The organism is Vibrio hepatarius, from assembly GCF_018860525.1.
Classification (GTDB): Bacteria; Pseudomonadota; Gammaproteobacteria; order Enterobacterales; family Vibrionaceae; genus Vibrio; species Vibrio hepatarius_B.
Genome location: NZ_JAHKPM010000039.1, coordinates 1 through 57671 on the forward strand (window position 1 = coordinate 1; position 57671 = coordinate 57671).

51 protein-coding genes and 1 other annotated feature (1 of these 52 running past the window's edge) are annotated in these 57671 nt (G+C 41.3%); of the genes, 17 read left to right on the plus strand and 34 right to left on the minus strand.

Annotated elements, in window-relative coordinates:
- The coding region (locus KO511_RS10835) for an anhydro-N-acetylmuramic acid kinase (RefSeq protein ID WP_215987446.1) at positions 1-605 on the plus strand (605 nt) is incomplete at its 5' end.
- A 31-nt stretch (positions 606-636) separates the two neighbouring features.
- A complete protein-coding gene (murQ, locus tag KO511_RS10840) occupies positions 637-1563 on the plus strand; it encodes an N-acetylmuramic acid 6-phosphate etherase (RefSeq protein ID WP_215987447.1) in 927 nt (308 codons plus the stop codon).
- A gap of 45 nt (positions 1564-1608) precedes the next feature.
- Here the strand turns inward: murQ and KO511_RS10845 are convergent, their stop codons facing one another.
- Both KO511_RS10845 and KO511_RS10850 read right to left on the minus strand, forming a co-directional pair.
- A complete protein-coding gene (locus KO511_RS10845; protein ID WP_215987564.1) occupies positions 1609-1752 on the minus strand; it encodes a hypothetical protein in 144 nt (47 codons plus the stop codon).
- 32 nt (positions 1753-1784) lie between these two features.
- Positions 1785-2108 carry a DUF2799 domain-containing protein gene (locus tag KO511_RS10850; protein ID WP_252724331.1) on the minus strand — a complete coding sequence of 108 codons (324 nt, stop codon included), beginning with the start codon at positions 2106-2108 and terminating at the stop codon, positions 1785-1787.
- Positions 2109-2313: 205 nt separating this feature from the next.
- On the opposite strand from KO511_RS10850, the gene KO511_RS10855 reads away from it, so the two are divergent.
- Positions 2314-3795 carry a carbon starvation CstA family protein gene (locus KO511_RS10855; RefSeq protein ID WP_215987449.1) on the plus strand — a complete coding sequence of 494 codons (1482 nt, stop codon included), beginning with the start codon at positions 2314-2316 and terminating at the stop codon, positions 3793-3795.
- A gap of 104 nt (positions 3796-3899) precedes the next feature.
- Here the strand turns inward: KO511_RS10855 and ispH are convergent, their stop codons facing one another.
- The 6 genes from ispH to murJ all read right to left on the minus strand — a co-directional run bounded on the left by ispH (position 3900) and on the right by murJ (position 11481).
- On the minus strand, positions 3900-4865 hold the full coding sequence (gene ispH, locus KO511_RS10860) for a 4-hydroxy-3-methylbut-2-enyl diphosphate reductase (RefSeq protein WP_215987450.1): 966 nt from the start codon (positions 4863-4865) through the stop codon (positions 3900-3902).
- 26 nt (positions 4866-4891) lie between these two features.
- The gene (fkpB, locus tag KO511_RS10865; RefSeq protein ID WP_215987451.1) at positions 4892-5323 is read right to left on the minus strand and encodes an FKBP-type peptidyl-prolyl cis-trans isomerase; all 432 of its coding nucleotides are present in this window, start codon (positions 5321-5323) and stop codon (positions 4892-4894) included.
- A 114-nt stretch (positions 5324-5437) separates the two neighbouring features.
- Entirely contained in the window at positions 5438-5935 is a 498-nt protein-coding gene (gene lspA, locus KO511_RS10870) for a signal peptidase II (protein ID WP_215987452.1), read from the minus strand.
- A gap of 82 nt (positions 5936-6017) precedes the next feature.
- Entirely contained in the window at positions 6018-8846 is a 2829-nt protein-coding gene (gene ileS, locus KO511_RS10875; RefSeq protein ID WP_215987453.1) for an isoleucine--tRNA ligase, read from the minus strand.
- Positions 8847-8901: 55 nt separating this feature from the next.
- Positions 8902-9846 carry a bifunctional riboflavin kinase/FAD synthetase gene (gene ribF / locus KO511_RS10880; RefSeq protein ID WP_215987454.1) on the minus strand — a complete coding sequence of 315 codons (945 nt, stop codon included), beginning with the start codon at positions 9844-9846 and terminating at the stop codon, positions 8902-8904.
- Between the two features lie 66 nt (positions 9847-9912).
- The gene (gene murJ, locus KO511_RS10885) at positions 9913-11481 is read right to left on the minus strand and encodes a murein biosynthesis integral membrane protein MurJ (RefSeq protein WP_215987455.1); all 1569 of its coding nucleotides are present in this window, start codon (positions 11479-11481) and stop codon (positions 9913-9915) included.
- Positions 11482-11741: 260 nt separating this feature from the next.
- On the opposite strand from murJ, the gene rpsT reads away from it, so the two are divergent.
- Positions 11742-12002, plus strand: coding sequence for a 30S ribosomal protein S20 (gene rpsT / locus KO511_RS10890; RefSeq protein ID WP_038206410.1), 261 nt, complete (start codon positions 11742-11744; stop codon positions 12000-12002).
- A 72-nt stretch (positions 12003-12074) separates the two neighbouring features.
- Here rpsT and KO511_RS10895 read toward each other — a convergent pair whose 3' ends face one another.
- A complete protein-coding gene (locus tag KO511_RS10895; protein ID WP_215987456.1) occupies positions 12075-12383 on the minus strand; it encodes an ArsR/SmtB family transcription factor in 309 nt (102 codons plus the stop codon).
- A gap of 122 nt (positions 12384-12505) precedes the next feature.
- The gene (gene nhaR, locus KO511_RS10900; RefSeq protein ID WP_215987457.1) at positions 12506-13396 is read right to left on the minus strand and encodes a transcriptional activator NhaR; all 891 of its coding nucleotides are present in this window, start codon (positions 13394-13396) and stop codon (positions 12506-12508) included.
- 358 nt (positions 13397-13754) lie between these two features.
- Between nhaR and KO511_RS10905 the strand changes: the two genes are divergently transcribed.
- Positions 13755-14903, plus strand: a complete 1149-nt coding sequence (locus KO511_RS10905) for a Na/Pi symporter (RefSeq protein WP_354668160.1) — start codon at positions 13755-13757, stop codon at positions 14901-14903.
- A gap of 117 nt (positions 14904-15020) precedes the next feature.
- Here the strand turns inward: KO511_RS10905 and KO511_RS10910 are convergent, their stop codons facing one another.
- The 5 genes from KO511_RS10910 to rppH are packed head-to-tail and all read right to left on the minus strand — an operon-like array spanning position 15021 to position 20316.
- Positions 15021-15872, minus strand: coding sequence for a thymidylate synthase (locus tag KO511_RS10910; RefSeq protein WP_215987459.1), 852 nt, complete (start codon positions 15870-15872; stop codon positions 15021-15023).
- 9 nt (positions 15873-15881) lie between these two features.
- Positions 15882-16703 carry a prolipoprotein diacylglyceryl transferase gene (gene lgt, locus KO511_RS10915; RefSeq protein ID WP_215987460.1) on the minus strand — a complete coding sequence of 274 codons (822 nt, stop codon included), beginning with the start codon at positions 16701-16703 and terminating at the stop codon, positions 15882-15884.
- 45 nt (positions 16704-16748) lie between these two features.
- Positions 16749-17519 (minus strand): sulfite exporter TauE/SafE family protein, encoded by a 771-nt coding sequence (locus tag KO511_RS10920; protein WP_215987557.1) that lies wholly within the window; start codon positions 17517-17519, stop codon positions 16749-16751.
- Between the two features lie 32 nt (positions 17520-17551).
- Positions 17552-19795, minus strand: a complete 2244-nt coding sequence (ptsP, locus tag KO511_RS10925; protein WP_215987461.1) for a phosphoenolpyruvate--protein phosphotransferase — start codon at positions 19793-19795, stop codon at positions 17552-17554.
- 2 nt (positions 19796-19797) lie between these two features.
- Positions 19798-20316, minus strand: a complete 519-nt coding sequence (gene rppH, locus KO511_RS10930; protein ID WP_215987462.1) for an RNA pyrophosphohydrolase — start codon at positions 20314-20316, stop codon at positions 19798-19800.
- A 614-nt stretch (positions 20317-20930) separates the two neighbouring features.
- Between rppH and mutH the strand changes: the two genes are divergently transcribed.
- Positions 20931-21596: a DNA mismatch repair endonuclease MutH gene (mutH, locus tag KO511_RS10935; RefSeq protein WP_215987463.1), complete on the plus strand. Its 666-nt coding sequence runs from the start codon at positions 20931-20933 to the stop codon at positions 21594-21596.
- Here the strand turns inward: mutH and KO511_RS10940 are convergent.
- Positions 21593-21904: a DUF6482 family protein gene (locus KO511_RS10940; protein ID WP_215987464.1), complete on the minus strand. Its 312-nt coding sequence runs from the start codon at positions 21902-21904 to the stop codon at positions 21593-21595. The genes mutH and KO511_RS10940 overlap by 4 nt on opposite strands.
- Before the next feature lie 126 nt (positions 21905-22030).
- On the opposite strand from KO511_RS10940, the gene KO511_RS10945 reads away from it, so the two are divergent.
- Positions 22031-23065, plus strand: a complete 1035-nt coding sequence (locus KO511_RS10945) for an NADP(H)-dependent aldo-keto reductase (RefSeq protein ID WP_215987465.1) — start codon at positions 22031-22033, stop codon at positions 23063-23065.
- A gap of 79 nt (positions 23066-23144) precedes the next feature.
- Here KO511_RS10945 and KO511_RS10950 read toward each other — a convergent pair whose 3' ends face one another.
- The 6 genes from KO511_RS10950 to rpsO form a co-directional block, all read right to left on the minus strand.
- The gene (locus KO511_RS10950) at positions 23145-23396 is read right to left on the minus strand and encodes a DUF1127 domain-containing protein (RefSeq protein ID WP_215987466.1); all 252 of its coding nucleotides are present in this window, start codon (positions 23394-23396) and stop codon (positions 23145-23147) included.
- A 491-nt stretch (positions 23397-23887) separates the two neighbouring features.
- Positions 23888-25222, minus strand: coding sequence for a cyclic-di-GMP-binding transcriptional regulator VpsR (gene vpsR, locus KO511_RS10955; RefSeq protein ID WP_215987467.1), 1335 nt, complete (start codon positions 25220-25222; stop codon positions 23888-23890).
- Between the two features lie 389 nt (positions 25223-25611).
- Entirely contained in the window at positions 25612-26949 is a 1338-nt protein-coding gene (locus KO511_RS10960) for an MATE family efflux transporter (RefSeq protein ID WP_215987468.1), read from the minus strand.
- 200 nt (positions 26950-27149) lie between these two features.
- Complete coding sequence (gene nlpI, locus KO511_RS10965) at positions 27150-28070, minus strand: lipoprotein NlpI (protein WP_215987469.1); 921 nt, start codon at positions 28068-28070, stop codon at positions 27150-27152.
- Between the two features lie 103 nt (positions 28071-28173).
- Positions 28174-30309, minus strand: a complete 2136-nt coding sequence (gene pnp / locus KO511_RS10970; RefSeq protein WP_215987470.1) for a polyribonucleotide nucleotidyltransferase — start codon at positions 30307-30309, stop codon at positions 28174-28176.
- A gap of 318 nt (positions 30310-30627) precedes the next feature.
- Positions 30628-30897, minus strand: a complete 270-nt coding sequence (gene rpsO, locus KO511_RS10975) for a 30S ribosomal protein S15 (protein ID WP_215987471.1) — start codon at positions 30895-30897, stop codon at positions 30628-30630.
- Between the two features lie 268 nt (positions 30898-31165).
- Between rpsO and mtnN the strand changes: the two genes are divergently transcribed.
- The 3 genes from mtnN to btuF are packed head-to-tail and all read left to right on the plus strand — an operon-like array spanning position 31166 to position 33679.
- Positions 31166-31864: a 5'-methylthioadenosine/S-adenosylhomocysteine nucleosidase gene (gene mtnN, locus KO511_RS10980; protein ID WP_215987472.1), complete on the plus strand. Its 699-nt coding sequence runs from the start codon at positions 31166-31168 to the stop codon at positions 31862-31864.
- Between the two features lie 24 nt (positions 31865-31888).
- Positions 31889-32842: a cobalamin biosynthesis family protein gene (locus KO511_RS10985; protein ID WP_215987473.1), complete on the plus strand. Its 954-nt coding sequence runs from the start codon at positions 31889-31891 to the stop codon at positions 32840-32842.
- Positions 32843-33679, plus strand: a complete 837-nt coding sequence (btuF, locus tag KO511_RS10990; protein WP_215987474.1) for a vitamin B12 ABC transporter substrate-binding protein BtuF — start codon at positions 32843-32845, stop codon at positions 33677-33679.
- A 59-nt stretch (positions 33680-33738) separates the two neighbouring features.
- On the opposite strand, the gene thrC is transcribed toward btuF, so the two are convergent.
- The 3 genes from thrC to thrA are packed head-to-tail and all read right to left on the minus strand — an operon-like array spanning position 33739 to position 38451.
- Complete coding sequence (gene thrC / locus KO511_RS10995; protein ID WP_215987475.1) at positions 33739-35022, minus strand: threonine synthase; 1284 nt, start codon at positions 35020-35022, stop codon at positions 33739-33741.
- Positions 35019-35975 (minus strand): homoserine kinase, encoded by a 957-nt coding sequence (gene thrB / locus KO511_RS11000; RefSeq protein WP_215987558.1) that lies wholly within the window; start codon positions 35973-35975, stop codon positions 35019-35021. The genes thrC and thrB overlap by 4 nt, the downstream gene beginning before the upstream one ends.
- Before the next feature lie 16 nt (positions 35976-35991).
- Positions 35992-38451 carry a bifunctional aspartate kinase/homoserine dehydrogenase I gene (gene thrA / locus KO511_RS11005; protein ID WP_215987476.1) on the minus strand — a complete coding sequence of 820 codons (2460 nt, stop codon included), beginning with the start codon at positions 38449-38451 and terminating at the stop codon, positions 35992-35994.
- A gap of 29 nt (positions 38452-38480) precedes the next feature.
- Positions 38481-38599, minus strand: a sequence feature (Thr leader region).
- 281 nt (positions 38600-38880) lie between these two features.
- On the opposite strand from thrA, the gene KO511_RS11010 reads away from it, so the two are divergent.
- Entirely contained in the window at positions 38881-39342 is a 462-nt protein-coding gene (locus KO511_RS11010) for a hypothetical protein (RefSeq protein ID WP_215987477.1), read from the plus strand.
- A 29-nt stretch (positions 39343-39371) separates the two neighbouring features.
- Here KO511_RS11010 and KO511_RS11015 read toward each other — a convergent pair whose 3' ends face one another.
- Both KO511_RS11015 and KO511_RS11020 read right to left on the minus strand, forming a co-directional pair.
- Positions 39372-39854, minus strand: a complete 483-nt coding sequence (locus KO511_RS11015) for a putative 4-hydroxy-4-methyl-2-oxoglutarate aldolase (protein ID WP_215987478.1) — start codon at positions 39852-39854, stop codon at positions 39372-39374.
- 26 nt (positions 39855-39880) lie between these two features.
- Entirely contained in the window at positions 39881-40270 is a 390-nt protein-coding gene (locus KO511_RS11020; RefSeq protein WP_215987479.1) for a DUF3293 domain-containing protein, read from the minus strand.
- A 322-nt stretch (positions 40271-40592) separates the two neighbouring features.
- Between KO511_RS11020 and arcA the strand changes: the two genes are divergently transcribed.
- Positions 40593-41309 carry a two-component system response regulator ArcA gene (gene arcA / locus KO511_RS11025; RefSeq protein WP_215987480.1) on the plus strand — a complete coding sequence of 239 codons (717 nt, stop codon included), beginning with the start codon at positions 40593-40595 and terminating at the stop codon, positions 41307-41309.
- A 61-nt stretch (positions 41310-41370) separates the two neighbouring features.
- On the opposite strand, the gene hldE is transcribed toward arcA, so the two are convergent.
- Together hldE and glnE are read right to left on the minus strand one after the other, a co-directional pair.
- Positions 41371-42801 carry a bifunctional D-glycero-beta-D-manno-heptose-7-phosphate kinase/D-glycero-beta-D-manno-heptose 1-phosphate adenylyltransferase HldE gene (gene hldE / locus KO511_RS11030; RefSeq protein ID WP_215987481.1) on the minus strand — a complete coding sequence of 477 codons (1431 nt, stop codon included), beginning with the start codon at positions 42799-42801 and terminating at the stop codon, positions 41371-41373.
- A 60-nt stretch (positions 42802-42861) separates the two neighbouring features.
- Complete coding sequence (gene glnE / locus KO511_RS11035) at positions 42862-45702, minus strand: bifunctional [glutamate--ammonia ligase]-adenylyl-L-tyrosine phosphorylase/[glutamate--ammonia-ligase] adenylyltransferase (protein WP_215987482.1); 2841 nt, start codon at positions 45700-45702, stop codon at positions 42862-42864.
- A gap of 431 nt (positions 45703-46133) precedes the next feature.
- On the opposite strand from glnE, the gene KO511_RS11040 reads away from it, so the two are divergent.
- Entirely contained in the window at positions 46134-46898 is a 765-nt protein-coding gene (locus tag KO511_RS11040; RefSeq protein WP_215987483.1) for a potassium channel family protein, read from the plus strand.
- Between the two features lie 27 nt (positions 46899-46925).
- Here the strand turns inward: KO511_RS11040 and KO511_RS11045 are convergent, their stop codons facing one another.
- Entirely contained in the window at positions 46926-48443 is a 1518-nt protein-coding gene (locus KO511_RS11045; protein ID WP_215987484.1) for a CYTH and CHAD domain-containing protein, read from the minus strand.
- 203 nt (positions 48444-48646) lie between these two features.
- Between KO511_RS11045 and KO511_RS11050 the strand changes: the two genes are divergently transcribed.
- From KO511_RS11050 to KO511_RS11060, 3 genes are all read left to right on the plus strand, one after another.
- Positions 48647-49327 (plus strand): TIGR00153 family protein, encoded by a 681-nt coding sequence (locus KO511_RS11050; RefSeq protein ID WP_215987485.1) that lies wholly within the window; start codon positions 48647-48649, stop codon positions 49325-49327.
- A gap of 126 nt (positions 49328-49453) precedes the next feature.
- Complete coding sequence (locus KO511_RS11055; RefSeq protein WP_215987486.1) at positions 49454-50713, plus strand: inorganic phosphate transporter; 1260 nt, start codon at positions 49454-49456, stop codon at positions 50711-50713.
- A 168-nt stretch (positions 50714-50881) separates the two neighbouring features.
- On the plus strand, positions 50882-51493 hold the full coding sequence (locus KO511_RS11060) for a TIGR04211 family SH3 domain-containing protein (protein ID WP_215987487.1): 612 nt from the start codon (positions 50882-50884) through the stop codon (positions 51491-51493).
- A 54-nt stretch (positions 51494-51547) separates the two neighbouring features.
- Here the strand turns inward: KO511_RS11060 and KO511_RS11065 are convergent, their stop codons facing one another.
- Together KO511_RS11065 and KO511_RS11070 are read right to left on the minus strand one after the other, a co-directional pair.
- Complete coding sequence (locus KO511_RS11065) at positions 51548-52297, minus strand: general secretion pathway protein GspB (RefSeq protein ID WP_215987488.1); 750 nt, start codon at positions 52295-52297, stop codon at positions 51548-51550.
- Positions 52297-53895 (minus strand): ExeA family protein, encoded by a 1599-nt coding sequence (locus KO511_RS11070; RefSeq protein ID WP_215987489.1) that lies wholly within the window; start codon positions 53893-53895, stop codon positions 52297-52299. The genes KO511_RS11065 and KO511_RS11070 overlap by 1 nt, the downstream gene beginning before the upstream one ends.
- A 90-nt stretch (positions 53896-53985) precedes the next feature.
- On the opposite strand from KO511_RS11070, the gene KO511_RS11075 reads away from it, so the two are divergent.
- Positions 53986-55233: a multifunctional CCA addition/repair protein gene (locus KO511_RS11075; RefSeq protein ID WP_215987490.1), complete on the plus strand. Its 1248-nt coding sequence runs from the start codon at positions 53986-53988 to the stop codon at positions 55231-55233.
- Between the two features lie 86 nt (positions 55234-55319).
- Here the strand turns inward: KO511_RS11075 and eno are convergent, their stop codons facing one another.
- Together eno and KO511_RS11085 are read right to left on the minus strand one after the other, a co-directional pair.
- Positions 55320-56618 carry a phosphopyruvate hydratase gene (eno, locus tag KO511_RS11080; RefSeq protein ID WP_215987491.1) on the minus strand — a complete coding sequence of 433 codons (1299 nt, stop codon included), beginning with the start codon at positions 56616-56618 and terminating at the stop codon, positions 55320-55322.
- A 76-nt stretch (positions 56619-56694) separates the two neighbouring features.
- Positions 56695-57671: the 3' portion of a CTP synthase gene (locus KO511_RS11085; RefSeq protein WP_215987492.1), read on the minus strand. The gene runs 664 nt beyond the window's last position; the window shows 977 of its 1641 coding nt (coding positions 665-1641); the start codon falls outside the window, past its right edge; the stop codon is at positions 56695-56697.

Consider the following 57671-nt stretch of genomic DNA (forward strand, 5'->3'; position numbering starts at 1 on the left):
GTGGTATCGCTAACATTTCAGTACTTCATCCACAACACCCTGTCGTGGGCTACGATACAGGTCCTGGAAATGTACTGATGGATGCTTGGTGCACCAAACATAAAAATATACAGTTCGATAGAGATGCATTTTTTGCACAACAAGGAGAGATTAACACTCCTCTCCTAAATGAGATGCTAAAAGAGCCCTATCTAGAAAAGTCTTCTCCTAAAAGCACAGGTCGCGAGCTGTTTAACCTTCCATGGTTAGATAAAATTTTAGATAAGCACTCATGTCGTTGCGAAGATGTTCAACGGACCTTATGTGAGTATACCGCTCTGACCATCTGCAATGAAGTTGAGAAGTATGAACAAGGTAATCTGTCAAAACTTTTAGTATGTGGCGGAGGAGCTAAAAACCCTCTTTTGATGTCACGTCTAAAGGCTTTATTACCATCATGGTCAGTAGATGTAACCGATTCAAAGGGATTCGACAGTCAAAATATTGAAGCGATGGCATTTGCTTGGCTTGCTTATCGACGCCTCCACAATCTACCAAACAATGCGCCACAAGTAACTGGTTCAAGAAGAGAAGCTTCTCTGGGTGTCATATACTTTGCCGATTAACTCAATTTAGATGCATGGAATACCACGAACAATGACTAACGACATACTGATAGCAACACTTTCTCACTTAATTTCTGAAGACCGCAACCCAGAAACAATGGACATCGATTTACTTCCATCATTGGCTATTGTGCAGCGTCTCAATCTACAAGATAAGCAGGTGCCTCTTGCGGTAGAAAAAGTCCTGCCAGAGGTCGCACTTGCCGTCGATAAGATAACCGATGTATTTAAAGCAGGTGGTCGATTAGTCTATATGGGAGCTGGGACAAGTGGCCGCCTCGGAATATTGGATGCATCAGAATGTCCGCCAACCTTTGGCGTATCCGATAATATGGTGATTGGGTTAATTGCAGGTGGTAATGACGCTATTTTAAAAGCCAAAGAAGGGGCAGAAGATTCTCCAACGATGGGCGAACAAGATTTAAAAAATATCGAATTTACCAATCGCGACCTAGTCGTAGGTATAGCGGCCAGTGGACGCACTCCTTATGTTATGGGTGGACTAGAATATGCCAACAAGATAGGAGCAACGACTATCGCTTTATCTTGTAACTCAGACTCTCCAATTGCAAATATCGCCAGCATTGCAATTTGCCCTGTTGTAGGGCCAGAAGCTCTTACAGGTTCAACACGTTTAAAATCAGGCACAGCACAGAAGCTGGTTCTCAACATGCTAACCACAGCAAGCATGATACGTTTAGGTAAGAGCTACCAAAATCTAATGGTCGACGTGAAAGCAACCAACGCCAAACTTGTCGCTAGAGCAACGCGAATTGTGATACAAGCTACGGATTGCGACAGTCAAAAAGCCAAAGATGTGCTCGAAGAGACTGAATATGATGTCAAGCTAGCCATTTTGATGATCTTGACTGGCTTAGAAAAAGAAACCGCTAGAGAAAAGTTAAATCTTCAGCATGGTTATTTGAGAAAAGCCGTCATTGATACAAATGGTACTTAAGTAAAAGTGCCTAACTTAAAGTTAGGTGCTCCCTGCCTTAGCCAACTAGTATTCTAAACGTTCAATATGAGTAATACCTACATTACCATCGAGATCACCAAGCATATGCTCCATCGCAGAGTAAAGCTGAGCCCCGAGGTAAACCAATTCTGCGTTACAGAAAAAAGCATAGTTTGCCATTTTCATCATCAGATTTTGCCAAAAACCTAAGCTATAGCTGGTCAATTAGAATACTCATACCAGCCACGTTGCCACTCCATTCGAAACTTTTGCGCTCCTTCAATTCCCTCGCAAACTCCATTATAGTACTTACCAGTGAGCCCCATTTGATAGGCGTGGTTAGGATTACAAAACTCCTCAATTCCAATCAGATAACCTTGCTCATAATCACCATGTTTTGTACTTCCCAATTTGGCAAGTTCGCTCACTGAGCGCTGGTTATTACCTCGGATACCGTCTCGATAGCCTACCGCATACCAATCACCTTGTTCAACGAGTTGCTCTGTATTCACCACACAGCCTAATAGCATTATCGCCACTATCATAAAAGTAAGTTCTTTCACTGTTTTTCCTTAATTTAAAAGGGTTTCATAGGGTAAGTTAAGGGTGCCTATTCTCCCTTTATACGTCAATATAACCACACATTTTAATTCTTGTTTGTCTCGAACAACCACCAAGCTAACAGAACCTAATGATAGAGGTGTGTAATATACAGACTCATTAATTACTCATCACCGAGGAGCAAATGCCATGTTTTGGTTTTTAAGCTGTGTTGCAGTCCTAGTTGGAGGCTATTTCCTTTATGGAAGTTTTATTGAAAAAGTATTTAATATCAATGAAAAGCGACAAACGCCGGCATATAGTCAATCTGACGGAGTTGACTATGTGGCAATGTCAACGAAGAAAGTTTATCTGGTCCAACTACTCAATATCGCTGGGGTTGGTCCAATTTTCGGTCCCATAATGGGGGCTTTATACGGCCCAGCAGCTATGCTTTGGATCGTCATCGGCTGTATTTTTGCAGGCGCAGTGCATGATTACTTCTCTGGCATGTTATCTGTGCGTAATGGTGGAGCATCAATACCAACGATTACTGGCCGGTACCTTGGCAATGGCGCAAAGCACTTTATGAACATCTTTGCCATAGTCTTACTACTACTTGTCGGGGTCGTATTCGTATCTGCTCCAGCAGGAATGATAACTAACCTTATCAACGATCAGACAAACCTTTCTGTAAACATTTCAACTATAGTGATCGCAATTTTCACCTATTACATCATTGCAACTCTTGTCCCAGTAGACAAAATTATTGGTCGCTTTTATCCATTATTTGGTGCCTTGCTTCTCTTTATGTCGATTAGCCTGATAACAGCAGTCGCACTATCAAATGAATACACAGTGATGGGTGACTTCCAGGCCAAGGACATGTTTACCAACCTTAACCCAAATGATATGCCACTTTGGCCCGCACTATTCATCACCATTGCGTGTGGGGCTATATCAGGATTTCATGCCACTCAATCACCACTCATGGCTCGCTGTATGGAAAACGAACGTAATGGTCGATTTATTTTCTATGGTGCAATGATTGGTGAAGGCATTATTGCCCTTATTTGGTGTGCGATTGCACTGTCATTCTTCGACAATTTAGACTCACTGTCTCAAGCTGTGAGCACAGGAGGTCCAGGTCAGGTTGTGTATAGCGCTTCTTTTGGTTTATTAGGTGTGTGGGGTGGAGTAATAGCTTTCTTAGGCGTGGTTATTCTTCCCATTACCTCTGGAGATACCGCATTTCGCTCAAGTCGTCTAATTTTGGCAGAATATTTTAATATGGAACAAAAAACCTTACGCAGCCGTCTTGTGGTAGCGGTTCCACTCTTTGTCATAGGCGGGATACTGACTCAAGTAGACTTTGGAGTCATATGGCGCTATTTCGGGTTTGCCAATCAAACCACTGCAGTTATGATGTTATGGACGGCATCCGCTTACCTAGTTCGTAATAATCAACTCCATTGGGTAACCACTATTCCCGCTATATTTATGACCACTGTCGTCACCAGTTTTATTCTTAATAGCAGCAGCCTTGGCTTGGGACTCCCCATTTCCACATCGACCACAGTAGGCATTGTATTTTCACTCATAGTTACCGTCTATGTCATCAAGCTTCCCAAGCAAAATCATTTTGAACATGAAGGGATAGACAATAGTCCCACTGTAAAGGAAACAACTTAAACCGACAAAAAAGGCTCCGCTAGGAGCCTTTGTGCAATTTATTAGTCACTGTTCAACCAAAACTAGGAGTCTGCTTTAAAAACTTTAAATTAACCTTAGTAAGCTTAATCTATTTGCTTAACTTGCAATTCCTTGGGTACTTCAAAAAACATATTTTCTTCTCTACCCTGGATTTCTTGCACCGTTCGAGTACCGACAATAGCTTGAATCCGCTCTAGAATTTTGTTAACAAGCTCTTCTGGGGCAGAAGCTCCCGCAGTGACTCCTACTTTGACTTTACCTTCAAGCCACTTAGGTTCGATGTCTTCAGGGCAATCGGTTAAATAACCAGGCGTACCCAGTTTTTCAGCAAGCTCTTTCAAGCGGGTTGAGTTAGACGAATTCTTAGAACCAACAACAATCACAACGTCGACATCTACGGCCATATCGCGCACTGCATCTTGACGATTTTGAGTCGCGTAACAAATATCATCTTTACGCGGACCTTGAATATTAGGGAAAACTCGACGAAGTTCTTCGATAACATCAGCCGTTTCATCAACGGATAAGGTCGTTTGACTGACATAATGCAAGTTGGTTGGATCTTGAACTTTATCTTTTAAGCCCAGCACATCTGATGGCGTCTCAACCAGGTACATTCCTCCCTGTTCACTTGCATATTGACCCATAGTACCTTCTACTTCAGGATGTCCAGCATGCCCTATAAGTACTACTTCCATATGCTTACGACTTGCTCGTGCAACTTCCATATGAACTTTTGTAACGAGTGGGCAAGTGGCATCGAACACTGTTAAATCCCGCTCTTTGGCTTCTTTACGAACCGCTTGAGAAACACCATGAGCAGAAAAAATAACAATATTATCATCAGGAACTTCATGAAGCTCTTCAACAAAAATCGCCCCACGCTGCTTAAGCCCTTCAACAACAAATCGATTATGTACCACTTCATGGCGAACATAAATTGGCGGCTGATAAAGCTCCAGTGCGCGCTCAACAATGCTGATCGCCCGATCAACGCCTGCACAAAAGCCACGTGGGTTGGCTAAAAGAATTTTCATATCATCACTCATAATGATTTCATTATCATTTGTGTTCATTATTCTACTGACAAAATCTCAACTTCAAAAGTTACATCTTGCCCAGCTAAAGGGTGATTAAAGTCTACCGTGACAGAATCACCTGCAATTTCCGTAATGACGCCAGGAATTTCCGCACCACCTGCACCTGAAAAAGCCATAACCGTCCCGACTTCCACTTCAGTATCACCGACAAATTTAGCTCGATCCATATGGTGAACATTATCAGGGTTAGGTGCACCAAACGCATCTTTAGCTTGGAGTTCAATCACTTTTTGATCGCCTACCCCAAGCCCTAAAAGACATTGTTCAAAATTCTCACTCAGACTACCATCACCAATCACCAACTTGGCAGGCTTGCCCATGCTATGTGTGCTGTCTGCTACCGAACCATCTTTTAGCTTAATAGTAAAATGCAGAGTAACTGCAGATTGTTGGACAATAGTCATCACAATATGGTTTCCTTATTTTTGTAAACTGGCCAAGATGCAATAGATGTACAGAGAGCTTAAACCTCGCTCTGTAATCTCAAAGGCCAAAATAGGTTTAAGCGTTACGGATACTTTTCAGGATTTTTTACGAAATCCATCTAGGATTATCATGACAGCACCAATGCAAATAGTACTATCAGCAAGATTAAAAGCGGGCCAATGATAACTACCCCAGAAAAAATCCAAGTAGTCTACAACAAAACCATGTACAACACGGTCAAAAACATTTCCAACAGCTCCACCAATAATCATCGCATAGGCAATATTGTTCCACTTCTCATTTGCCGGAAGCTTGCTCATCCAATATGTCAGCAAGCCAGTAACAGCGAAGGCAATACCGGTAAATAACCAGCGCTGCCACCCTGCTTGATCACTCAAAAAGCTAAATGCAGCCCCATAATTTTTAACATAGAGAAGGTTAAAGAAGGGTAGAACCTCAATACGATTAGCCCAGCCATAATCAATGGTATCCATGACCAAAAGTTTAATGCCAATATCCATCAGAAAGATAACTACAGCTACCCAAAGCCAACGCACTCCAGATTGCTTGAAAGTTAATGCTTGTTCACTCATATATTTCCTATAAATAACCCCAGTAAATACTGGGGCTATTGATTAACTATAAAGTTCCAAATGAAGGTAACACTCGCTATGTTTAAGCGAACTTACGAACTTCACCCTCTCCTTCGATATTAGATACACAACGGCCACAAATTTTCTCATGGCCCTCAAGAGTTCCTACATCAGGAGAGTGATGCCAGCAGCGATCACATTTTTCCTCATCCATGGCTAACACTTCAACAAATAGGCCTTCAATATCCGTCGCCTGAGCAGCATCAGATTTATCACTAAGAGGCTTCACAGTCGTAGCTGAAGTAAGCAGTACGAAACGTAGTTCATCCGCTAGTTTAGTCACTTTTTTAGCTAGGTCATCGTCTACATATAGGATAACTGAAGCTTGCAGTGCGCTACCAATTATCTTGTCGTTACGGGCCGTTTCTAAAAGCTTATTAACAGCAGTTCTAACCGCCTGAATTTCGGACCAGAAGCTATTGTTTAGTTCCTCACCATCGGCAAGACCATGTAACCCTTCAAACCACTCTCCTGTGAAAACAAATTTTTCACGTTCACCCGGCATTTCATTCCAAATTTCATCAGCAGTAAATGACATTATTGGTGCCATCCAGCGAACTAGTGCTTCAACAATATAATAAAGTGCCGTTTGACAGCTACGCTGAGCATGCCCACCACGTTTTGCTGTGTACTGACGATCTTTAATAATATCTAGATAGAAAGAGCCCATTTCAATCGAGCAGAATTGCATTAGACGCTGCGTCACTGCATGAGTGTTGTACTCACCATAAGCTTGAATAATTTCTTCCTGAGCCGCAAGTGCACGCCCTACAGCCCAGCGATCCAACGCTACCATTTCTTCTGCAGGAACGATATCTGTTGCTGGATTAAAGCCGCTCAAATTGGCTAAGAAGAATCGTGCCGTATTACGAATACGACGGTAAGCGTCAGCACTACGTTTTAAAATTTCGTCAGAAACCGCAACTTCGCCAGTGTAATCCGTAGAAGCTACCCATAAGCGCAGAATATCCGCACCTAGTTTATTGGTGACATCTTTTGGAGCAACAACATTACCGATAGACTTAGACATTTTACGGCCTTGCCCATCAACAACAAATCCATGCGTTAATACTTGTTTATATGGGGCTTCACCTTTCATCGCAATTGATGATATCAGCGAAGATTGGAACCAACCACGGTGTTGATCCGACCCCTCTAAATATAGATCTGCACTATGACCATTATACTCTTCGCGAGTATCTACTACCGAGTAGTGAGTAACACCAGAGTCAAACCATACGTCCAATGTATCTAACACTTTTTCGTATTTGGCCGCATCGTCACCTAATAAGTCTGCTACTTCTAGATCCCACCAAGCTTGAATACCTTTTTGTTCAACTAATTGTGCTACCTGCTCGATAAGCTCTGAAGAACGAGGATGTAGCGCTGCCGTTTCCTTATGAACAAAGAGTGCAATTGGCACACCCCAAGTACGTTGACGAGAGATACACCATTCAGGACGACCTTCAATCATGCCTTCGATTCGGCTTTGCCCCCATTCAGGCATCCACTCGACATCTTTGATAGATTCAAGTGCTTTACTGCGAAGACCTGCTTTATCCATCGACACAAACCACTGCGGAGTTGCACGAAAAATGATAGGAGTTTTATGACGCCAGCAATGAGGATAACTGTGCTCATATGCATGATGGTGAAGTAATGCACCTTTTTCTTTTAACGTTTCAACAACCGCATCATTGGCTTTAAATACATGTTGTCCAGCAAATAGTTCAGTATCTGGCAGATACACACCATTAGAACCAACTGGGTTTGCTACTTCTAAATCGTATTTTTTACCGACTACAAAATCTTCCTGTCCATGGCCTGGAGCAGTATGCACAACCCCTGTACCTGATTCAGTGGTAACGTGATCGCCAAGAACGGCTGGCACACTGAAATCATAAAATGGATGCTCAAACTGAGATAGTTCTAAATCACTACCTTGAGCAAAACCTAAATTGTGGAAATGTTCAATACCAACTCGATCCATCACATCTTTAGCAAGCTCGGAAGCAACAATGATGCGCTCCGGGTTATCCCCTTCGACTTGAACTAAAACGTATTCTAAGTCTTCGTGTAAGCATACTGCTCTGTTTGCTGGTAAAGTCCAAGGTGTTGTAGTCCAAATGACTATAGAAATGTCACCTTGCCCTTCATGGCCTTGGCTTAATGAAAACTTAGATAATACAGCAGCACCATCGCTGGCCTTAAAACGGACATCAATCGATGGTGAAACCTTGTCTTTGTATTCAACTTCCGCTTCAGCTAATGCAGAACCACAATCAGTACACCAATGAACGGGTTTAAAGCCTTTCAGTAAGTGATCATTATCTGCAATCTTACCTAAAGCACGAATAATATTTGCTTCCGTTGAAAAATCCATCGTGCGGTATGGCTTATCCCATTCCCCCATAATGCCTAAACGCTTGAAGCTCTCTTTCTGACCCTCAACTTGACCTGCCGCATACTTACGGCATTCCTCGCGAAATTCAGCTGAAGAAATCTTCTGGCCAGGTTTACCCTTCTTTTTCTCTACCATTAGTTCAATTGGTAGACCATGACAGTCCCAACCTGGAATGTATGGTGCATCAAAACCAGAAAGTGTTTTGGATTTTATAATAATGTCTTTAAGAATCTTGTTTAGTGCGTGACCAATATGAATATCACCATTTGCGTATGGAGGGCCATCATGCAGAACGAAAGATTTTTTGCCTTTTTTCGCTTTGCGGATTTCACCGTAAAGGTCTTCTTTGTACCAACGCTTTAGCATCTCTGGCTCACGATTTGCCAGATTACCACGCATCGGAAACCCTGTTTCAGGAAGGTTCAGGGTATCTTTATACTCACTCATCGATTCTTAATTCCGTTGTGTTGGGTGACAGTTAGACATTATGCCAAGCAGTGAACTAGACCGCTTGGTCTTTATACTGATGCAGCCACACCCTTGCTGCCTCAGCATCCAATTTAATGTGTTGTTTTAGTACGTCAAAAGATTCAAACTTTTGCTCGTCTCTAATTTTACTTAAAAGTACGATTTCGAGCTGCTTTCCGTACAAGTCGTCTTGAAAGTCAAATAAATGTACTTCTAGTTGTTGTCGTATTCCGTTAACCGTCGGTCGAGTACCAATATTAGCGACTCCACCTATAGGCTTTTCTGCTAGACCAAGCACTTGGACGGTATACACTCCCGCCACTGGCGACACACAGCGCTTCAGTGGAATATTAGCCGTAGGGAAACCAATTGTTCTGCCAAGTTTTCTACCATGAGCGACTCTACCACTGATACTATAATTACGCCCTAACATGCTTTTAGCCAGTGTTAAATCATCACTTGCAAGCGCTTCTCGTATCGCTGTACTGCTTATCCGTAATTGATCCAAACATAAACTTTGTGTATTCACCACATCAAAACCATGGATTTTTCCAGCAGCCTTAAGCATGGCAAAGTTACCCTGCCTCTCTCGCCCGAAGCAAAAGTCATCTCCAACGATGAGAAATTTAACACCCAATCGTCTAACCAACAAGTCACTAATAAACTCATGCGCGGTCTGGTTAGCAAAGGTTTGGTTAAAATTAACACACAGTAAGCGTTCTATATCAAGCTTCTTTAACTGAACAAACTTGTCTCTCAAACGAGCTAATCGAGCCGGTGCTTTATTTTTAAGAAAAAGCTCCAATGGCTGAGGTTCAAAAGTCATAACAGTTGAAGGTAAGCCCATATATTTTGCTTTTTCAGAGAGATTCTGCAAAACAGCTTGGTGACCAAGGTGTACTCCATCGAAGTTACCTATCGTCAAAACGCAACCTTTATGATGTGCTGTGATGTTGTGGATACCTCGGATCAATTCCATTAAGAGCGTCTAAGTCCTATTGGTTTCAAATTTTATACTACGTGAAACTGACAGATTATATACTAATCATCCTTGTTGTGTCGCGGCTTTTAAATCTTTTAAGCGCACTCCCATGATCAAAAGTGCGACTAAATAAACAGCGGCTCCCAAACCAATCAATAATGTCAGCCAAAACACTCTATGTGGCAACCCCCAAGTCAACCAAACAGATATATCTTCTAACTTCCATAAAATGCATCCGGCCATTAGGCCACCAGCAATCAGTGATTTTCCTATAAACAGTAAGGTTAGACGAGTCAGCTGGTATATTTCTGCTAAATGGAGCCCTCGATACAGTAGAGACATATTCACAAACGCAGATAATGCAGTGGCAATTGCTAGACCCACATATCCGTAAAACCAAGCAAAAATAGCGTTAAATACCATATTAACGACCATCGCAATAATGCCGTACTTAACTGGTGTTTTAGTATCTTGGCGCGAATAATAGCCGGGAGCTAGAACCTTAATCAGCATGAAATTAAGCAGACCGGAAGCATAAGCCACCAAGGACATGGATGCACGTTCCACATCCATAGGGCTAAACTCACCACGCATAAAGAGCACCATCAACATCGGCTTCGCGAGCACCATCAAACCCAGAGTTGCAGGCACACCGAGTACGATTACCATCCGTACTCCCCAATCCATGGTCTGAGAAAAACCAGTCGTGTGAGAATCAACATGGTTTCGCGATAAAGCAGGTAAAATAACGGTGGCGATGGCAATACCAAATAAACCTAGAGGAAACTCAAGCAAACGATCTGAGTAATATAACCAGCTTATTGACCCCGTCTGCAAAAAACTGGCAATAAAGGTATCAAATAATAGGTTAATCTGACTGACCGAGACCCCAAATAGAGCAGGGATCATCAAAGTGCGAATTTTAACTACTCCAGGATCCCTCCATCCCCAAGCTGGTTTAACAAAAACACCAGCTTTGATTAGAAAAGGAATTTGGAACAGGAATTGAACTAGCCCACCAAGGAATACCCCAATCGCCAAGCCTACTTCAGGTTGAGCAATGTTGGGAGATATATACCAAGCTGACAAAATGATCATGACATTGAGAAATACTGGAGTGAATGAAGAGACTGCAAACTTCCCCAAGGTGTTTAATATTGCTCCAGATAGAGCAACAAAAGTAATAAACCATAAATATGGGAACGTTATTTTGAGCATGAAGCTCGCCAATTCAAATTTTTCCGCTGAAGGCCCACCATTAAGCCAATCAAGGAACCAACCAAAACCAAACAAAGCGGTAACAGCACCTGAACACAAGACACCTAGAACAGTCACAATAGAGACCAGAACCCCCAAAGTGCCAGCAGCTCGTGCTATCAAATGGCGAATCTTGTTCATATCTCCTGTAGCATGATATTCTGTTAGAACCGGAACAAAGGCCTGAGAGAAAGCTCCCTCTGCAAATAAACGGCGCAGAAAATTAGGAATTTTGTTGGCAAAAAAGAACACATCAGCACTAGCGCCTGCTCCCATTAAATTTGCCACCACAACATCGCGCACCAATCCAAGCACACGAGAAATAAAAGTCATAGCACTAACAACTAGCCCTGACTTGAGTAAACGTTTACTCACAGCTACCTCAAAAGTCCTGCAATACTTGAAATAAAGTTCCACTCTAAGACAGGAATGTCAGAACTAGAGCAGATTAGTATTAGCAATGAAAAAAAAATACTGATAGAATCCCCGCCATCTTAACCGTGAAAACTTATCTAAGCCAAAGTTAGTTTGGAATAGACTGGTTTTTACACAAATCATTTGACATTTAAGCGCAAATAGGGGATATTCCTCGCCCTTAAATTGTCACCGAACTTAAGTTTTTGGGAGTTAGACCCTTGGCAAATAGTAAATCTGCTAAGAAGCGCGCTATCCAAGCTGAGAAACGTCGCCAGCACAATGCTAGCCGTCGTTCAATGATGCGCACTTATATGAAGAAAACTGTTGCTGCTATCGAAGCAGGCGACAAAGCTGCTGCAACTGAAGCATTTGCTACAGTTACACCAATCTTAGACCGCATGGCGACTAAAGGCCTTATTCATAAGAATAAAGCTGCACGTCATAAGTCTCGTTTCTCTGCTGCAATCAAAGCTCTTTAATGTAACTCTTGATTCTAGTAGCAAAAAACCGGCTTAGGCCGGTTTTTTTATATCTTAATAACGGTTAAATATTCATGTTTGTGTTACCTCAGCACAATATAAACTATGCAACAAATGAATCATCGATTTAACCTCTTCACTACTCAATGTATAAAATACTGTTTGTGCTTGTTTTCGCGTATTAACCAAACCATCTCGACGCAACCATGCCAAATGCTGTGATAATGCCGATTGGCTTAACTCCAGTAGACTACACAACTCACCCACTGAAAGCTCCTGATTGTGTAACAAACACAAAATTTGCAAACGTCTTTCATTTGCCATCGCTTTGAGTAGCACCACCGCTTCGGCAGAATTTTTTTCCATTTCTTTTAAATTCATCGGCTAGCACCTTCTTAAAACGATATAACATCTCAGACTACTATGTATCCGTTGATACATTTACAAAACTGATACTAATCTATTTGCATCAAGTAATCTATTTGTTGAAATCAAAAATATTACTATTGAAATAAACTGGTGAAATCAGCATCGCACACATTCTTAACCGCAGGGTGTTGAATCATACGCTCAGCAAAAATAACGTAGTATTCTTCTCTAAGATCTTCAATATGTTCTATTAGTTGTAATGGTAAGTCATTCTCTACCTCCGATATATATAACGAAGGAGCCAAAAAAATCACATCTGGATGGTAACGAGAAAAAGACTTCATCAAAGCGACATCATCAAATTCTCCAAGAACGTTAGGCTGTATCCCCTTATAATCGAACCATTGAAGCACTTTTCGACCCATTGCAGTCTTACTTCCCGGTATCAATAATTTTCGCTGTTCAAGTACTTCTGGAAACTGCACATGCTCTATATGGCTACTAGAGAAAAAACTCATATGGCATTCACCGAGCTTTTTACTGAACAAACCGGGACTTTGGCTTGAATCAACAGGACAATCCGACAAAATCATATCTAACTTATGCTGAGATAGCTGCTCAAGTAACATTTCGTGCGTTGATTCGAAGCAGCGTAGGTGAATACTATTATCTGGCGGAACAGCCATCATGAGCACTTTACTCACTAGTCTTTTAGATAAAGCATCAGCGACTCCAACGTCAAACAACATATTAGAGCGCTGACTGTAATTAACGATATCTAGCATCTCATAACTAAGACCAAACATGCGATCTGCATATTTAAAAACAAGTTGTCCCAATTCAGTAGGCTCAATACCTCGACCACTTCGCTTGGTGAGTTTCCCTCCCATACGCTCTTCTAAGGCCTTAATCTGCCCCGTTACTGTTTGAGGGGTGAGGAAAAGCGCATCAGCCGCTTTTGTTACGGAACCTTGATTACATACCATCCAAAAGTAATAGAGGTGGTTGTAGTTTAAATGCGACATGAACATTCTCTCTGTACTACATAACGCTATCAGTTATAACAAAACCTTTTGATGACAACAAGAATTCGAAAAAACCGAATAATAAAAGCAATTAGTAATATTTAAAACGAAATATTGTTTAGCTGATATGACAATATCAATCTTTTCAAATCACAAAACCTTTCATTATTGGTACAATTACCTTCCAACCAAAAATTAAAATAACTGAAAAATCAAACGTTAACAAACAATCCAACACTATTATTCAGTGAAGGCACCTGCCGAAACTTAACTGTAATATTAATGACATAATTAACCTCTACTATCGCCAACAGTTTTAATAATTGACCATAAAAATGATTAAAGTCCACGGAGAAAAATTATGAACCAAGCTATTACAGCAGCGGCACCTATTTCGAGTACCACTCGATGGCTACGCTGGGCTAACTTGGCATTCATGCTGTACCTACTGCTTTTGGCAGTATCTATGGTTGGCAGTGGTTTCAAATGGGCAACAGGCGATCAAGCAAAAGTATTATTTGAATTTGCTTCACACCCAGTTGCAGGCTTGATGATAGGCTTGATTGCAACCGCTCTTATTCAATCTTCAAGTACAGTGACATCTATCATAGTCGGCCTTGTGGCAGGTGGATTACCTGTCGAAACTGCTATCCCAATGATAATGGGTGCCAATATAGGTACTACTGTCACCAATACTTTAGTTTCTCTTGGACATATTCGCGACAAAGAAGAATTCAAACGTGCTTTTGCAAGTGCCACAATTCATGACTTCTTCAACTTATTAGCAGTAGCTATTTTCCTACCTTTAGAAATGATGTTTGGTATTTTAGAAAAGGTTTCTCATTGGTTAGTATCACCATTTCTAGCGACAGGAGATATGAGCATAAAGGGGTTAAACTTCATTAAGCCAATGACCAAACCTGTTGTTGGTGCCATCAAAGAGCCACTAACTACCTTTGGGGATGCTATCGGAGGATCACTTCTTATTGTTATCGGCATTGCGACCATTTTTGTGGCAATTACTGTAATGGGTAAGCTGATGAAAAAACTGATGGTGGGACGTGCTCGTGAGATCCTCAAAAGCGCGATTGGTCGTGGTCCAATCCATGGTATTGTGTCAGGATCAATAGTGACTGTATTGGTGCAGTCTTCATCAACGACAACCAGCTTAATGGTACCACTTGTGGGCTCAGGTGTCTTAAAGGTAAGAGATGTCTATCCATTTACTTTAGGCGCTAATATTGGCACCTGTATTACCGCATTATTAGCCGCAACAGCAGTATCTGGTGAGTTTGCTGTATTTGCACTACAAATTGCGTTAGTACATCTATCATTCAATATCTTGGCGACATTGCTTATTTTTGGTATTCCACTACTGCGAGAACTTCCTATCAAAGCCGCTGATATCATTTCGGACATGGCAGTAAAAAATAAAGCTGTTGTTGCTGGGTATCTCTTAGCAGTATTCCTAGTTTTACCAGGAACTATCTTAGCCCTCAGTGCTTAGTTTCTACTAAATAAGTAAAAACCCCGCAGTATTCGTTACGGGGTTTTCTAGCTTTGGCCATACCCAGCCCAAAAAAAGCCGCCTACTGTAGGCGGCCCATTACAATTTAATCCATCATTAAACTGAGAATGGGTATTGAATAGGATCGTGATACTCATAACCTTCAACCCAAAAATCATCCAATGTAACCCATGTTTCCAAATCTTCTAGTGATTTTATCTCTGGATTGATATGAAAGGTGGGGGCTTTCAATGGCTCACGTTTCAGCTGTATATCTCGCATTAACTCAAGTTGATCTTCATAGATGTGAGCGTTAACAATTTTATGATATGCCAGGCCAGCTTTTTTCCCCGTGATCTGAGCCATAACAGCCAGAAATACATATACTTGCACCATATTAAAGTTTAGGCCCAGCGGCACATCACAGGAGCGCTGAGTACTGTTCAAATACAAGGTATCACCAAGCAGAGAAAAGTGATGGTTATACATGCATGGACGTAGACAGCCCATGTGAAACTCTCCAGGGTTATAAAAATTGAGGATCTCCCCCCTATCATCAACACTTCGGGTTAAATCATCAACAATTTTCCGCAATTGATCGACGGAGCCACCATCTGGTTTTGTCCATGAACGTCCCTGAACACCATAAACACGGCCCATATCATCAGTGCCTTTTCGATAAGGGTTATTTAGCCAAACCAAATTTTGATTTGCATTCGCATCCCAGGTTTTGGTACCTAACTTACGAAAATCATCTGCGTTATCATAGCCACGAATATAACCTAGTAACTCTGCAACAGCCGCTTTCCAAAAGCTTTTTCGAGTCGTCACTAAAGGGAATTGATTCAAAGCAATATTATAAGTGAGATCAGCATTAATTACGGTTAAGCAGCGCTTACCTGTGCGTTCATTTTCAACCCACTCACCATGGTCTAAAGTACGCTGACAAAGATCTAAATACTGTTTCACATCCACTCCTTATTTCGTCTTCTGTGGAATAACATCTTTATAATGACCGCGTTTATATGCCCATGTCATCAGCAAAATTCCGCCAATAACCATAGGCAATGACAAGATTTGTCCCATAGATATAAGTCCACCAAATAAACCCAAATGAGCATCAGGTTCACGCACGTATTCTACCAAGAAGCGGAATGTGCCATAACCAGCTAAAAACAAACCTGATACAGCACCTAATGGACGCGGCTTTTTAATAAACCAATTTAGAATCAAGAATAACACGATGCCCTCAAGGAACATCTCATATAACTGAGAGGGATGACGAGGAAGCGGCCCACCATTTGGAAAAACTATCGCCCAAGGCACGTCAGTCACACGCCCCCAAAGCTCAGAGTTCATAAAATTACCAAGCCGTCCCATACCCAAACCAAAAGGAACTAATGGAGCAATAAAGTCAGCGACACCAAAAAACGTACGACCATTTTTCTTAGCGTACCAAAACATTGCACTAATTACGCCCAGCAAACCACCATGGAATGACATCCCACCAGTCCAAACTTTAAACAGGTAAAGAGGATCTTGTAGAAATAGGTCAAAGTTATAGAACACAACATAACCAACACGGCCACCAATCACGACGCCAAGAAATCCGGCAAACAAAAGATCAGAAACTTGTTCTCTTGTCCAACCACTCTCTGCCTTATCTGCTCGCCGATTAGCCAACCACAAAGCAAATGCAAAGCCAATCAAGTACATCAAGCCATACCAACGAATCGATAAAGGTCCCAAAGAAATCAGAACAGGATCGATATTAGGAAATTCAAGAAATTCTTGAGACATAAAACTACCACTCTTTTGGTGTTAAGTTAATTAAATGAGAGTTCGTTAAAGCAACATAGTTCCAGCAACAAAAAGCAAAAACAATGCAAAAATTTTCTTCAATGCACTGGTAGGTAAAGATGTCGCCATTCTAGCGCCAATACGAGTCGTCAGCATGGATGCTGATGCAATCGCTAGAAGTGCTGGCAAATATACGTACCCTATACTATACGATGGTAGAGATTGTGCCTTATAACCATGTAGGATGAAACCTATCATTCCCGCAGTGGCAATAAAACATCCACATACAGAAGAAGAGCCTATTGCCTTACGCATTTCTACACCATGACGATTAAGAAATGGCACGGATAAAGACCCACCACCAATACCAGCAAGGCTAGATAACATACCAATAACCGTCCCTACCATCATAGTTATCAGGCTCCCTGGCATAATTTTCGTATTATGTCTTTTAATAGAAAATAACATTTGCATAGCTAAACCTAGCACTATGAAGCCAAAGACCTTTGGCAGATATGCTGATGGAATCCATTCAGCTATATTCGCGCCTAAAAAGCCACCGACAACAACTCCAGGCATCAACCACTTGACGACATAGATATCGACATTACCGAGCTTAAAATGATTGAAAGCAGATGAACCGGAAGTAACAATAATAGAGGCAAGAGAGGTCGCTAGAGCAATGTGCATACAAATCGCAGGATCAATACCGACCAGTGGTAAAAGAAACAACAATGCGGGCACTACAATTAACCCACCGCCAATACCAAGCAGTCCTGCCATGATCCCTACTATGCTACCAAGAAGGATTAGCATGACTAAAAATTCAATATTCACATCGTTCCTTATTATTTACCTGCGCGGATAAAACCGGAGAACCCTTTGTCATCAAAGAAGGTTTTCATCATGGCATAAATTTCATTGCCATAAGGGTTCATTAAGGCTTTAGTCGCAAGCTCACGCAGCTCACCACTATCTGTGTGTCGAAGCAAATATTTGACCTTAGCCACATTGGACGTATTCATACTTAAGCTACGATATCCAAGACCAATCATGAGCAAAGCACCAATAGGATCACCTGCTAGCTCCCCACAAATACACACAGGTAACTTGAGTTGTTCGCAAGTTCGATGGATATGTTCAAGAGCCATCACGACTGAAGGATGCATTGACTCATACACATTTGCAACTCGAGCATTATTTCGATCAACAGCCAGTAAATATTGAGTTAAATCATTGGTTCCTATTGAAACAAAGTCCACTTTTTCTGCGACGAGAGGTAACAGATATATCATAGATGGAACTTCAATCATGACACCAATGGCAGGCATAGTAATACGACTATCTAGCTTTACCAATTCCAGATGAGCGCGTTCAATCAATTCCAATGCGCTATCAAGCTCCTGAGCACCAGATACCATAGGAAGTAAAATACTAAGGTTATGATGCTCCACACTTGCTTTCATCATAGCTCGTATCTGCATCAGAAAAATATCTGGATGATCAAGAGTAAAACGAATACCACGCCAGCCAAGAAAAGGATTGTCCTCTTCTATTGGTAGATAAGGTAAGGCTTTGTCTCCACCAATATCTAACGTGCGCATCACCACACGTTTGTCCGGATAAGCGCTAAGAACTGATTTATACTGAATTACCTGCTCTTCTTCCGATGGGAAGCGGTTATGAAGTAAGAATGAAATTTCCGTCCTGTATAAACCAACCCCATCAACACCTTGATTTAACGCTATATTAGCATCAGCGCTCAACCCTGAATTAAGCATAACTTCAATGCGTATATTGTCTTGGGTACGTGCTGGTTCCAAGACCGTCTGGTTGACCATAGTAGCAAGTTCGCTCTCTTCATCAACCAGCTCATGGTACTCTCTAAGCAGTTGCCCATTCGGTGAAATAAACAACTTTCCACTATAGCCATCAACGATACCGATTTTACCATTAATCGCTTTCAGATTGAGGTTAACTCCCATCACAGTTGGAATTCCAAATGCACGGGATAGTATCGCAGCATGGGAATTTACAGCACCTTCTAGCGCAACAACAGCGAGTAATTTTTTCTTGGGGATAGACGCTAAAAGGGTCGCTGTCAGTTCTCGAACAACTAAGATAATAGGTTTTTCAAACTCAGGTTGGCTTTTTTCTTTGTTGTGCAGAAACAAAAGCAAGCGTTGACCGAGCTCTTTAACATCCTGAGCTCTCTCACGCATATATACATCTGACATTTTGGCAAATCGATTAGAGTAATTCTCAACCACTTGCCTCAATGCCCAGTCAGCTCGGTCTCCTTTTTGAACCTGACTCTTAAGATCTTTGCGAAGCATGGGGTCATTAAGTAAGTGAGTAAAAAGATCAAATATGGCCAGAGCATCCTTATTGATTTCACCATCCAACTTTTTACGCATCCTACGAAAATCACCAAGTGCCTCTTCAATGGCTAACAATAACCACTCTTGTTCTCGCTCAACATCCAACGTAGATGCAGGATACACATCTGATAAATCAAGCTGTGTATCGTCCCATCTAAATTCACCGATAGCAACACCAGGAGACGCAGCAATTCCCCTAATTTCATCTTGCTCTTTTTCAAGGCGCCACTGTCCTTGAGTCTGTGCATGAGCAATAATCACAGCTAACTGAGCCGCTAGTGTGACTAAAAAAGATTCTTCGATTTCATTAAATTGACGCGGCTGTTTTTGCTGTACCACCAATACACCGAGCACTTGTCTACGGTAAATGATCGGTATGCCAAGAAAACTTTGGTAGACCTTTTCCCCAAGTTGAGAAAAGTATTTAAAATTGGGATGTTTTGATGCTTCAGCAAGGTTAAGAGGTTCAGCGCTACGCTTGACCAAACCAACCAGCCCTTCGCTAAAGTTAATATGGATTTTTTTTCCCTTAAATTTAAGCCCCTGAGTAGCCATCAGTTCCAAGCGTTGCATGTCTTCATTAGCAAGGTAAACCGTGCAGCACTCTGTATTCATTGCACTACACGTTTGCTTTACCAGAACTTTTAAAGCTTGGTGAACATCATCTAATTTGGATACCTGTTCAACAATGTCCCTTAGTTGAGAAAGCATGTCTACCCTCTTCTTTGCTTACGCTTACCTTTCGCTTTACGCTCTTTAAATGGCATTGCTACCGAAGAGAACTCCTTCATTGCTCTGCGGTAAACATCACGCTTAAAAGACACCACTTGTCTAACAGGATACCAATAACTTACCCAGCGCCAACCATCAAATTCAGGGGCATTTCCTCGCTGCATATTAACCTGTGATTCATCACAATCTAGACGAAGAAGGAACCATTTCTGTTTTTGTCCAATACAGACAGGCTTGGAGTCCCAACGAACTAATCTCTTAGGTAGCTTATATCTTAACCAATGCCGACTCGTTGCTACGATCTTTACATCTTTATCATTAAGGCCAACCTCTTCATACAACTCTCTAAACATTGCCTGCTCAGGAGTTTCCCCATCATCAATTCCCCCTTGAGGAAACTGCCATGAATGTTGTCCGTATCGTTTAGCCCAGAAGACCTGACCATGGTTGTTACAAATTACTATTCCCACATTTAATCGGTAACCATCGCCATCTATCACTGGCCAACCTCTAATAAATTCTTAATTACTGTGATTTTTCCACATATACCCAGATGTAGCAAACTTACTCTCGTAATTCACACATAAAATATGCTACGAAGAGCAATTTATGAATACTTTTCGTCTAAACAAGCAGTTATTCACAACATGGTGAGACACACTCCACATTTATTCACCTTTTCTGTGCATAACCATGTGAAAAATTCCATAAAAAGCAATTTAAACTTAGTGTCATTGTGATTAAGCATTCCATAAAAAATTGAAATAAGAAAAACAATCAATAAAAATCAAACATTTATAAATAGATCTATGTAACCATTACCAATAATATAGACTAGCTACTTTAACTTGGGGTTAGATCGGTTAAAGATCCATCACAGTTCATTTTATCCACATCAGGATCATGCTAAACAAAGTAAATTACTAAAATGCAAGTCATAAGTGCCAGAAAAATCCCTATTTATTCATACATTCTTACCTAGGGATCCCTGCCGATGCCAAATGCTGTGGATAACTATACCTATCGAGATCTTTTAGCAAGTAGGATCAAGTTTCGACACTTTAAGCATAAATCCGATACACTAAGGCTTGTATTTTAGATCCAAGACATTCTCATGAAGACGGAACCCAAATCTGAGCAAGAATTACTCAATCGAGCGATGAATATTGCTGGTATCAACTTAAAAGAGTTAGCTAAAGAAGCTAACGTTACCGTCCCACCAAACCTCAAAAGGGATAAAGGCTGGGTTGGACAACTCCTAGAATGGCATCTAGGGGCAGCTTCTGGCAGTAAAGCTCAACAAGATTTCGTACACTTAGGCATCGAATTAAAGACGATCCCCATCAGTTACGTGGGAAAACCACTAGAAACAACATTCGTCTGTGTGGCTCCGTTAATTGGTATACAAGGGCTGACTTGGGAAAACAGCCATGTCCGAAACAAACTTTCTCGAGTACTCTGGATCCCAGTTGAGGGTGAACGAGAAATACCTCTAGCTGAACGCCGAGTTGGAACCCCTTTGATCTGGGCCCCAAGCATAGAAGAAAGTTCACAACTCAAAGCAGACTGGGAAGAATTGATGGAAATGATCGTCCTAGGTCAGGTGGAAAAAATTACAGCTCGCCATGGTCAAGTATTACAATTAAGACCAAAAGCAGCACATAGCCGCATTTTAACTGAAGCTTACGGAGCCGCGGGCAAACCAATTATGACATTGCCTCGTGGTTTTTATCTTCGTAAGCAATTTACCTCACGCATTTTGGCTCAAAACTTCTACTAGTGGGTGGTCAAAGATAGTTCAATATCATAATAAAAGGGTCCATCACCTACACCGCATTCATCATAGGTGTTATGCAACCGCAAGTAAGCCTTTTCAACGCCCAATTTTAATAAGACCTCTTTAACCAAATCTAGAGACTCAAAATGTATTGGCTGATCTTTTTCTTTGATCGGCTCTAATTTGTGTTTGTACTCGACTGCAAGAAGGTAATGGGACAAGTCGGAACAACCAATCACAAATACCTTTGGTGATTGATAATTATCCTTATGATGACCATGAATCCACTTATCTAACTGACTTTTCTGCATGCTTCACCTCCGTAGTAAATTTTAGCTAACATTGTAAAGTTTTGCGAAATTGTTACTGGTATGCATTTAATCTTGCGTTTCAATACCCTATATTGGTAGTGAAGGCCAATAGAGTAAGGAAGTTCAATGCAATACAATAAGTTACCTCACTCCACTCTTGAAATAAGCCAAATATGTCTTGGCACTATGACGTACGGTGAGCAAAACTCCGAACGAGAGGCGTTTGAGCAGCTAGATTATGCTCTAGAGCGCGGAGTAAACTTTATTGATACAGCAGAAATGTATCCTGTCCCTCCCAAAGCAGATACTCAAGGTTTAACTGAAACTTATATCGGTAACTGGTTGAAAAAATCTGGTAAACGAGAAAAAGTGGTGCTGGCCACTAAAGTTACAGGTCCAAGAAACATACCTTATATACGAGACAATATGAGTCTTGATAGGCGTAATATTCATCAGGCAATAGATGATAGCTTAAAGCGATTGCAAACGGATCATATCGATCTCTACCAACTCCATTGGCCTCAACGTCAAACAAATTGCTTCGGTCAATTAAACTACCCATACCCTGATCAACATGAAGAAGTCACTCTGATTGAAACCCTAGAAACGCTAGCTGGTCTTGTCCAAGCGGGAAAAGTACGTTATTTAGGAGTATCCAATGAAACACCATGGGGTGTTATGACATTACTTCGTTTAGCTGAAAAGCACGAACTACCACGTATTGTCTCCATTCAAAATCCTTACAATCTTCTTAATCGGAGTTTTGAGGTTGGTTTATCTGAAGTAAGCCACTATGAAGGGGTCCAACTGTTAGCCTATTCACCTCTTGCTTTTGGGTGCTTGAGTGGTAAATACCTGAATGATAATCGCCCTAGTGGTGCAAGGTGTTCTTTATTCGAGCGCTTCGTACGTTATTTTACACCTCAAGGAATTAAAGCAACTGAAGCTTACGTAAAATTGGCAAGAGAGCATAGCTTAGATCCTGCCCAGATGGCGCTAGCCTTTGTCAATCAAAGACCTTTTGTTTCTTCAAACATTATAGGTGCAACAAACTTACAGCAGTTAAAATCTAACATTGATAGTTTAGATATTGAGCTCAGTGAAGAATTACTGCTTGGATTACAAGAAATTGGTATTACTTACTCAAATCCATGTCCTTGAAGTGAAGGACGCCAGCCAGATTATACTGGCTGGCAGACACATTTAAGGCCAACTAAGAAAGGCTTAGCTGGCCAGACTGTTACGTCGATATTCGCAAACTTAGGACTCGCCGAAGATGGCGAATACGGCGTTCAGTTTTTACATTGTCAGGAACAGTATCTGCGATAAAACGACCATCTACTTCTAAACCGATATCACGCATAAGGTGAGAATTGTTCACTGGAGCATGGAAAGCAGCACGGCGAACACGACGCTTCCATTTCCTATTTTCAAGGCGTAGATCAGCTTTAACTAAAAAGGTGGCAAGTTTTAAATAAACAGAGTGACTCATGATAATTCTCCAATCAATATGGCCGAGAAAAATCAACGAATAAGTCGAAAGTAGGATCTCTTTTAATTCGCTGCTTTTCCGCAGCCAATTAAAATAAATGGTTACGGACTAATTACATTACTTTTTCCACTCTAAAATCACAGATACTAGATACAGTTCTGTACCCCGTGAGAATAGAAACATGAAAACTAGAGGTATCGATAAATGCTGTAATGCTGATATGTTTCATTTCCGCCTCCTAGTAAATAATTAATCCAGATATATGTAGGGATGTGAGTATGAACTCACAATGCCATCTTACGCATATTAATTATTATTTCAATGTATTTTTATCAATAAGATATAATAAAGATTTTTCCGCTTTTTATAATCGATATCAGATTATGAAAATAAAATGTTTTTCTTAATATAGGTCAATAGATCGACTTATTAACTATTTATACTTCAGGATAATCTCATGGTGCGTCACACTAAAAAGTGTGACTACCAGTTCAAGTTACTATATCAGCAATTAAATTGTGTTTATTGAGTAACCGATACATAGTTGCACGAGAGATACCAAGCTCTTTAGCTGCCATCGCAACTTGTCCACCATGTGACTCTAAAACAACGAGTAATGCATCCCGTTCACTGCTTTCACGTATGCTCTTTAAACTCCTTTTACCTTCACTGCGTTTAGGTAAATCCAAATGCTGCTCATCTAACATCACAGTATCAGACATCAATACAATGCGTTTAATTTGGTTCATTAATTCACGAACGTTGCCTGGCCAATGATAGCGAGTTAACTCGCGTGTCGCCTCTTCAGAGAAACTTCTTGCTTGGGCATTGTATTCCTTGGAATATTCTTGAAGAAAGTGACGAGCTAAAATCGCAATATCCCCAGCTCGTTCCTTCAAACTGGGGACGTTAATCCGCAGTACGTTGATATAGTGATAAAGCTCATCGTTAAAATTGCCATCCATTAACGCTTTTTCAATATCACCAGAATTGGCAGTGAGAATACGAACATCTACTTCGCGACTCCCTTCTTCAGTATCGATCGTACCTTCCTGCAAAAAACGCAACAAATTAAGTTGCTGAGAATGAGGTAAAGTCAAAATATCATTGAGTAAAATCGTACCACCATCTGCTTTCTCAAGAATGGAGGGTTCAGAAAGGTCATCGCGGTTGATACCGAATAAATCACTTTCCAACCGTCTCTCTGACATCGCTCGACAATTAACTGAAATAAACTCTTTCTGAGAGCGAGATGACGTTTTATGAACAGCTCGAGCCACGGTTTCTTTGCCTGTACCGCTCTCACCGTAAATCAAAATACTAACATCGGTTGGACCAATACGTTTAATTTGATCCCCCAAACGTTTCATTGGTATAGAATTACCAATCAAGCCAATATTGTTATTGCTACCATAATTTGGCCATACTTTTTTCTCAAGCTTTAACATACCAAGCTGGTGCCCAATAGTGTTCAATAATTGAGCATCTGGAATTGGCGCGGTGAAAAAATCAATACAAAAGTTGACTATAAACTGACAGATGGTGTCAGTACTTAACTGCGACTCTCGTATAAATGCTAACCAACGAACTTGCTTGTGGTTACTGACTAAATTAGCAATACCATTTAGACTAAACTCATCATGGCTCAGATCAACAATACCAATACAGGGTCCGGTTTGATTAAATAATGAGTCTGCTTTGCGTAAATCTGCACATTGAGTGCAACGCCAACCGACCTGCTCTAGTACTGATAACCATGGTTCATAAGTACCACCAACGACGATAAGTGAACCAGGAATAGAGTCCATTCGGAACTGACTAGCCATGCAATATATCCCTTTCTTTTTTTTAATTGTAATGTTGTGTCTGGAAATACACTAACGCAAACGTTACATTATAGGGACTCCCCCCGATAATCTGTCTTAATACTAAGACTAGTGACTGAATTATATAAATGACAAAAAACTTTCGCCTTGTATTTAACACAACCATCAATATAGTAACGCAAAATGCGATATTGCTCCAAATAAAAATCAATATAAGTATTTGAATGATATAAGGTTTAATTATTATTATCTTCAAAGATTAATATTGGAATTGACAAATACAAATAAAAAACCAACCAAAAATGAATCTTAACTCATTATTTGTGAATTAAAAACCATAAATTAAAGTAAAATCAAGGAAAAATATATCTGATAAGACGAAAAATGCCTTAGGCTAAAACCTGCTGGGGCTTTTCAATTTGATATCGGCGAACATCTTTAATTAACATAAAAACAACCATAATACTCAAGGCTACATTCGACATCGGATAGGCGATCCATATTCCTTTAACCCCCATCAACTTAGGCATTAGATATAGGAATGGCAACTGGATCAATATATTACCAACTATCACAAACATAGCTTTTCCACTTTTATTTATCGCCTGATAATAAGCAGCAGCTACAACAAGAAAGCCATCAAGAGCAAGTGCAAAAAGGTGTAATCGTATACCTAAAATAGCATTTTTAATCAGTTCTTCATCGGTATTATTGAAGATAGAAACAAACTCTTTGGGAAATAGATTCAATAAACACACAAATAAAAAACCAATCAATACTGCGCTTATCGTTGCCACTTTGAGTAATTTTCTTACGTTAGGCTGATGGCAAGCACCATGATTGAAGCTCACTAACGGCTGCATTCCATTTGCAGTACCTTCAGCAATGAGATAATACACTGTTACAATATACCCAAGAATAGCATAAGCACCAATTATCATTTGGTCACCATAAAGAGCAAGTAAACCATTATGAATAGCAACCATAATTGCTCCATAGGCATACATAAAAAAGCTAGCAAGCCCAGTATTAATAATCTTGAGTACCAGAAATAACTTAATTTTGAAGTCAGATACACAAAGATTTAATGTCGCCTGTTGAGAGAAAAAGTAGCCTACTCCAAGGATAGTCACTATCATTTGAGCCCCACCTGTTGCAATAGCAGCCCCTGTTAACTCCCACCCAAGACAGACGATAAATACGTAATCAAATACTATGTTGAGTATTGCACCTAAAACCATTAAATAGGTCGCGAGTTTGGGACTGTGATCATTGCGTAATAGAAATGGAGCCGCAATCGAACCCAAGGAAAAAATACAAGATCCAATAAGAACGTTAATATATTGCAGTCCCAATTCAAACACCCGTCCTTGAGCACCTTGCCAACGTAAAAAATCGTCAGAAAAAAAAGCCAATAATCCTGACACCATCGGCACTGACACTAATAACATCAACAGTCCAGTGGCCAGAACCTGCTTTGCTCCAATACTATCTTTCTGTCCCTGATGAATTGAAATCAGCGCTCCAGTACCAACACCAATCATCATGCCTATGGCTAGAATAGTGCCAATCACTGGCCAGGCAATATTAATACCAGCCAATCCATCAGCCCCTACGTAGCGTCCGATAAAAATACCATCCACAACTTGATAAAGCCCACTGACTAGCATTGCCACGATAGTAGGAACTGTATATTTCCAAAATTGGCGGTAGATTGAGGTTTGCATACCAATAACCATTTTGAGAGAGGAAGGGTAACTTTATAGATTGATGCTAAATCGTTTTCAGAGCTTGATTCAATCAACGATTATCAAGACTTAATGTCCAGATAGGTAACCAAGCTAAGAATATTGATTTATTCGCCGGTTTATCACAATAAAAAACCGCAGCTTGATTTAGCCACGGTTTTATCTTTCAGATATCTCGACTAAAGAGCAGCCTGTTTTTTAGTTGATTCTGCTAATTCTTTCTTCTGCACCTGATCATAAATTCCCTGGAGTTCCAGAAATGCATAGCGATGCTCAACATAATCAAATACATTAAATGAAATGGCTAATTTATAGAAAGAAACCGCTTTAGCTAAATCACTGTCTGTTCCCATTGCCTGATAACGCTTCCCTAGATAAAAATAAGCTTCCGTCAAACGTTGAGCTCGAACGGTTCTATCCTTGCTGGTACGATATATTGCGGTAAATGCATCTTTTTCAGATACCTCACCTAACATGAGTGCAACGAGAAACCATCCCCACTGCCTATCCCCATTCTTAAAACGCCCCTCAAGCTCTTGCTTAGCAGTTTCAGGAGAGACTTTAGACTTAACTATATATAGCCACAAGGCTCTAAAAGGATCACTTGGCTCTTGATCGTAGTGCTTCTGCATATCTTCGAGAGCTAATTCAAATCTATCGCCGTAATATAAAGCAATGGCTCTATTTCGCGCAGCATAAGCATTTTCAGGAGCAAGTTCTAGTGCTGAATCAAACGCATCATAAGCGGCATCAAAATTTCTATTTTCAGTGAAGTAAACACCTAATAAGTTAAAGAGATCCGCTTGAGCTGGAAAAATAGCTAAGGATTGTTCATAGTCTAACCTAGCTAAGTTACGTAGCCCTACGCTATCGTAATAGCTCCCTCTTTCAAAGTACATCTTTGCTCGGGTTTCATTAGGCAGATCATCTCTTTGAAGTAATTGACTTAGCCTAGCAATCTGCACTTCTTGTTGTAACGTCGGCTGCAGTGCTTCCACCATAGGTGGAAATACCCACTCTGGCTGGCTATCAATCAAAGTTGAACAGCCCGCATTACCTAATAAGGCTATGCTTAGTGCGGTAGCTTGAAACCATTTCACAAATAAATACTCCTTCGCTAAAGCCCTATTTCAACATTGTACATATTATAAAAAAGGGAGCTAAATGCTCCCTTTATAACATGCTTTAAGCTAGATAAGCCAATTACTCAGCATCAACAGATGGTTGCTCTGTCATAGTTTCTTCAGCAGGTTTTTCAACTGCTTCTTTCATACTAAGGCGTACACGACCTTGACGGTCAATCTCAAGTACTTTAACTTGAACTTCTTGACCTTCAGCAAGGTAATCTGACACTTTCTCAACACGCTTCTCTGCAATTTGAGAAATATGTACTAGACCATCTTTACCTGGAAGAATGGTGACAAATGCACCAAAGTCTGCAAGACGAGCTACTTTACCTAAGTAGATACGTCCGACTTCAACTTCTGCTGTGATTTCTTCAATACGACGAATTGCTTCTTTAGCTGCCTCACCTTCCGTCGCAGCAATTTTGATAGTGCCATCGTCTTCGATTTCGATAGTTGTACCAGTCTCTTCAGTTAGAGCACGGATAACTGCACCACCTTTACCGATAACGTCTTTGATCTTCTCTGAACTGATCTTCATGGTATGGATACGCGGAGCAAACTCAGAGATATCTTCACGAGCGCCAGAAATCGCTTCATCCATTACAGAAAGGATGTGCTTACGTGCTCCTTGAGCTTGGTTAAGCGCAATTTGCATGATCTCTTTAGTGATTCCTTCGATCTTGATATCCATTTGTAGTGCAGTGATACCAGTATTAGTACCTGCTACTTTAAAGTCCATATCACCTAAGTGGTCTTCATCACCAAGGATGTCAGAAAGAACAACGAAGTCATCACCTTCTTTAACAAGACCCATTGCAATACCTGCAACAGAGGATTTAATTGGTACACCTGCATCCATAAGTGCTAGAGAAGTACCACATACTGATGCCATTGAAGACGAACCGTTAGATTCAGTGATTTCCGATACAACACGCACTGTGTATGGGAACTCATCAACAGAAGGCATTACTGCAGCGATACCGCGCTTAGCAAGTTTACCATGGCCGATTTCACGACGCTTTGGAGAGCCTACAAAACCAGTTTCACCAACACAGTATGGAGGGAAATTGTAGTGTAATAAGAAGTGATCTTTACGTTCACCCGTTAACTCGTCAATGATTTGAGCATCGCGCTGCGTACCTAGAGTCGCTGTTACGATTGCTTGGGTTTCACCACGAGTAAATAGTGATGAACCATGTGTACGAGGAAGAACTCCAGTACGCACATCTAATGCACGAACCATGTCTTTCTCACGACCATCGATACGAGGGTTACCCGCGATGATGCTACGGCGTACCACTGTCTTCTCTAGATCATGGAAGATAGTGTGAATTTCTTTGGTGTTTGCTTCTGGATTTTCAGCAAGTAGTACATCGTTTACTTCTGCAGCAATCGCGTGGATGCGGTCGTAACGAGCCATCTTCTCGGTGATTTGGTAAGCTTCAATAAGCTTAGCTTCCGCAAGTTCAGCAATCTTAGAGTTAAGTACTGTATTCTCTTCAGGAGCAACCCAATCCCAAGCTGGAGTTGCTACTTCTGCTGCAAACTCGTTGATCGCATTAATCACAACTTGTTGCTGGTCATGACCAAATACAACAGCAGAAAGCATCTCTTCTTCTGTTAGGTTATCTGCTTCAGATTCAACCATAAGAACAGCGCCTTCAGTACCTGCAACCACTAGATCAAGCTTCGAAGCAGCTAGCTCAGTATTGCTTGGGTTCAGTACTAGCTTACCATCGATATGACCAACACGTGCTGCACCGATAGGACCGTTAAACGGGATACCCGAAATAGCAAGAGCAGCAGATGTGCCGATCATTGTGACCATGTCTGGTTGAACATCAGGATTAACAGAAACTACAGTAGCAATTACCTGAACTTCATTTTTAAACGTACCCGGGAAAAGTGGACGAATAGGGCGATCGATTAAGCGAGCCGTTAGAGTTTCACCCTCTGAAGGACGGCCTTCACGTTTGAAGAAACCACCCGGGATTTTACCAGCAGCGTATGTACGCTCTTGGTAATTTACTGTTAGCGGAAAGAAGTCTTGACCTTCAACCGCTTCTTTTTTACCAACGACAGAGACAAATACTGCTGTATCATCCATCGTTACCATCACTGCTGCAGTAGCTTGACGAGCAATGACGCCAGTTTCTAGAGTAACGGTATGATTACCGTATTGAAACGTTTTAACAACTGGTTTTTCAAACATTGTTATTCCTTGCTTCTGAGTCATTTAAAAAGTTCTCAGAGTGTGTTTAATGGCACTCAAGGCACTACAAATCGCGACTAGTAAAAATGCACTGTACCAGTATGAAATTATTTCAAGGACAATGTCATTTATAATAGCCGCGACCTTTTGGTCGACGAGGTTGACTGCAATGCTATGAGCTATACTTTAGCGCACTCAATTAACAATATGAGTACGCGCGTGCGTAGTATAACGAGATAAATTTGATTTGGCTAAATTTAGCCAACAAAAAAGGGGCAAAAAGCCCCTTTTCAACAAACTGTTCTATGCAATCGCTTATTAGCGACGTAGGCCTAGACGCTTGATTAGGTCATGGTAACGATCTAGATCTTTACCTTTTAGGTAATCTAGAAGTTTACGACGACTAGAAACCATACGTAACAAACCACGACGGCTATGGTGATCGCCTTTGTGTGCTTTGAAGTGACCTTGTAGGTGGTTGATAGAAGCGGTAAGTAGAGCTACTTGAACTTCTGGTGAACCTGTGTCGCCTTCACCACGTGCGTAGTCAGCAACGATTGCTGCTTTAGTTTCTGCATTCAGAGACATATTCTCTCCTAACATAAGAGTAAGTTAAACAATGTGCCAGCCAATCTCTGATTCAGCCGACACGAGAAGCGCGAATTATATGGGATAGCGAATGCTTAAGCAATAGGAAATTTATAAGCTAATTTATACATCTACTGTACTCATATAAATAAATCCAAAACCTACCTGTATTAATACTGCTTGCCTGTCTGACGTATCATTCCTATCTGGGGCATTTCTGTTACACTTAGCTCATTACAACCTACACCCCGAAATAACAGGAATCCTTATGAAAATTGGCATCATAGGTGCAATGGAGCAAGAAGTTACTCTTCTAAGACAAGCAATAACAGACATAAAACAAGCATCTAAAGCCGGCTGTACTTTCTACTCGGGGCAACTCAATGGAGTTGACGTTATTCTCCTCCAATCAGGTATTGGAAAAGTCGCGGCCGCTGTAGGTACTACTATTCTCTTAGATGAATATCAGCCCGATGTAGTCATCAACACTGGTTCTGCAGGTGGGTTTGATTCAACCTTGAACTTGGGCGACGTGGTTATTTCTACTGAAGTTCGTCACCACGATGCTGATGTCACCGCCTTCGGTTATGAGATAGGGCAAATGGCTGGCCAGCCCGCATCATTTATTGCTGATTCAAAGTTAATGAATACAGCAGAAAAAGCTTTGGCTCAAATGGAAGGTAAACATGCGGTACGAGGTCTGATTTGTACAGGTGATGCCTTTGTATGCTCCAATGAACGTCAAGCATTTATCCGACAGCACTTCCCATCTGTGGTTGCAGTCGAAATGGAAGCATCAGCAATCGCTCAAGTTTGCCACCAATTCAAGGTGCCCTTTGTAGTTGTAAGAGCTATTTCCGATGTAGCAGATAAAGAATCACCAATGAGCTTTGAAGAGTTCCTACCTTTAGCGGCTCAAAGCTCTTCTGAAATGGTGTCAAATATGGTCAAGTTACTCAAATCTTAACTATTATATCGGTTACTGATAGTCGTGGAAACTCTCTTTAATCAGCTATATTCAAATGGTGCCCTGCTGGTGTTGTGGGGCGCTTTATTGTGCCATCTGATCTTGCCATTTCCGCGTGAGGCTCACCCAGCTATTCTGTGGCATAAGTTTGCAGAACAGTTGGCAGACAAGGTTAATACCAACACCAATTACTCTCAAAGCTTAATTTCTGGTACCTTAGCAATGTTGCTGATGACCATACCTATGCTTGTTATTCTCCTAGCATTGAAACCTCTGGTTTGGCAGGTACAATTATTTGACCTCGCTTTATTGCTTCTCGCCATTGATTGGCGTAATACTGACAGATTTACTAGCCACTTTGTTTTAGCAATAGCAAGAGAAGATAAAGAACATGCCAAAATGCTTCTTAAACCTATCGTCAATCGTTCAACCCACTCATTGTCGTTACTTGGTTTAGGTAAAGCTGGAACCGAAACCCTTATCATGTCCTATGGCCGAAATGTAGTTGCTGTATTATTCTGGTATGCCTTAGCTGGGGGAATTGGTGCTTTTCTCTATCGCATGACAGTCGAGCTTGCCAGAGCATGGTCTCCTTCCCGAAAGCGATTTTCCCCTTTTGGTATTCCTGTCATAAGATTAGTCGCGATATTAGACTTCATCCCACTGCGTCTATTCGCTCTAATAATAGCGCTGGGAGGGAGGACTCGTGAAGTCTTTTCACTCCTCAAGTTACAAGCAAGTGCTTGGCCGTTGCCTGGACCCGCGTGGCTGCTTGTGTCAGTAGGCGTGAAGCAACAACTTTCTCTTGGTGGCCCTGCTATATACGATGGAAGAAAGGCAGTTCGGAGCAAACTCGGAGGAAGAATAGCCCCTTCAGCCATTCATATCGCTCAGGTACAACGTTTACTTGCATGGAGAATGTTTGCATGGATAATGCTACAAAGTGCCATCATGGGGCTTATCTATCAGGGAATTTAAATGCTTTGTCAGCGACTTCTTTTACTCTTCATTCTGCTACCCACCTACCTAATTGCAGCGCCGGTAGAGCGAGTGATAAGTCTAGCCCCTCATACCACCGAACTAGCCTATGCCGCTGGTCTGGGGAATAAAATTGTTGCCGTTAGTGAATACAGTGATTATCCACCACAAGCAAAATCACTTGAGAAAGTATCGAATCATCAGGGAATAAAGATTGAACGTATCATTGCCCTACAACCTGATCTTGTTATTGCTTGGCCAGGAGGAAACCCAGTTAAAGAACTAGATAAGCTCAAAGCATTTAACATCAATACCTACTCTGTAAATATCGAATCACTAGAAGACATTGCCATGCATATTGAAACGTTAAGTCAGTATGCAAAAGACCCCGCGATTGGCCAAAAAGCTGCAAACAACTTCAGAGAACAACTGCTAAATCTCAGGCAAGAATATGAAGTCGATGTTCCGGTAAGTTACTTTTATCAGCTTAGCGATCAACCATTGATGACGGTGGCAAAAAATCATTGGCCAAGTGAAGTATTTTCATTTTGCGGTGGGGTTAATGTGTTTAAAAATAGTCCTGTTCCTTATCCTCAGGTTGGAAAAGAACAGGTGATATTGAAAAATCCCGATGTTATTTTCTCATCACAACATTCTACCGCTGTTTCTTTATGGTCAGGTTGGAAACAACAAATGACGGCCATCCAAAACAATTACATTTGGCCTCTTAACTCTGACTGGCTCAACAGGCCGACTCCGAGAACAATTAATGCTCTAAAAGAAGTGTGCACACACTTTGAAACGATAAGAAAACAAGGCCAACATCTCTCTAACTAGAACCTAGGGATTGACACATGTAAAAAGATCACCAAAATGACCTTTTTACATGATTACTTTTATCCTTGTACTCGATAAAGCACTTCTTTTAGTAACTCAAAATCATTGGCTAAATCTTCTGAAAGCAGATCCATTGCAGCGTGCTTGGCGAGCGGCCCCGGAAGGTCAATATTAGAATCGAGGATATCATCAACAACTTCCTTAAATTTAGCAGGGTGGGCAGTACATAAAAACAACCCCGTTTCACCCTCTTTCAGTTGTTCATCTAATACCCGATAAGCTATCGCTCCATGAGGTTCACATAAATAACCCATATCAAAAAGCACTTGTACAGACTGAGCACTCTGCTCATCAGTAACAGCACCTTTACCAAGCGTTTCTAACCCCCACTCTTTAATACGGCATAGCTCTTCAATACGCGGCCAGTTATTTGGCTGACTTACATCCATTGCATTTGAAGTCGTTGCTATTGTAGGTTTAGGCTCCCAATTACCCGAATCCAAGTAACGCGGTACTGTATCATTAACATTGGTCGCTGCAATAAAGCGCTTGATAGGCAGTCCCAACGCTTTCGCTAAAAGCCCAGCAGTTAAATTACCAAAATTCCCACTTGGTACTGAAATAACTAAGTTATTACGTTGCTCTTTACTCATTTGCGCTGCAGCTTCAAAGTAATAACAAACTTGGGCCATTAAGCGGCTAATATTAATTGAGTTTGCTGAATTCAGTCCTATATCACCGCGCAACTTGGGATCATCGAACGCTTGTTTAACAAGCGCCTGACAGGCATCAAAATCACCATCAATCGCTACTGTGTGGATATTGTTACCTAAGGTACAAAATAGCTTCTCTTGTAATGGACTAATTTTGCCTTTTGGATATAGAATAACGACATTAATATCCTCCATACCATAAAAAGCATGAGCCACTGCAGCGCCAGTATCACCTGATGTAGCGGTTAAAATTGTGATTTTCCCACCATCAGAAACCACTGCTAATGACTGAGCCATAAAACGGCCACCAAAGTCTTTAAAGGCAAGTGTCGGGCCGTGAAACAACTCTAATGCATAGATATTACCTGTCACCGGCTTAATCGGTGCTGGGAACTGAAAAGCCGCATCGACTATCGCGTTGACTGTTTCTTCTGACAATTCATCACCAATCAAAGCTGAAAGGATTTTTGTGCTACGAGTAACAAAGTCTTCCGCTAATAACGCATCAACATCCTCAAAACTTGGTAACTCTGATGGAAAGAATAAACCTTGGTTACGCCCTAAGCCTTGACGTACTGCTTGAGCAAAAGACACTTGTTGATCATTTTCTTTTATGTTGTAAAGCTTCATAGCTCACTTCCTGTTACTTGGGATCCCTGCTTGTCTAGCTGACAAATATGGACGAACCCTTCTTGATTTTGTATGTAGTTTTGTTCTAGCCAACGAGCGACTCGCTCAGCGACATCTTTCTCTTTGCATAGACTAAATAGTGTTGGCCCACTGCCTGAAATTCCCGTAGTTAAAGCGCCAGCTGTCGCAGCATACTTTCGAGCATCAGAAAATCTCGGCAATAGTTTTTCTCGATATGGTTCCGCAATCACATCTTTAATCATTTGAGCTGCTAATTCTGGCTGGTTAGAATGACAAGCATGAATAAAACCAGCTAAATGTCTTCCATGCGCAATAATATCCTGGCGACGATATTGAGATGGAAGAATTTCTCGAGCCTCTGCCGTAGATACTTTTATTCCCGGATAGGCCATAACCCAATACCAGTCATCAAAACAAGGGACTTCCTGACTAATAATATCTAGTTCTTCTAATATTAACTGCACACCACCAAGGAAGCATGGAGCAACATTATCATAGTGAACACCGCCAGAGATCTGCCCTTCCATTTCACCCATCAGTGCAAGAAGCTGCGTTTGCTCAAGCGGATTACCGTGAAATTGATTTAACGCATCTAAGGCAGCGACTATCGAACAAGCGCTGGAGCCTAAACCAGATCCAATAGGCATATTTTTCTCGAGAGTCATCTCTAAAGGCAGTAAGGCAATACCTTTTTTATCCAATTCTCTTGCAAACACTCGCCAGCAATCATAAACAATATTTTCTTTAGGGTTATGTGGTAGCTTAGAAACGAAATTTCCAGCTGTTTTTAAGCGAAAAGGTTCCTTGCCAACTTTTACCATCACTCGGTCACCTAGCAATGTCCCATCCACTGGAGACACCGCTGCACCAAGGACATCAAAACCCACACTGACATTACCTATCGACGCTGGTGCGTAGACAACGACATCCATACCAATACTCATTCGTTTAAACCCCTAGTTTCCATCCTAACGTACGCATAACATCGGAGAATACACCAGCTGCTGTCACTTCTGTACCAGCACCATAACCACGTAATACAAGCGGAATTGGTTGGTAATATCGACTGTAGAAAGCCAAAGCATTTTCGCCATCTTTTATTTTGAACATTGGATCATTATCATTAACTGCAGAAATACTGACACGGCACTGACCATCAAGAATTTCGCCAACATAGCGCAACACCTTTCCTTCATCTGCCGCTTCACTAGAGAGCTTTTGGAAATACGCATCAGCTTCAGGAAGCCTAGCCATGAATTCTTCGACACTCCCAGAGTCATCAAAACTAGGTGGTAATGCCTTTTCAACAATCACATCTTCTAACTCTAAATTCATTCCAGCTTCACGAGCTAGGATCAATAGTTTACGCGCAACATCCATACCAGACAGATCATCTCTAGGATCAGGCTCAGTAAAACTATTTTCTTTGGCTATATTAGTTGCCTGACTTAATGTCATACCTTCATCCAGCTTACCGAAAATATAGGAAAGTGAACCTGAAAGAATACCGCTAAACCGTTCTAGTTCATCGCCTGCCGAAATCAGATTTTGCAAGTTTTCAATCACAGGCAAGCCTGCACCTACTGTTGTTTCGTACATCAGTTTACGGCGAGAGCTGCGTGCAATATCTCTAAGCTGGTGATAATAAGCCATACTAGCAGTGTTGGCTTTTTTGTTTGGTGTCACGACATGAAACCCTGCTGCTAGGAAATCAGCATATTGATTAGCAATTGATTCAGATGAAGTACAATCAACCAATACCGGATTGATAATGTGATTACGCTGAACCAAAGCAATAAGCCTAGCAAGGCTAAACTCTTCAGTTGAATCATTCATGCGATCGCGCCAATGATCCAAAGGCAAACCTTCACTGTCTAGCAGCAAACCTTTACTATTGGCAAGCCCACACACTCTAAGGATGATGCCTTTATCCGCTAGCTTCACTTGCTGGCGCTGAATTTGATCAACTAGTTCACCGCCTACTCCGCCAATTCCAACCACAAAAACATCAAGGAAGTGTTTTGAGTTAAATAAATTTTCATGACACGCTTTAATCGCTTCTGATACTTTATCTTCGGGTATCACAGCAGAAATCGCACGCTCTGACGAACCTTGAGCAATAGCAACAATGTTCACATTAACTTCAGCCAATGAAGAAAAGAACTGCGAAGCAACGCCTCTCGAAGTTCGCATTCCATCACCAACTAAGGTCACAATTGCGACATCATCTATAAAGTCAACAGGCTCTAATAAACCCTCTTTTAGCTCAAGTTCGAACGAGTCATTGAGTGCTCGCTCAGCAGTAACTCTATCTTCAGATTCAATGCAAAAACTAATACTGTACTCTGAAGAAGATTGAGTTATCAAAACAATCGACACACCCGTTGATGACATGGCGCCAAATACTCGGCTTGCCATTCCCACCATACCTTTCATACCTGGACCAGAAACATTGACCATTGTCAGGTCACTAAGTGTAGTAATGCCCTTAATGGATAACTTATCTTCACCAGTATCTTGACCAATCAGTGTTCCAGCGCCTTGTGGATTAAAACTATTTTTTATTAAGCAAGGAATATGGAACTGGGCAATAGGAGCAATAGTTTTGGGATGAAGTACTGAGGCACCAAAGTATGAAAGCTCCATCGCTTCTTGATAGCTTAAGGATTTCAATAAGCGCGCGTCAGCTACCAAGCGAGGATCGCAATTATAAACACCGTCTACATCTGTCCAGATTTCACAGCACTCAGCACGTAAACAGGCAGCCAAAACCGCCGCAGAATAATCTGAACCATTACGGCCCAAAGTCACTAACTCGCCTTCTTGATTTCCAGCTGTAAAGCCGGGCATGATGTTGACACTTCCTTTTGGTAATGGATTTTGACGGAAGTTTTGAGTGGATACTTCAACATCAACCATAGCTTCTAAGGGATCTCCTTGAGCATAGAGATACTTAACAGGGTCAATCAGACTGGCTGGTTGACCTTTAGCTTCCAAGACCGCTTTCATCAGCTGAACTGAAACGCGTTCACCTTTACTTATGATACGAGCGTTAACATTACTTGGACACATACCTAATAAGTTTATCCCATGCACAAACTGACGCAGCTGACCTAAAGAGGCGCTAACTTGGCTATCATATCCAGTGCTATTGAGATTAGGTAGAGCTTGTTTTATCTCTTGATGCAATTCTCGCAGGGAAGCTTCCAGAGCAACTATCTGTAACTCAGCTTCACCGTTTTTCAGCGCCCCATCAATAACCGCAACTAACTTATTGGTTGTTTTTCCTGGTGCAGAAAGTACAACAGCAACTTCTTCTTGCTGGGCATTATTGGCAATAATATCAGCTGCTCGCAGAAACCTATCTGCATTAGCTAATGATGAGCCACCAAACTTTAAAACACGCATTCCTTCCTCCAAATGCTTGTAAAGGGATATAAAAAAAGGCCTGTATCTCATTGGATACAGGCCTTTTTTTGAATTTATTTCGCTTAGCAGCCTGCCCCAACATATGTGATGTCGGTAATAATAATGGTTGTGGTCATTACTGATAGGCTAAAATTATGCATATGCGATTTTTCGTTAATAGTGTATTTTCTTACCCATACGTTTAACCTATTTATCAATCATGAGTCAATGATTTTTTTTTTGCTTTTTTATTTTCACTTGTATATCACTCTTCTTCCAAACACTTCAACAAGTTACATTAGATAAAAACAATAGGTAATTAGTTTCATAATATTTAATTAATAATTTTATCGCAAATGTAGCTAGCGATGATTGCATTTTATGCTTTACTTGATCGTGCGGTGGGGAAATTTAAACAAGGAGTAGCAAATGAAAAAACAACTTAACCTTTTGCTTGCTCTTACAGCCTGTTCATCAATAGCCGCTGAACTACCTGAACTACCATCACAAAAAAAAACCTCCCCACACAAACTTTTCCTGCTAAGTGAATCCGATCAACATGACTTTGATACATGGAAAATTGACGGTGGTTATTCATATAATCTATTTAATAAAATAGATGTCTACGTAGGGGCTCGCATCAATCAAAGTGCAACTGTAAATGAAAGTGGTTTTTTGAGTGGCGTTAGTTATCAACTAACCCCCAGAGTGTCAGTACAGAGCTCTCTTCATTCTTATCAAGAGGAAAGTTCTACTTTAGGCAATGAAACCATGATTTCGGCAGAAGTTTCTAGCCGAATGAGATTAACTGAAAATCTCGATATTCATGCCACTCTCGAACACCAAGAATGGCAGCAAGGTGTTGAAGTTGGTATTGGCTTTCGTTTTTAAAGCTTCAACACACCAAACAACACTCATTATCACCAATCAAGCAACTCTGTGGACATAACGACCCCATTCCAATCCGCGTAGACATAATCACCAGGCTGGATCATTTGATTATGGATAGTCAAAGTCATATTCGCCTCACCTGATCCATTATTATCCGCTTTAAAAGGGCTAGTACCTAATGCTTTTATTCCAAATTCCATTTCAGCCATCGCTCCGGCATCACGAATAGCTCCGTAGATAATAACCCCCTCCCAGTCATTGTTAATGGCCAAAATAGCAAGTGGACCGTCAAATAAAGCTTCTTGGCAAGAGCCATGACCATCAATGATCAACACTTTTCCTTTGCCATTATGACTTAACATCTCTATAACTTTCGAGTTGTCGTGATAACAGCGTACAGTGACTATTTCTCCCCAGAATGAATATTTGTTACCAAAAGTGTGCAATGGTATAACCAACGAGGTTACTTTATCTTCATGTTTATCACATATATCCGGTGTTATATCTTTCATTGCTCCTCCATAAAATACCTTTAGCATTACCTACATCGTTGTAAATAACTACCAAGATAAACTTTTGTTTGGTCTGCTAAACAAGATAACAAATACAACTCATCATTTATCACATAGTAAATAGCATTCTGCTTATATTTTTGTCCCAAATATAAAGCATGTTGCTCCGAGATTACGACTGCAAAGCTAGTTTCAACCCAACTGAAGTTCCTATCACCCACATAAACTTCACTAAAGTAAGTATGACCAAATTCTTCAACTAGACTGTGATTACTACGATCATTTTCTACTTTAGATTGCCATTGACTATATGGGTTCCACGCGGTGAGAATGGCAAATTCTTCAAATACGAGTGGGTGAACAAACGTAAAATAAGGATCTGAATATTGCTGCCAAAGAAATTTATCTATTGCCATATCATCCAAGCTTTAAATATGTTATCGACGATTATTTTTTGTTACATTCTAACTCTTGATATAAATCAACAAAGTGAATGGAATTAACATACTGAGATTGTTAGCATGCTGTTAACATTATAGAATTCACTTCAATACTAATAGAAAGCGTCAAGATAAAGGATCTCAAGAACGTATTGAACCCAAGGAAGGCGGGCAATCAAAGAAACGATGTACTTTTAAAATCTTTGGTTTATTATCAACATCACATTACCTGTATGTTAGGTTTTTGCCTAGAATTTATTCTATTAGCACAATTTTTTCACAAGTTTAGGTACCGCCAATGCAAACCCCGCACATTCTTATTGTCGAAGATGAGCAAGTAACTCGTAACACTCTAAAGAGTATTTTTGAAGCAGAGGGATACGCTGTTTTTGAGGCCAGTGACGGTGAAGAGATGCACCAGGTGCTGTCTGACAATCAGGTTAATCTGGTGATTATGGATATTAATTTACCAGGGAAGAATGGCCTTCTACTTGCACGCGAGCTTCGTGAGCAAGCCAATGTGGCGTTAATGTTCTTGACTGGACGTGACAACGAGGTTGACAAAATTTTAGGCCTTGAAATAGGTGCTGATGACTACATCACCAAGCCATTCAACCCAAGAGAATTAACTATTCGAGCTCGTAACCTACTTAATCGTTCAATGAGCTCCAGCACCTTTAGTGAAGATAAACGCAGTGTAGAAAAATATGAATTTAACGGCTGGGTTTTAGATATCAATAGCCGCTCACTTGTCAGCCCTAGTGGTGAGGATTACAAACTTCCTCGCTCCGAGTTCAGAGCCTTACTTCACTTCTGTGAAAACCCGGGCAAAATTCAAACAAGAGCAGATCTGTTAAAAAAGATGACAGGTCGAGATCTAAAACCCCATGACAGAACGGTTGATGTCACGATTCGAAGAATACGTAAGCACTTTGAATCTGTATCTGGAACCCCAGAAATTATTGCAACCATTCATGGAGAAGGTTACCGCTTTTGTGGTGACTTAGACGAGTAACTCGTTCTATCATTCGGCAATAAAAATGGAGCTCCTAGCTCCATTTTTATTAAGATGGGATTTACCCTCTTTCACCTTTAATTGCATCGATAATTTCAGTGGTTGAACAGCCTTCTTCAAAGTTGAGAACCTTGACTTCCCCACCGTTAACGATCACTTCTTTACCACCAGCAATATCTTCAGGCTTGTAGTCACCGCCTTTAACCAGCATATCTGGTAACACTTCTGCAATAAGACGCTGTGGCGTTTCTTCTTCAAAAGGTACTACCCAATCAACAGCCCCTAAACCTGCGAGAACGGCCATTCTACGATCCGTTGGATTGACAGGACGTCCTGGTCCTTTCAAGTTTTTTACTGACTCATCAGTGTTGACAGCAACAATGAGACGATCTCCAAGCTTTGCCGCATGGTTAAGATAAGAAACGTGCCCAGCATGAAGAATGTCGAAACAACCGTTAGTCATCACTACTTTCTCTCCCTTAGACTGCGCATTTTTTACAACATCAACCAATAATTGCTCAGTTACTACACCAAAGTCTGTATCTTGACTTCCATGAACCGCTTCTGCGAGTTCTATTGTTGATACCGTTGAAGTACCAAGCTTACCGACCACAACACCAGCCGCTGCATTAGCCAAAGCACAAGCTTCATCAAGAGGTTTACCAGATGCAACTGAAGCGGCAAGAACTGAAATAACCGTATCTCCAGCACCTGTCACATCAAATACTTCTTTTGCTAAAGTAGGCAGGTGGAATGGCTCCTGGCCACGACGTAATAATGTCATTCCATGTTCGCTTCGAGTCACAAGAAGTGCTTCAAAGTCATATTCATCAATAAGGGCTAAGCCCTTATCAACTAAATCTTGATCTGTTTTAATCTTACCAACAACCAGTTCGAATTCAGTTAAATTTGGAGTCAATAAGGTCGCACCACGATAACGTTCAAAGTCAGCACCTTTGGGGTCGATAAAAACTGGCACTTTGGCTGCTCGTGCTTTTTGAATGAACAGCTGAACATGTTCTAGAGCCCCTTTATCATAGTCAGACAGTACCACTGACTTAACTTTAGGGAGGGCCTGTTCCATCCTATCGAGGATAAGTTCTGCTTCAGTGTTTTCAAACTTATCTTCAAAATCCAAACGAATTAGTTGTTGACCACGACTCAATATTCGCAATTTTGTGATGGTCGGATAACTGGGTAAAGCCACAAAGTCACACTTTACTTTGAGAGCAGATAACGTCTCATTAAGAACTTTGGCTGGTTCATCAATCCCCGTCAAACCAACAATATGAGCATGTCCACCGAGAGAAGCAATATTCATTGCTACGTTAGCGGCACCACCTGGGCGCTCTTCATTATTTTCTACTTTTACTACAGGGACTGGCGCTTCTGGAGAAATACGCCCAGTCGGGCCATACCAGTAACGGTCTAACATTACGTCACCGATAATCAATACGCCTGAATCACTATAGTTCGGTAGGATTGGTTTCATTGTGGATCTCCAAGTTCTAATTCGAGCAAAAGTCTAACACAGGCAGATAAAGCGCTAAACCTATTCTAACCACTCATGCCAGAGAGCCTTTACAAGCTCTCGCTCTTTAAACAACTTTTCCTCATCAACATCTGCATCTAAGTTGAGCAAGTTACGATGGTGAATGTGATTGCGCATCGTAGTATACGCAGAGGTTAACGCTATTGCAGGTGTTTCTTCCATCACACCTTGAGCTATCAAGGACTCGAAAATTCTCACGTTGTCACTCCAACGCGTCAACTTAGGATTTTCATGACTATACCTCAAGACCAAATATTGAGCGAGAAACTCCACATCTGTGATACCACCAGGATCTTGCTTAAGCAAAAAGCGACCTGATTTCTTCCCCCCAAGGTGCTCACGCATTTTAATACGCATTTCACCCACTGCTTTTTTGAGGAGAGCCTCGTCACGCATTTGGCTGAGAATATGGTGCCTTATGAGTGAAAAAGCCTTATTAAGAGCGAAATCACCATAAATCATACGGGCACGCACTAATGCTTGATGCTCCCATATCCATGCATCATTTTGCTGATATTCTTCAAAAGCTTGAGTCGTAGTTACAAGAAGCCCAGACACACCTGATGGACGCAAACGCGTATCTATCTCATACAGCGTGCCCGAAGCGGTCCTAGTCGAAAATAGATGTATGATGCGCTGTGCTAAACGAAGATAAAACTGCCGACCATCAAGCACTTTTTCCCCATCAGTATAAATGTCTGTCGGGCAGTCATGGATAAAGACAATATCCAAGTCTGAATTATACCCAAGTTCCCACCCTCCAACTTTACCATACCCAATTACGGCAAAACCTCGACCATCTCGATCCTTAAGGTGAGTAGGCTCCCCATACTTGTCAACCATTTGCAGCCAAGCTTGATTGACCACAGATTCTACAATGGCTTCTGCAAGATACGTCAAGTGATCGCTGACTTTCATCACAGGTAAAGCGCCGGCAATATCTGCCGCAGCAATACGCAAAATACAGATTTGCTTGAACTGACGCAACGCCTCCATTTGCTGCTCCATATCATTTTCTGGAATACGGGCTAGAAAATCACGTAATTCTGAACGATAACTTTCAAACGGAATTGGATTATAAAGATGTTGTGGATCAATCAGCTCATCAAGCAAAATAGGATAACGGCCAAGTTGCTCTGATATCATTGGGCTTTCTGTGCAAAGGCGTACTAATTGAGTTAGAGCCGCTGAATATGTATCCAATAATTCTAAATAGGTGGTACGAGTGACAATCTTGTTTAATAAATGAAGTACTCGTGGTAACCCATACTTCGCATCACGATGTGAATATATTGCACCAAAAACCTTTGGCATTAAACGGTTAAGGACTTCTCGCCCTCTTGGTCCAAGTGTCTTTTTAGCGAGATCCCGCTTGAAAAGGATAATAGTTTGTGCCATTTCTGCCCATTCTTGGCTTCCTATATCTTGAGCAAGAATCCCTTCAATAACATCCAACTTTTCTACCATATCCCATAATTCATGGAAGTGCTTGGCAACCTCTAATGATTCCTCTTCGTCATCACCAATCAAGCTAGTAAAGACCAGATGTACATTTTGCATATGCGCTTGTGTTTCTTTAAACAAAGAAGGCCAACCTGAGAAGCCCAATGCGACTGCTAATTGCAATTGTTCTTGCTCATTTTCTGGTAGAGTTTGAGTCTGTTGATCTGTCATTGCTTGCAAAACATTCTCTAAACGCCGTAAAAATTGGTACGCATGCCGTAGATGCGCCACTTGATCTCGTGATAACAGCTCTAATGTTTCAATAGCAACCAGAGTTTTTAATAGCCCTCTATGACGTAAGCTAGGTTCTCTGCCACCGCGAATAAGTTGAAATACTTGAGCGACAAACTCTATTTCACGAATTCCCCCTGCTCCCAACTTGATATTGTTTATAAAACCACGTCGCCGAACCTCACTACTTATCATTGACTTCATTCTGCGCAATGATTGTATGGCACTAAAATCTATATAACGCCGAAAGACAAAAGGCCTTAACATCTGACGCAACAATCGATATTCCGAGTACATTTCTTTGCCCATCACTCGACCTTTGATCATTGCGTAGCGTTCCCAATCTCTACCTTGCTCTTGGTAATAGTCTTCCAAAGCGGCATAGCTCATGACCAAAGGGCCACTTTCACCAAAAGGACGCAAGCGCATATCAACACGGTAACAAAAACCATCAAAAGTTTGCTGATCTAAGGCTTTGATAATTCGTTGAGCTAAACGAGTAAAAAACTGAGCATTCGATATACTCCGAGCTGTGCCCTGCGTATCTCCATTTTCTGGGTAGGTAAAGATAAGATCAATATCAGAAGAAAAATTGAGTTCACCACCTCCAAGCTTACCCATGCCAATGATCAACATTGGCTGGGCTTCACCGTTTGAACAACAGGGTGTTCCCCACAATTTACAACAAGCACTATATTGCCATTGATAAGTTTCGAAAAGCATGGCTTCAGCTAACTTGGATATGTGATCAAGACTTTGCTCTAAATCCCAATCACCAAGAAAGTCTCTCCATGCAATGTACACCATTTCACGACGACGAAATTGCCTTAATATTCTGTGTCCTTGTGTCTCATCGTTACAATTAACCAGACATTTAGCCAGACTAGAGCGATAGCTTTTATATCGAGACGGCTGCTCTAACATTTCGGGCAAATGCTCTTGTAGATATTGATCTTTTTGTAACGACTCCACGACAAACTGACTCAAGCCCGCAATATAGCTCAGTTGTTCACGCAGAGCTTTGGACCATTGTTGGATCGCATCATGTTGAGCAAGAGGTTCTAGCGCATGTTGGGACACACAAACAAGCTCGTCGGGCAATGGCATGGTTCTTCCTTGAATTAGTGAAAAGGTTGATAACGGTGTTATAACAATAAAAAATACCTACTAACAATCAGAGGCGGTGTATTAAAAATATTCTAACTATGAAAGATACGATCTTAACATCAGAACCTACGTATTTTTGCATTTTCTCTAACATGTCGAGTCACTCAAAAAACGGCAACAACCTAATCGTCAGCTAACTGACGAACATTAGTTAGATTCTGATTCATTTTTTCAACAATACTGCTCTTCTATCAGCAGTATTTGAATATACTTTATGACTTTCTTTCATGACTTAAATGCTATGTTTGTCATTGTTAATTCTTCGCTAGTTCTTATATAGTTACCGGCAACTTCACACACAATAAGAACATATACGACTGCCGTTCATTATGATCTTGAAATGAAAAGTTAGCATCAAATTGAGTTAAAATATGGAAAAAAATGATATCAAAGATGATGTAAAACCAATGAGCTTATTATCACTAATACTGTCATTTATGGCACTATTTGTGATCTCCGCATTACTGTTTTTCCCACTTAAAGAACCTACACGCCAAGTCCTGATCAGCTTAGACTTTATTATCTGCAGTATTTTCCTTCTTCAACTCACGATTGACTGGATCCGTTCTGCAGATCGACTGCAATATATCAAGCGCCATTGGGTAGATTTTATTGCCAGCATTCCAATGGTTGAACCGCTGCGATTTGCGCGATTATTTCACATCTTACGCGTCATTTTGGTTATCCGTTCGAGCCGCTCTTTAATCAAGCAGTTGGTGATCAACCGCCGTGAAACTACACTTGCTTCTATATTACTGCTCATGGTGATATTACTTACCATAGGGTCAAGCATCATGTTATTTTTGGAAAGTAAATCGCCCAATGCAAACATTCAAACGGGAGGAGATGCGATATGGTGGGCACTAGTCACCATTTCAACGGTAGGCTATGGAGACCATTTTCCTGTCACCAATGCAGGTAAGATTCTCGCTTCAGGGCTAATTATCTGTGGAGTGGGGATTTTTGGTATGATTTCTGGCCTTATTACTTCGCTTATCACATCACCGACAGAGGTTCAGGCGCAGCGCTCAGAAAATAAAGAACGGCTATTACTTAAAGTGCTCGATCAACAGCAAGAGATACTTAAACGTCTAGACCACCTTGAAAAACAAGAAGATAGCAATAGGAAGTCATAGCACCTCCTATTACTAGAGGGGACTAGTCTAATCTTGCCAGTAAGGCTGTGCTTCTATACAAATTACTCGTGTTTGTTCCATTGCGTGTAAAATAGACCTTTCTTGACGAGAGAGCCAGCGTTGAAGCTGATCATGCTCTTCTCCCTTTAACTTATCGACAAGTTTATCTAATGCTCTAAGTTTAAGTAAATCATCAATACCGTGCAGTAAATCACTCCATGGCAGCCTAAAACGATTGCGCTCTTCGGCATCAAACAAACTGGCAAAACTTACGCCTGTGTATAAATTACGCATCAGTCTATACCGTTGATCGATATAATCCTGGCTGCACATAGAACGTTCTGGAGGAAAGGCTTCCATCAATTCAGCCCAAGTACGATCGAGTTGTTTGCAAGAGAAAGGTTCAATAGTCAGGGCTATTTTTTCTCCGGATTTATCATCAAGAAAAGGCCGCCAGCCTCGAGTTAAAATCCAACGGCTAAGATCAAGCAGCAATCCTATATATCTCGCTGAGTTAAATAGGGTTAGCATATCCTCCCGACTTGGCAAAGACTCTTGGATTAGCCTTAGCTCACCAACCAGAAATTTACGCGCGTCAAGTTTACGTAAAGCGTGTCCCTTATCTTCAAGTAAAGCCTCAAGGTAACCAGAATCATTAAGCCATTCCAATGATTGCTCTAACCATTTCAACTCTTGACGGATCAAAGCACTTGCCCGGTTCGGGACAAGACCACCGTAAACGGTAAACACTTGGCGAATAAAGCTAATAGCGCTTTTTATTTGGTGTAATGCTTCGATTGACACTCGCTCAGCATAGATTTGTTCATGATAAAGCCAATGTGACAAACCATGTTCAAGGGAATGTATAAAGCAAGATTCCACCGTATCGTGTTTATCTGTATTAACCAAAGCTAATGGCTTAACCTCATCACCTTGATAATCACTTGCAAGTCGATAACCTTTAGCCGCTTTACTCAAATTTCCAAGGCGAAGGCCTCCATGTGCAGACAAGCGGCGAGCCAGTGTAAACAAAGCGTCAGTTTGCCCTGACTTTAACTCCAACTCAATTTCGCAAATAGGCTCCTGTTTTTCACCTGCCCCAACGGTTCCTTGGTCAAACGCTATTTCAATCTGGCTGCCATCTTGCATCGTAATCAACCACTGCTCACGAATAAAATCAGTAGTAAAAATGGGAGCGATTTCTGACTGTAAGAACGCAATATCTTTGCCTGTTGGCCATATATCTGACGGGTGAAGGCTCAACAGAGGTTCATAGCTGCTATGCTCTGCATTGTATTCGGGTCTCTGATGTAAACCAGCCACAACACGGCCAGACGTTTTGACGGTTTGGACATACACATCGTCAAAACGACGAATGCGAAGACCAATATCATGAACACGTAACCAATTATCCGGCGTATCAAAATAAATATTACCCAGCTCACGACGGCTATGCTGGAGTACTTTTTCTTGCGTAATTCTCTCTTGCAAAGTATTTGAAAATTCGGGAGAAACAAAAAATTTCAGTTCAATCTCGTTTTCCATAGCTAGCCCTTTAAAAGCAGATACAAACAGAATATTGCCAATTTTCAAACTGGGCAAGAAAGAAATATCACCGCAATGATGATCTAAAACAGTTTTAATGATGGATTTAATGCGTTAACATGCGCGCCTTTATAGCCATCGTTCAACATTTCGCCATGAATGGTATATGTTTTTTTTAGGTTATATTAATAGGTTGAATGACCATGCCAGTAAATACAATTATGGGGTTATTTGCAAAGTCCCCAATCAAGCCTTTGCAACGCCACGTCGTGTGTGTGAACGAATGTTGCTCACACCTAGTCAACTTCTTTGAAGTCAGTTCGAAAGGAGACTGGGAGAAAGCATCAGAAATTCGCGCACAAATCTCGCATTTAGAGAAAGAAGCCGATGTTTTAAAACGTGAAATTCGTCTAAAACTACCTCGCGGTTTGTTTATGCCTGTTGATCGCAGCGATATGCTCGAACTTCTCACACAGCAAGACAAGCTGGCAAACCTAGCCAAAGACATTGCTGGCCGTGTATATGGCCGACAACTAACTATCCCCGAACCTCTCCAAAAAAACTTTATTGCGTATGTCAAACGTTGTCTTGACGCGGCTAATCAAGCGCAAAAAGTAATCAACGAACTCGATGAGTTGTTGGAAACTGGATTCAAAGGCCGCGAAGTGACACTTGTGGCTGAGATGATCCACCAGCTAGATGAAATTGAAGATGACACCGATGCAATGCAGATCGTTCTTCGCCAGCAGTTAATGGCAGTCGAAGATAGTCTGAATCCAATCGATGTGATGTTTCTATATAAAATTCTTGAATGGGTAGGTGGCATAGCAGATCAGGCGCAACGCGTTGGTGCACGCCTTGAACTCATGCTGTCTCGTTCATAAACATTAAGTAACTAAATAACGAAGAGCATTTTAAACACTCCCCCTAATAAGCGATTGATTATTTGACGCTAAGGGGTTTTGTCGTGCCTGATTTGCTCCGCTTGTTATCAACAACTAGGTATTACGATGGATATCCTTGCGAACTACGGCACTGTCCTGATTATTATTGCGGCCATTTTTGGCTTTATGATGGCTATTGGTATTGGCGCAAATGATGTTGCCAATGCAATGGGAACATCAGTAGGTTCTAAAGCATTAACCGTAAAACAAGCGATCATTATCGCAATGATTTTTGAATTTGCGGGGGCTTACCTTGCCGGCGGAGAAGTGACAGACACCATTCGTAAAGGTGTAATTGAAACATCACTCTTTGCCAGCCAACCCGATGTCCTTGTCTTTGGTATGATGTCTGCTCTACTTGCTGCAGGCTCTTGGTTACTTCTCGCTTCTTATATGGGCTGGCCAGTATCGACAACTCACTCCATAATAGGCGCAATTATCGGTTTTGCCTGTGTTTCAGTGGGTACAGAGGCCGTCGATTGGGGATCAGTCAAAGGAATCGTAGGGAGTTGGATTATTACACCCATTATCTCTGGATTCTTCGCTTACGTCATTTTTGTCAGTGCACAACGGCTGATTTTTGATACTGAGAAACCACTATTTAATGCTAAGCGCTTTGTCCCCATATACATGTTCATCACTACCATGGTGATTGCACTAGTAACAATTAAAAAAGGTTTAAAGCACGTCGGGCTTCACCTTTCTAACAGTGAAGCTTGGGTATGTGCGGCAATAGTTTCTACCATCGTTATGGTGGGTGGATATCTGTATATTCAGAAAAAATTCTCCAGCCGTGAAGATGATCATGGGTTTGCTGGTGTGGAAGGTATATTCAGCGTTCTAATGGTTATCACTGCCTGTGCAATGGCATTCGCCCATGGTTCAAATGATGTGGCAAACGCAATTGGTCCTCTTTCAGCAATAGCCTCTACAATTGAGCATATGGGTGAGATTACAGATAAAAGTTCAATTGCATGGTGGATTTTACCTCTTGGTGGCTTAGGGATCGTAGTGGGTTTAGCAACCCTAGGACACAAAGTGATGGCTACTGTTGGAACAGGCATCACTGAGCTAACACCAAGTCGTGGATTTGCAGCTCAGCTTGCCACTGCATGTACCGTCGTTCTAGCTTCTGGTACAGGACTTCCTATTTCTACCACTCAAACGCTTGTCGGTGCCGTGCTAGGTGTTGGCTTTGCACGTGGTATTGCCGCGTTAAATCTAGGTGTGGTACGAAACATCGTAGCTTCATGGATTGTTACTCTTCCCGCAGGCGCACTACTTGCCGTTGTGTTCTTCTATATCATTCAAGCAGCATTTACTTAATCAATAAGGTCAATGATGTGTTAACTCGCTGTCATTATTGACTCAAATCCACAGAAAGGGAGGCTTAGCTTCCCTTCTTTGTTGCAGTAGCGCCTGAAACTACTTACTATTTGTTATTAAGGGCTGTTTACCCAGAAAGTGTTAGAAAAAACTGTTAAAGGATTGATCGTGAAAAAACTGGTTTGCTTGGTTTTAGCTTCAATATTGGTTACACCCGTCGCATTAGCTAAAAGCCGTTACATCGCAGATAACTTATTTACCTACATGCACTCAGGTCCGAGTAACCAATTCCGAATTATCGGCAGTGTCGATGCAGGGGATAGGGTGACTTACCTAACCGCTGATAAAGATACTGGGTATACTCAAATCCAAGACAGTAAAGGCCGTAAGGGCTGGGTTGAAAGCCGCTTTGTCACCACTCGTGAGAGCATGGCGCTGCGCTTACCTAAGATTGAAAAAGAATTGTCTGATGTGAAAGCTAAACTCGCCAACGCACGTTCCAATGCTGATCAAGAAAAAGCAGGGTTAGCCGGGTCTTTAGAAAATCGAAACCGTCAAATCGCTGATCTAGAAAAAAGCCATGGTGAAATTAGCCAGCAGTTGACGGCATCACAGGAAGAAGTCCGCAACCTAAGAGCTAAATTAGATACGCAAAAGGACGACTTATTGCTTAAGTACTTTATGTACGGGGGCGGCGTCGCTGGTATCGGCTTACTATTTGGTCTTATTCTTCCTCATATTATTCCACGTAGAAAGCGTTCACCTTCGGGCTGGGCATAAATTTCTTTGTGGACTAAATTGAGTACGGTTTAAAAAGGTCGCATACGCGACCTTTTATCCTTGCCAATCATATAGTGCAGGCACCTGAATCTCTAAACCATTGAAAGAGATAACACTATACTGCGACTCTATATTCTGAAGTTGAATATCCTCACTTATCCAGTCCCCTTCTCGATACTCAGTACCATTTATCTTAGCCCAACGTTTGTCTGGATTACTTGAATAAACATGAGTCTGGAAATCAAGAGGTGGTAATTTACCCTGCCACTCACGACTATTAAGTACAAGATCAGACGTGTTTCTACTTTGGCTAGATACTTCGCGATTGTCGAGTGCTGATTCAACGCGCAGCGCAAGCTCTGGAGACAATCCAGACAAGTCTAAATTTTCTATCAGGCTATCATTGTCTACAATGGCTGGTGATTTGTCTTCTTGCTGAGGAGAAATGGCATCAGGTATCAATGTGGATGTGTCTGGTTTAACACTTACTGGAGGTAAAAAATCATAGGTCTCTCGAAGAGTGCCAAATGATGGATAGTTTAGAGTGTAATACTGAAATGAAATTTTCTGCACTTGTGATTGAGGCTGATTAGCTATTTCCCATGCGGCCAACTGCTCATTGTAATTATGATAAATGCCTGCAACTCCCCCCCAAAATGCTGGAGTAAAAACGAGAGTCGCAAGTAGCCAGATCGGAACTGCGCGTTGCACTGATTTGCTTATCGTTGGTTGCCTATATTCAAATGTACTGAATGTCTGATGATTCTGCTCTGAATGTTCTAATGCTTGTAATACTTTCGACATTATACCTCTCCCTTAGGCTGTTCAAGTGAAGGTGCTTCATCCTGAGAGAGCTTTTCTAAACGCTGTAATGTTTTTTGTCCTGCGATACCGTCAACATGTAAACCTTGCCATTGTTGAAATAACTTAATTTTATTTATCAATTCATTACCATAAAAGTCGCTATCTACTTCAGACTCACCTAATGCTTTAGACAAACGCCTATTCAATTCATAAATCGCAGGCCCAGACATTTTTGGCTTAAGCGTTTGATGCCAATAACCTCGCCAAACCTGATAGTATTCCCCTTTCCATAAACTCATTAGCTTATCAATTGGTAACTCAATTCTCTGCTCAGCCACCAATAATTGAGCCATTTCATCACCTAACTTATACAAGACTGCATAACTCTGTCGCCCTTCACTATTTAGAGTCAATAACACTGGTACATTTGCTTCCTTCAATACGGAAAGCGTACCATTTGACTGTGCACATCGAAAAGCACCTTCACTTCCTTGCCGACACAGTCGCTCAACAACAGAAGCCTGAATTCCCCACACACGGTAGAGCACATCCATTGACTGCTGAAAATTATCAGACTGCGAGAGTGTATGCATTAATTGAGGTGGGAAGACTTCCTCTTCAACCATGTTGACAACCTGAGGAGGGTACTTTTCAACAATATACTGATGAATCAGGTTATCTACCAATTGGGGAGCCATCCAATAGCTTACCGCTGTGAATACTGCTCCAATAGCACTGGCTTTTAACCAGGATGAGCTACGAGGAGCTGACTCAACAAATTGGTAGGAAGATTGAAAGCTCATGATTTCCCGGCAAGCAACTTCAACACTTGAATGACTTGGGATTGTTTCCCCAATCCTATAGGCTTGCTTTAATGCTGCATCACAAATTAGATTGATTAATCGCGGAATACCAAAAGAATGTTCTGAGATAAATTTTAATGACTTAGACGAAAATAAACCGCTATCTCCACCAGCCAACTCTAAACGATAACGAATATACAGTGTGGCTTCTTTAACATCTAAAGGTAATAAATGGTATCGACCCGTAATACGTTGTGCAAGCTGGCGCAACTGAGGCATTTTCAGCCTCTGCTGAAGTTCAGGCTGTCCAACAAGCAGCACTTGTAGTAGTTTCTGGTTATCCGTTTCTAAGTTTGTTAATAATCTCAATTGCTCAAGCACTTCGGCAGAAAGATGCTGAGCCTCATCAATTACTAATAAAGTTTGAATGCCATTAGCGTAACTACTAAGTAAAAAATCATGAATCTGTTGGTTAAATTGTTTAAGTGTGCCACCTGAGTGATACTCAATTGAAAACTCATCGCAAATCGCTTCAAGCAGCTCTAAACTTGAAAAAGTGGGATTAAGGATAAGGCCGGTCTGAGTGTCACTGTCCAGAGATTTTAGTAACGTTCTAACTAAAGTGGTTTTCCCTGTGCCGACTTCACCAGATAGCATAGCAAATCCACCACCTTCCCCAAGACCCGCTTGCAAACGAAACATGGCTTCTTTATGTCGTTGGCTTTGGAATAAAAAACGAGAGCTTGGTACTATCGAAAAAGGCAGCTCTGTGAATCCAAAATGTTTCTTATACATGTCTCTCATCTCTGGGAATTTACTGATAAGAAAAGTAACATTGCTAGCACTAATAGCCAATGCAAATATCCGAATATAAGAGGGATACCTGTGCAAATATTTCTAGTTGGTGGCGCGGTGCGCGATAGATTACTTAACATTGCCGTCCATGACCAAGATTGGGTTGTTGTAGGCGCCACTCCTGACAATTTAATCAAAAATGGATTTGTAGCTGTAGGCAAAGATTTCCCTGTTTTTTTACATCCCGAGACCAAACAAGAATATGCCTTAGCAAGAACAGAAAGAAAAACAGGATCTGGGTATAAAGGGTTTGATTGTTATTTTTCATCTGATATCACTATTGAAGAAGATCTTCTTCGCCGCGATCTGACCATCAATGCCATGGCTCAAGACAGCAAGGGGAGGATAATCGATCCCTATGGTGGTCAAACCGATCTAAATAATCGTATCCTAAGGCATGTTTCTAGTGCCTTTGTCGAAGATCCTCTACGTGTTCTTAGAGTCGCACGCTTTGCTGCCAAACTTCAGCATCTCGGCTTTACTATTGCTGAAGAAACTCAAGATTTAATGAAGCAAATTGTCATGTCCAAAGAGCTTGAGCATTTAACTGCTGAGCGTGTATGGCAAGAATGGCATAAATCTCTTTCTACTCAAGACCCACAAGTTTTCTTATCAGCACTTCGTAACTGCGGAGCACTAAAAGTCGTTCTTCCAGAACTCGACGGCTTGTTTGGTGTCCCTCAACCAGAAAAATGGCACCCTGAAATAGACACGGGTATTCATAATTTATTAGTTGCCAAACAAATTGCACTTTTAACGCCATCAACAAAAGTTCGCTTCGCCGCACAAATGCATGATCTAGGTAAAGGAGTCACCCCAAAGGCTGAGTGGCCTAGCCATAAGAAGCACTGTCATACTGGCCAAAATATTATCAAGCAATTATGCGACCGGATACGAGTACCGAATGAATATCGAGAGTTAGCTTTAATAGTCTGTAAACAACATTCAAATATACATAGTGCAGAAGAATTAAGGGCAGAAACGATACTGAAAGTGCTTAACAGTTTCGATGTTTGGCGTAAACCAGAGCGATTAAAAGAAGTATTACTTGCTTGCATGGCAGATAGTCGTGGGCGTACTGGATATGAAAAGACAGATTATCCTCAGAAAACCCTTTTTGAACAGGCCTATCAAGCTGCCTTATCTATTAATGTCCAAGAAATTATTAAAGATGGATTTCAAGATGGAGCGATTCGTGAAGAAATGGAGAAACGAAGAATAGAAGCCATTAGAAGCTTTCGCAAAACATTGCCTAAGAACAGCCCATTAAACCCATAGCAGACGTGTAAAACTGAATAATTACAATAATAAATCGCCTCTAACTTAGAGGCGATTTTTACTAAAGCTATTTAGATATCAATAAATTATTGACCTTTAACTTCTTTAATACCATTGTATGGCGCACGTCCACCTAGAGCTTCTTCGATACGGATTAACTGGTTATATTTAGCAACGCGGTCAGAACGGCTCATAGAACCCGTTTTGATTTGGCCTGCTGCTGTACCAACTGCTAAGTCAGCAATAGTAGCGTCTTCAGTTTCACCACTACGGTGAGAAATAACCGCTGTGTATCCAGCATCTTTAGCCATTTTAATTGCTGCAAGCGTTTCAGTTAGAGAACCAATCTGGTTAAACTTGATGAGGATCGAGTTAGCAACGCCTTTTTCGATACCTTCAGCAAGGATCTTAGTATTGGTGACAAATAGGTCATCACCAACAAGTTGAATCTTGCTGCCCAGCAGTTCAGTCTGGTGTTTAAAGCCATCCCAGTCAGATTCATCCAAACCATCTTCAATAGAGACAATCGGGTACTCTTCAACTAGACCGGCCAAGTAATGGTTAAACTCTTCAGAAGTAAAGACTTTACCTTCACCTTTCATGTTATAGTTACCAGCTTCTTTGTCGTAAAACTCAGATGCAGCACAGTCCATAGCAAGTGTCACGTCTTTACCAAGTACGTAACCTGCAAGCTCAACTGCCTCTTTAATAGCAGCAAGAGCCGCCGCGTTAGATTCTAAGTTAGGAGCAAAGCCGCCTTCATCACCAACAGCGGTACTCATACCTTTCGCTTTCAATACTTTCGCTAGGTTGTGGAATACTTCTGCGCCAATACGTAAACCTTCTTTTAACGTTTTAGCACCAACAGGTTGAATCATAAACTCTTGAATATCAACGTTGTTATCTGCATGTTCGCCACCATTGATGATGTTCATCATAGGTAGAGGCATAGAAAATTGACCTTGAGTACCATTTAGCTCAGCAATGTGCTCAAACAAAGGCATACCTTTTGACGCAGCTGCTGCTTTTGCATTAGCAAGAGATACAGCTAAGATTGCATTGGCACCAAAGTTCGATTTATTTTCAGTACCATCTAGGTCAATCATTACTGCATCAACGGCTGCTTGGTCTTTCGCGTCTTTACCTACTAGAGCTTCCGCTATCGCTCCATTTACTGCGCCAATAGCTTTAAGAACACCTTTACCTAAGAAGCGGGCTTTATCACCATCACGAAGTTCAAGAGCTTCGCGTGAGCCCGTTGAAGCGCCAGAAGGAGCCGCCGCCATACCAACGTATCCACCTTCTAGGTGAACTTCAGCTTCTACTGTAGGATTGCCACGTGAGTCGATAATTTCACGACCTAGAACTTTAACGATCTTAGACATTGATGATTCCTCTCGTTCAAATATGAATGTCAAACTTAAAAGGCAGCCGCAAAATTATGCGGCCACCTGTATCCTTTTACTTCTCAAATTCACCGCGGGAAAATTGCCCTGCAGCTTTGACAAAGCCAGCGAATAATGGATGCCCATCTCGTGGTGTTGAGGTAAATTCTGGATGAAATTGAGCGGCTACAAACCATGGATGAGCTGGATTCTCAATCATCTCAACCAATTTCTTATCCGCAGACAAACCAGACACTTTTAACCCAGCTTTTTCGATTTTAGGCCGAAGTACGTTATTTACCTCGTAGCGATGGCGATGACGCTCATGTATGGTAGCGCTGCCGTACATATCTCGTGCTTTGGTACCCTTTTCCAAGTGACATAACTGAGAACCAAGACGCATTGTTCCACCTAAATCTGAGCTTTCAGTGCGTTCTTCAACTTTACCTTCATCGTCAACCCATTCAGTGATCAATCCAACCACTGGGTATTTCGTTTCTTTGTTAAACTCTGTCGAATGCGCGCCTTCAAGGCCTGCAACATTTCGAGCGTATTCTATCAAGGCAACCTGCATTCCAAGACAAATCCCCAAATACGGTACATTGTTTTCACGAGCATACTGAACCGCGCGAATCTTACCTTCAATGCCACGGTCGCCAAACCCACCAGGTACTAGAATAGCATCAAGGCCAGCGAGAGCTTCTTCACCTTTGCTCTCAACATCCTGAGAGTCTACGTATTTGATAGTAACATTAAGGCGGTTTTTCAAACCTGCGTGCTTCAAGGCTTCATTAACGGACTTGTACGCATCAGGTAGTTCAATATATTTACCAACCATGCCAATGGTTACATCACCAGTAGGGTTAGCTTCTTCGTAAATAACCTGCTCCCACTCAGAAAGGTTAGCTTCATTTGCGGTGATACCAAAACGCGCACATACAAGATCATCAAGTCCTTGAGACTTAATCAGTTGAGGGATCTTGTAGATAGAGTCAACATCTTTCATTGAGATGACTGCTTTCTCTGGTACATTACAAAATAAAGCAATCTTCT

Bases quoted from the DNA above. Each gene is read 5' to 3' on its own strand.
- murQ (WP_215987447.1), top strand. From the start codon at position 637: ATGACTAACGACATACTGATAGCAACACTTTCTCACTTAATTTCTGAA.
- KO511_RS10845 (WP_215987564.1), bottom strand. From the start codon at position 1,752: ATGATGAAAATGGCAAACTATGCTTTTTTCTGTAACGCAGAATTGGTT.
- KO511_RS10850 (WP_252724331.1), bottom strand. From the start codon at position 2,108: ATGATAGTGGCGATAATGCTATTAGGCTGTGTGGTGAATACAGAGCAA.
- KO511_RS10855 (WP_215987449.1), top strand. From the start codon at position 2,314: ATGTTTTGGTTTTTAAGCTGTGTTGCAGTCCTAGTTGGAGGCTATTTC.
- ispH (WP_215987450.1), bottom strand. From the start codon at position 4,865: ATGAGTGATGATATGAAAATTCTTTTAGCCAACCCACGTGGCTTTTGT.
- lspA (WP_215987452.1), bottom strand. From the start codon at position 5,935: ATGAGTGAACAAGCATTAACTTTCAAGCAATCTGGAGTGCGTTGGCTT.
- ileS (WP_215987453.1), bottom strand. From the start codon at position 8,846: ATGAGTGAGTATAAAGATACCCTGAACCTTCCTGAAACAGGGTTTCCG.
- ribF (WP_215987454.1), bottom strand. From the start codon at position 9,846: ATGGAATTGATCCGAGGTATCCACAACATCACAGCACATCATAAAGGT.
- KO511_RS10895 (WP_215987456.1), bottom strand. From the start codon at position 12,383: ATGAATTTAAAAGAAATGGAAAAAAATTCTGCCGAAGCGGTGGTGCTA.
- nhaR (WP_215987457.1), bottom strand. From the start codon at position 13,396: ATGTCGCATTTAAACTACAACCACCTCTATTACTTTTGGATGGTATGT.
- lgt (WP_215987460.1), bottom strand. From the start codon at position 16,703: ATGTCTCAAGAATTTCTTGAATTTCCTAATATCGATCCTGTTCTGATT.
- KO511_RS10920 (WP_215987557.1), bottom strand. From the start codon at position 17,519: ATGCTAATCCTTCTTGGTAGCATAGTAGGGATCATGGCAGGACTGCTT.
- ptsP (WP_215987461.1), bottom strand. From the start codon at position 19,795: ATGCTTTCTCAACTAAGGGACATTGTTGAACAGGTATCCAAATTAGAT.
- mutH (WP_215987463.1), top strand. From the start codon at position 20,931: ATGAAGACGGAACCCAAATCTGAGCAAGAATTACTCAATCGAGCGATG.
- KO511_RS10940 (WP_215987464.1), bottom strand. From the start codon at position 21,904: ATGCAGAAAAGTCAGTTAGATAAGTGGATTCATGGTCATCATAAGGAT.
- KO511_RS10945 (WP_215987465.1), top strand. From the start codon at position 22,031: ATGCAATACAATAAGTTACCTCACTCCACTCTTGAAATAAGCCAAATA.
- KO511_RS10950 (WP_215987466.1), bottom strand. From the start codon at position 23,396: ATGAGTCACTCTGTTTATTTAAAACTTGCCACCTTTTTAGTTAAAGCT.
- vpsR (WP_215987467.1), bottom strand. From the start codon at position 25,222: ATGGCTAGTCAGTTCCGAATGGACTCTATTCCTGGTTCACTTATCGTC.
- KO511_RS10960 (WP_215987468.1), bottom strand. From the start codon at position 26,949: ATGCAAACCTCAATCTACCGCCAATTTTGGAAATATACAGTTCCTACT.
- pnp (WP_215987470.1), bottom strand. From the start codon at position 30,309: ATGTTTGAAAAACCAGTTGTTAAAACGTTTCAATACGGTAATCATACC.
- rpsO (WP_215987471.1), bottom strand. From the start codon at position 30,897: ATGTCTCTGAATGCAGAAACTAAAGCAGCAATCGTTGCTGACTACGCA.
- mtnN (WP_215987472.1), top strand. From the start codon at position 31,166: ATGAAAATTGGCATCATAGGTGCAATGGAGCAAGAAGTTACTCTTCTA.
- btuF (WP_215987474.1), top strand. From the start codon at position 32,843: ATGCTTTGTCAGCGACTTCTTTTACTCTTCATTCTGCTACCCACCTAC.
- thrC (WP_215987475.1), bottom strand. From the start codon at position 35,022: ATGAAGCTTTACAACATAAAAGAAAATGATCAACAAGTGTCTTTTGCT.
- thrB (WP_215987558.1), bottom strand. From the start codon at position 35,975: ATGGATGTCGTTGTCTACGCACCAGCGTCGATAGGTAATGTCAGTGTG.
- thrA (WP_215987476.1), bottom strand. From the start codon at position 38,451: ATGCGTGTTTTAAAGTTTGGTGGCTCATCATTAGCTAATGCAGATAGG.
- KO511_RS11010 (WP_215987477.1), top strand. From the start codon at position 38,881: ATGAAAAAACAACTTAACCTTTTGCTTGCTCTTACAGCCTGTTCATCA.
- KO511_RS11015 (WP_215987478.1), bottom strand. From the start codon at position 39,854: ATGAAAGATATAACACCGGATATATGTGATAAACATGAAGATAAAGTA.
- KO511_RS11020 (WP_215987479.1), bottom strand. From the start codon at position 40,270: ATGGCAATAGATAAATTTCTTTGGCAGCAATATTCAGATCCTTATTTT.
- arcA (WP_215987480.1), top strand. From the start codon at position 40,593: ATGCAAACCCCGCACATTCTTATTGTCGAAGATGAGCAAGTAACTCGT.
- hldE (WP_215987481.1), bottom strand. From the start codon at position 42,801: ATGAAACCAATCCTACCGAACTATAGTGATTCAGGCGTATTGATTATC.
- glnE (WP_215987482.1), bottom strand. From the start codon at position 45,702: ATGCCATTGCCCGACGAGCTTGTTTGTGTGTCCCAACATGCGCTAGAA.
- KO511_RS11040 (WP_215987483.1), top strand. From the start codon at position 46,134: ATGGAAAAAAATGATATCAAAGATGATGTAAAACCAATGAGCTTATTA.
- KO511_RS11045 (WP_215987484.1), bottom strand. From the start codon at position 48,443: ATGGAAAACGAGATTGAACTGAAATTTTTTGTTTCTCCCGAATTTTCA.
- KO511_RS11050 (WP_215987485.1), top strand. From the start codon at position 48,647: ATGCCAGTAAATACAATTATGGGGTTATTTGCAAAGTCCCCAATCAAG.
- KO511_RS11055 (WP_215987486.1), top strand. From the start codon at position 49,454: ATGGATATCCTTGCGAACTACGGCACTGTCCTGATTATTATTGCGGCC.
- KO511_RS11065 (WP_215987488.1), bottom strand. From the start codon at position 52,297: ATGTCGAAAGTATTACAAGCATTAGAACATTCAGAGCAGAATCATCAG.
- KO511_RS11070 (WP_215987489.1), bottom strand. From the start codon at position 53,895: ATGTATAAGAAACATTTTGGATTCACAGAGCTGCCTTTTTCGATAGTA.
- eno (WP_215987491.1), bottom strand. From the start codon at position 56,618: ATGTCTAAGATCGTTAAAGTTCTAGGTCGTGAAATTATCGACTCACGT.